Genomic DNA, 44839 nt, shown 5'->3' on the forward strand with positions numbered 1-44839 from the left:
ATTGCCATCCTGCATATCTAATTTCAACAAGTCAGAAGTCGTTTTCGAACCTGCTAAGCTAATCACCTTAATCTCTGAAATCAGGTTTCGGTCCATTTTGGTTAACTTTTTAATCAGACTAGATAAGTACTTACCATTTTCAAGATTGATCGTTGTAAACTGTTCAGGTAAATCATTAGCCTCAAGACTGTTGAGACGGGTCCCACTTTCTAAAATAGGCTCATAGCCTTGGTCAGTTTGGGCATAGGCTACAATATTATGTTCTTTTACCTTAATGGTGAAAGTAAAAGGAAAGTGGTAATCTACTTTGGCTGATTTAACCCAAACATCATTTTTCTCAATAGAGCGAGCCAATTCAGAACGGTTAAAAATCGTTGAGAAGGTATAGGAGTCATCTGCTAATCCAGAAGCTTTAACCACAGTTTGACTGTCTGTTCTATTAGCCCCATCAACGGTAACCTGCTTAATTTTGCTGGCTGGAGTCATCAGATAAAGTGAGAAGATTATCCCCAGAATAGCAGGCACTAAGACGCTAGTCATTCGCCGCTTAAACTTAGTCGAAAGAGAGTTAGTTTTAGGTTTCGACTTGGCAGCTGCCTTCTTTTGCGTTTTTTTCTTAACTGGCTTCACCTTTGTTTTTTTTGAAGAGGTCTTAGCAGATTTAGACTGGGTAGCAGACTCAGATTCCCTTTTTCTCTCGTCAAGCTCCTTTTTACCAGTAGATTTTGCTTGCAGGCGTGCTCGCTTTTGTGCCTGCAGTTCCTTACGCAGTTTTTCTTGCTCTTTCTTTTCTTTTTCTTTTTGCTTTAAAAAGTCCAGATTGCGTTTCTGCCACTCCGTCAGCCCGTTTTTCTCTTCCCCTTTCGAGGAATCATTCGTTGGTTTTTTAGCCAAGGTCTCCCTCCTATTTCTTCTGGATAATAGCAGCACTTAAAAGTTTGTAAAATTCATCCGGTGATTTCAATTCTTCTGTTGCCGCCATAGCTGCCAGATAGCTATCTTTTTCTTCCCAAAGCTGATCTAACTTGGATTCAAGCTCATCTAAGGTCAAGTCTGACTCAGCCAGCTGCTGGGCATAGCCCTTTTTCTCGAAATAAGCAGCATTTTCCAATTGATCACCGCGACTAGCTTCTTTGCTCAAGGGTACAATGATATGCAGTTTGCGCATGGCCAAGAGCTCAAAAATGGTATTAGAACCACCTCTTGTAATAACAACATCTGCCATATCCATCAGGGGTTGATAGAGATCTGTAACATAATCTACACGATAGAGATTCTTGCTCAGGCTATTGAGGCTCTTATCACCTGAAATATTGATAACATTATAATCTCTCAGTAAATCAGGATTGTGACTAATAAAATCATTGAAGACCTTAGCACCAGCCGAACCGCCAATAAACAGGAGGGTCTTTAGCTGTGAGTCAAACTGAGCCTTGATAGAAGCAATTTCAGCAGGCTCTTCCGAAATTTTTGCAGCAGCCTTCTTTACAACCTTAGTAATGGCACCGACATGCTGTGCCTTGCTTAAAGATGTTCCCAATTCAAAGGTTGTGTACATTTTTGTCGCAAATTTATAAGCAATGCGGTTGGCCAAGCCCATGGATAAGTCTGACTCATGCACAAAAACAGGCACACCTAGCAACTTAGCGGCTACAACCGGCGGGACAGAAACAAAACCTCCCTTAGAAAAAAGAGCTTGTGGCCTAATCCTAGCAATAATGGCTAACGACTGCAGAACACCCCAGCCAACCTTGAAAATATCCAGCATATTTTGAAAAGAAAAATACCGACGCAATTTTCCGGTTGCGATACTGTGAAAGGTCACGTCAAAGCCTGATTGTTTTAACTGCTCATGCTCAATACCATGTTTATCACCAATATAGTGAACTTCCCAGCCATCTTTTAAAAACTTAGGAATCAAAATTAGATTTAAGGTCACATGACCGACCGTCCCACCGCCAGTAAAAACTATCCTTTTAGCCATGCCTATTCTCCTTGGAGTGCTTCAAAAGCAGCGATAAACTCGTCACCACGGACTTCAAAGTTTTTATACATATCCCAGCTAGCATTGGCAGGACTAAGGAGAACAGTGTCTCCCTCATCAGCTTCTTCAAAGGCCAACCCCGCTGCTTCCTTAACATCCTGAGCATCAATATAAGAGACCCCAGCCTTATCAGCGGCTCGTTTGAGACGGGGAGCTGACTCACCTAGAATAACCATCTTTTTAAGTCCTTCAATGTCAGGCACTAGATCATCAAATTCGTTTCCACGATCCAAACCACCGGCAATGAGGATAACCTTACCATTAGCAAAGCCAGACAGAGCTTTTTGAGTAGCTAAAATATTAGTTGATTTACTATCGTTGTAGAAGGCTACACCATCGACCTGTCCTAGAGATTGCAGACGATGTTTAACACCCCCAAACTGCGACAAAGTCTCAACAATAGCTTGATTAGAAATCCCCGATAGCTTAGCAACAGCAATTGTCGCCAGGGCATTTTCAATATTATGACTGCCGGGCACTCCCAAATCATCTGCCGCCATAACAGCCTCCCCCTTGAAATAAAGCTGACCATCGAGCAGATAGGCGCCATCTACAACTTCTTGTGTTGAAAAGGGTACGATGCCTGCGGCAGTCTTGGTAGCTAAATCCTTAGCCAAATCTTGATTAAAATTAAGCACTAAATAATCATCTGCCGTCATATTTTTTTGAAGATTCCACTTAGCCGCAACATAAGCCTCAAAGGAGCCATGATAATCAAGATGAGTTGGCATAAGATTGGTAATAACTGCTATGTGAGGATGAAAATTCTCTATTCCCATCAACTGAAAAGAAGACAGCTCCATAACAAGAATATCCTCTGTGGTAGCTGACTGGGCAACTTCAGAAGCTGGGTAGCCAATATTACCAGACAATAGACCGGATAGGCCGCCATTGTTGAGAACATCCGCAATCATAGTCGTTGTTGTTGTTTTACCGTTGGAGCCTGTAATACCAATAATTGGACTTTCAGAAATACGATAGGCTAGTTCAACTTCTGTGTAGACAGGAATCCCCTTCTCCAAAGCTTTAACAACCATAGCATTATCATAAGGGATGCCTGGATTTTTTACCATGCAGGCAAAGTCCTCATCTAAAAGTTCTATAGGATGAGAACCACAAATAACCTTAATTCCTTCTTCCAGCAGCGCTTGAGCTGACGGATTTTCCTCAAAAGGCTTACCATCATTCACCGTCACAATAGCACCCAGTTTTGATAAAAGACGGGCAGCCGCCTCACCTGAACGGGCCAACCCCAGAACCAGCACTTTTTTATTTTCAAATTCTTTAATTGCTTTCATATCGCGCCCACTTCTAACCTAGTATAGTTCTCTTTATTTTACCCTTAATCTCCCGCTTTTTCAAGATAAAGAAAAAATGTTGATCCTTTTCTAATAAAGAGGACAGTCAGCCTTCTTTGGCTTTATAGTTTCTGTAGTCGGTAAGACTCCCATCAGAGGTTTAAGGCCTTTTGTTTAAGCTAAAAAGAGCCTGACTGAATCGTCCGGCTCTTCAAACTATGATTTAAAATGATTAATGATAAAATCTCTAAAACCAATGATATACTTGCGGTGTTTATTAGGCCTAGATGAAAGCCTGATAACATCCCGCAGACTAAAATAAGCCACTCCAATCATCGCTATCCCTACAAAAACTTCAGGAGGCGACTGAATCAACTTGACGAATCCCAAAATGGACATAACCAGTAGGACTGCCACAATTCCCATGGTTGAAATCATATTCATAGTATTCTTGACGGTCTTAGGAGCCGCAAAGAAATAATAAATCGCAATGAGAATTGCTACAATAAAATAAAACATCCGCGCCTCCTTTTACTAAGATACCCCTCCCTAAAAAGCAAATTGAAAATAGAAGATCAACAGAAAGTCCTTTTTTTCTAACCGCTCCGTTCCTTTAAACAGACTTTGAGGCAGGGGCCATATATAAAATAGCAAGTTATTTGGCCTCTTAGTACCAATAAGAATCCGAATAAAATGCATCGATGTCTGGAAAATAATTATATTCCTAAAACTGCTTTATCCAAAGGAGCTGCACCTAAGCAATCACTTCTCCTTTGACACATCATTGAGACTTCTTGCTTCAGTAGCAACTATCACGTCAGCTGATAGATATTCAAACAAGAGTAAATAGTTAACGCCGCCTGTTTATTCAGCTGATTTTTTCTTTTTATTAGCCTTATCACGGGCTGCCTTATTTAAGATTTGCTTACGCAGGCGGATAGATTCTGGGGTCACTTCCATGTATTCATCATCATTTAGAAATTCTAAAGATTCCTCTAAGGTCAGAATACGCGGTGTCTTGATAACAGCTGTCTGATCCTTAGTTGCTGAGCGAACATTGGTCATCTGTTTAGCTGTTGTAATATTAACCCCTAAATCATTGTCACGAGAATTTTCGCCGACAATCATGCCTTCATAAACCTCAGTGCCCGGATTAACAAAGATAGTACCACGCTCCTCAATACGCATGATAGAATAAGTCGTTGCTTTACCATTTTCAATAGAGACAAGAGCACCACGATGACGGCCGGAAATTTCACTAGGAACGACTGGCAGATATTGGTCAAAGGTATGGTTCATAATGCCGTAGCCACGCGTCATAGATAGAAATTCTGTCGAATAGCCAATCAAACCGCGAGCTGGAATCAAAAAGATTAAGCGGGTCTGGCCGTTACCAACCACCTGCATATCCAACATGTCACCTTTGCGTTCAGACAGGCTCTGGATAATAGCTCCCTGATATTCTTCCGGTGTATCAATTTGCACGCGTTCAAATGGTTCACATTTGACCCCATCAATTTCCTTGATGATGACCTCCGGACGCGACACTTGCAACTCATAGCCTTCACGGCGCATAGTTTCAATCAGGATAGATAGATGTAATTCTCCACGGCCTGAAACAATCCATTTATCCGGAGAATCTGTGGGATCAACACGCAGTGATACATCTGTCTGCAGTTCTGCTAAAAGACGCTCTTCTACCTTACGTGACGTTACCCATTTACCTTCACGACCGGCAAAAGGAGAATTGTTAACCAAGAAGGTCATCTGCAAAGTGGGTTCATCAATATGAAGGATCGGCAGAGGTTCAACCGCATCTGTCGGCGTGATGGTTTCACCAACGAAAATATCTTCCATACCTGAAACAGCAATCAAATCCCCAGCCTTTGCTTCTTGAATTTCTCGACGTTCAAGGCCGAAGAAACCAAAAAGCTTGGTCACACGAAAGTTTTTACTTGTGCCATCCAGTTTAGAGAGCGTTACCTGATCACCAACCTTGACAGCTCCACGGAAGACGCGACCGATACCGATACGACCAACAAAATCGTTGTAATCCAAAAGAGAGACCTGAAATTGCAAAGGTTCATCAGAGTTGTCAATCGGTGCAGGAATATGATCAATAATGGTATCAAAGACCGGTGCCATAGTATGTTCTTGCTCCGCCGGATTATCCGATAAAGATGATGTGCCATTGATAGCTGAGGCATAAACAACTGGAAAGTCCAGCTGGTTGTCATCGGCTCCTAACTCAATGAAGAGCTCCAGAACTTCGTCAACTACTTCATTGGGACGTGCCGCTGGTTTGTCAATCTTGTTAACGACAACAATCGGTGTTAAATTTTGCTCCAGAGCCTTTTTCAGCACAAAACGAGTCTGGGGCATGGTTCCCTCATAAGCATCCACAACCAGAACAACACCATCAACCATCTTCATGATACGCTCAACTTCTCCACCGAAATCTGCGTGTCCTGGAGTATCCATGATGTTGATACGTACATCGTTATAGGCCACTGCTGTATTTTTAGCTAAGATGGTAATTCCACGCTCTTTTTCTAGGTCATTGGAATCCATCGCACGTTCATCCAACTCCTTGCGTTCATCAAGCGTATGGGATTGCTTCAAAAGTTCATCGACCAGAGTTGTTTTCCCATGGTCAACGTGAGCGATAATAGCGACATTGCGAATATCTTCTCTAAGTTTAGTCATGATTTCCTCTATTTATCTATAAATATTTCAACCTTTTTATTGTACCACAATTTCCCCTTTAAATCAGACCTTTGAGCATGTAAACGTTTTAAAGTGAAGCTTCCAGCTGCTTCACCGTTTAATTATTTTATTACCTACAACCACTGAAATCGAAGCATTTTCTGCTATAATAAATCCACAAAGCGGATGTGTCTACGCCACTGCACAAAGAGACGAAGTCTTCCCAACTACTTGATAGCTGGCCGAGCGTCTTCCTTAGCCTTCCTCTTTTGCTACATATCCCTGACACCTTTGTATTTCATTAAAAGAAAGGGTTGCAATGATTGATATTGATACTGAAAAATTAATTCCTTACAAACGAATGCCCAACTGGACAGCCGCAACTATCCCTAACACCTTCATCAAGAAGCACAATACCAAGGCAGGAACTTGGGGGAAATTAACTATCCTTTCAGGCCAGCTGATTTACTATGTCTTAGACAATGAAGGTCAAGTGTTAGGGCAGACAAGCTTTGACAAGGACAGTCGGCCTCCTCTTGTTCCACCACAAGTTTGGCATCGTATCGAAGCAGCATCAAGCGACCTAGAATTTTATTTAGAATTTTACTGCCTACCTGCAGATTACTTTGCTAAAAAGTATCAAATCGAACCTCACTCTGAAGTGCGAGAAGCAATTGAACGAGAAAGCATTCCTGCAAACAAAACTTTGGATTTAGGCTGTGGAAAGGGACGCAACAGCCTCTACCTTTCCATTCTAGGCCATCAGGTAACCTCACTTGATATCAACCAACTTAGTCTAAACCGCCTAAGTCAGATCGCTGAACATGAAAATCTGCCAATTCAATGTAAGGTCTATGATATTAATGCCGCTAATTTAGCTAATACCTACGATCTTATTCTTTCAACAGTTGTTTTCATGTTCCTAGACCCCAAGCGTGTACCGGCCATCATTAGGGATATGCAGGAAAGTACCCGACCTGGTGGTTATAACCTGATTGTCTGTGCTATGGATACAATAGACGCCCCCTGCCCCATGCCCTTTCCTTTCACTTTTAAGGAAGGCGAACTAGCTGACTACTATAAAGAATGGCAACTCATTAAGTACAATGAAAATTTCGGCCACCTTCACAGGTGCGACGAAAATGGCAATCCTATCCGCATGCGTTTTGCCACGATGTTAGCCAGAAAAATCTAATGAGTCAGGGAGAATCTTTTATACATCATCTTATGGAATCTACTTGGAAAACAAGGGTATTGCCATCATCATAACGGTTGCTATTTCCTTATTCGTTTCACGTCCCTTGGTGCGAAACGGACTGACAATCATATAATAAAAACCTGATACCGTAATGGAATCAGGTTATTTTTACTAAGACAGAAATTACTGCCGGTGTACTCCCTTAGCGACAAGGGCTTCCAACTCTATCAGACGGTCTTCAAAAACCTTAAAAGCCTCTTCTAAATAAGAAGACGCCGTCATATCGAGTCCGGTCTTGCCGATAACCTCTAAAGGATAATCGGAACTACCAGCCTTAAGATAAGCCAGATAAGCTTCTTTGTCAGTTTGCCTGCCATGAACAATTTTTTGTGCTAAATAGCTAGCGGCCGCAAAACCTGTCGCGTATTGATAAACATAAAAGTTATAGTAAAAATGCGGAATTCTCGCCCATTCAACCTGAATCTGTGGGTTTTCCTCCTTAGCCAAGCCATAATATTTTTCATTTAAATCGGCATAAAGATCATTGAGGTACTGACTGGTCAGAACCTCGCCTCTAGCATCTGCTTGATGAATGGCTTGCTCAAACTCCGCAAAATGGGTTTGGCGAAAGACCGTTCCCTTAAAGCTATCCAAGTAATGATTCAAAATAGCAAAGCGCTCTGTATCGTCTGTTACTTCCTGAAGCAAGGTTTCTGTCAAGATGTTTTCATTTGTTATCGATGCAATCTCGGCCAAGAAAATGGAATAATCACCATAAACATAAGGCTGATTTTCCCGTGTGAAAGTAGAGTGCATACTGTGGCCGGTCTCATGGATAAGAGTGTAGAGATTGTCCAATGTATCCTGCCAATTAAGTAGCATAAAGGCGTTCGTATCATAAGCCCCACCAGAATAAGCACCTGAGCGTTTACCCTTATTGACACAAACGTCAATCCAGCGTTCCTTAAAAGCACGTTTGACTCGCTCACTATAGTCTTCTCCGAAAACACTTAAAACATCTTGGGCCTTATCCAAGGCTTCTTCATAGGTCACTGCCATATCCACGCGGGATAATGGAGCATAGATGTCATACATTTTCAGGTCGGGCAACCCTAAAACTTTCTGCCTCAACGCTATATAGCGATGAAGCAGAGGTAAATACTTATCAACCGTCGTTAACAAGGTGTCATAAACAGATTCTGGAATATGACTACCGGCCATGGCTGCCTGTCTAGCAGAATCATAATGTCGAACTTTAGCCTCAAAATTATGGCGCTTAACCACAGTTTGTAGTGTCTTGGCATAGGTGTGCTGAAATTGTGCATAAATGCTGTAATAGGCTTCATAAGCTTGCTTGCGAGCCTCTCTATCAGGGGATTCCATCAAGGTAATAAAATTCCCATGAGTCAGCTCAACTTTTTCACCATCGCTATCTTTAACAAAAGGAAAAACAAGATCAGCATTATCCAAAATTTCATAGGTTTCACCAGCAGCATCTAAGATTTCTTGGGCATTTGCCAAGAGCTCCTCTTCTTCAGGCGAGAGGACATGGGCCTTCTGATCAAAAAGCTGTTTAAAAAAGTGGCGATAGGCTTCTAACTCTGGCACTTCCGTCACAAAACTGTCAAACTGCTCCGAAGATAAGGCCAAAACTTCCGGCTCAAAGAAGGCAAAGGTTTGACCGTACTTGGCATATAGGTTAGTTGCCTTAGACTGTAGTTCTTGATAAGCAGCTACTGTTGTATCCTGATCATTTTTCATAGAGGCGTAAACGTAGAGTTTCTCTAATCGGCGAGATAATGCTAAATAGTGTTCTGTCACAGTTAATAAATTCCTACCTGACTGACCAAGTTGTTCGGCTAAGCCTTTCGCCTCTTCAATTGCCTGACTAAGCGATTCAAATTCTGCCTCCCAGTCTGCATCACTAGCAAAAACCGTTCTTAAATCCCATTGATATTTTTCTTCAATATGATCACGATTATCTGACATACCACATTAAAACGAGATAGTTTATGCTCAAACCATCTGTGTTTTCCCATCCTTTCTTATAAACCTTTTGCGTTTATTTTATCATAAAAGGCTGGCGGGTAAAGTCTTTGGAATCTTTTATCACTACTGCCTCTATAGAATGCTTCAAATTGCTGGTAAAATTTTGATAAGTCTCTTTCGATCTGGCAAAAGGGTCCCTGAGGCGGTCGCACTTGCGGGTAAAAATCATCAACGGATTTCGATAGCAGATTTTCTCCCAAATAATAGGCTTCTTCCTGCTTTTTTAACCAGCGAGGATTTTTGGCAATAAGCTGACGCTGAATGTAAGATAAAAGATGTTCATCCATTTTCAAGCGATAGGTCTCCATGAGCTGCTTGACAAAAGGTTGGTGTAAAAACTCAAACAAATGTCCCGAAAAACGGCATTCTTTCACTAAAAAATGCACCCTGTTGTGCCCATCTTCATGAATTAAATATTTTAAACGCAGGCATTCTTTCGATAAATCCAGTTCCCAAAGGTGAAAGCCCATATTTTTTGAGAAGTAGAGAAAATCGTGCTGCAGCGGTGTCAACTGCTTACCAAGCCAGAGCTTCTTCCCCAGCAGCCAGAGTACCTGAAAACCGCTTTTTTGATAAGCCTGTGTCCGTTCACGCAGTCGGTCTTCGGACAAGCGTGAACACTGCACTTCAAGCACCAGTCTTTCATTGACCAAAAGATCTGCAATCTGCCCTAATTTCGGTAAGAATTGCTCCACAACGATCCGCTCAGTTTTTGACAAACTAGTATAAAGGGCTGACTTGAGAGACAAATGTTCTGCTGATTCATTTTCCGAATAAAAGTGGCAGTCCTGCAGATTGATATGAGCAAAATGCGGCCTTTTTACAGTTCCCCGTTTCAAGCGAACTTCAGCTCCACAGGCAGGACAGAAGAAATCGCCCTTTTCAGGAAGGTCATCCAATAGATTAATCAGTCTGCCGGCCTTATTTCTTGCGACTAGCATAGCACACCTCCAATATATCGATCGGGGAGACTCCATGATCAGATAATCTTCTAAAATAGTACCATCACAAAATAAGATAAAAGGAGTAAGATAGGGTTCACCTTTATTATTCGTAAATTATTTTAAAATACACCATTATTTAACTTGGACTTTGAAAAATATTTTTACTGATGCGCTCTTGGAAACAAGCTACTCTATTCTTATAGACAGCTATAAAATATTGAATATAACATTGCTCCCCCTCTTTACATAGTCAAAAAGCTTATCTCGTACTTTCTCATAAGCTTTATAAAAATGAGGAGCCGCTAGATTTAAAGCCTGACCGCTATCATAGACACATTGACAAACAAATAATAGATCACTGAGATTATCGTGCAGGGTCATGATTTTACGAGTCAGGACCTTTTTAGCAAACATACGTTTCATAAGGGGGACAGATAAAAAAGTTGGTAATTTGTAAGCTAGCAATTCGTTAGAATAGTTTTTGAGATTGACACCGCGAGCTGCGACAATTTGTGCTGTTTCACGAATGTTCTCCACTGCTGCTTTTAGGGTTTGTGAAGAAGCCATAGCCCTTTCAACAGCTGCTTGAGTATCAGTTGTGTCGGTGTACTTGATAATAGCTGAAATAACACCAGCATTGATGGCCATGTGCAGCCAAATCCATTCCAGCATATCATAGGGCTGCTCCAGTTTAATTTGGCAATCCATGAAAATCTGCACTAACTTTTCATAATTAGAAAGGGCTGCCTTTTCCTCTCTTTCTAGCATGAAATGATCAAAGACGCAGGCCGTCAGCTTATTGCCCTTGATATTGCCACCAGCAACGGGATAACCTAAAATATAAGGGCGTCCTTTTACCAGATTGTCAATATAAGCACGGTCTTCCCAAATTCCGCAGGCTAAAATTAAGGTGCCAGAGATACCATCTGCCTCCAAACTTTCAAGAATAGAAGTAAGACCGCCTGACGGGACACTGACAAAGATGAAGTCATAGGCTTTGCTGGAACAGTGCTTCACTTGATAAACATCACTGCTTTGAATACCATCTTTCTCAGTCCGGCCATCCAGAAGTTCAATGTCTAACTCTTGGATATCGGCTCTTTTACTGCTCTTTCTGATAAGGTGTTCTACCTCATGACCCGACTTTTGAAAAAGATAGCCGTAAGTTGTTCCAATAACACCTAAACCCACTACTAAAATTTTCACTGTGAAACTTCCTTTCTACTCTTTTTTGCAGCCAGTAAATACCAAAGCAAGACCAGAACAAGAGATAGGATTTGTGCAATGGCGACTCTGACAAACATCAGCTCATCTGCCCCCGTATCAGATAGGGTATGAATGATATTGATCAAAAAGTTATTGGTAAAATGGTGGGACATAGCCATATAAAGGCTTCCTGACAGTCTAGTCATGAGCGCAAACTTAAATCCTACCATGGCAGAGGTAACAACCAGCATCAGCGCATTAAGTATAAAACCTGAAAAATTCATGTCCCCATCAAAGTAACTACGCAGTGGCCCTACTAAATGCCACAGGCCAAAGAGTGTCGAGGAGCAGACGGCTGAGGTTATAAAGCTGTATTTCTGCTCAAAAAGTTTTTGAAACAGTCCGCGAAAGGCTCCTTCCTCCATGATGACATTGATGACATTTCCTACAAAGCAGATGAGAAAGAAGATTAGACCGGTTTCTCTGCCAACGTTCTTATCCACAGCATAGGCACTGACATAGACATCCAATCCTTGAAATGTAGCCTGGCTCACAAGCAATAGGATTTCCGCACCATAAGCCAGCACATAAACGACAAGTCCAAAAAGCAGTCCATTCCAAGTGTTTTTGAGGAAACCTCCTTGCCTAAAGCCTATCTCTTGCCAAGTGAGCTGAAAAAATTTGAGAGCTACATAGATGACCGCAATTCCCAATAATTTGTGCACAAAGGCTTCATTCCAGAAGGTTTGATCGGTTCGTAAAATAAAATAGTCAAAGAGATGCAAACCATAGCAGAGCAGATAGATAGCCAAGACTGCTAACTCGATTTTTTTCGTTTTGGGTAACATAGATAATCCTCCTTACACTAAGATACAAAAGCCGTTAAGCGCTCCAAAGAAAAATAGAGAACCTAACGATGAATCACTAAAGATTCAAAGAAACATTTTTTTCTAGGAGTGTAGGCGTGTTTAATTAACGACGGTTTTTAATCAATAAATTAATTTCACGCGCTTCCTGACTGAGATCAAAAAGATCCAAGACTTGTGAGATGATATAAACAGCGATCCCAATAAGAAAAAGCATCCAAGGTCGATTCCAATGAAAGAGCCAGCCCATCCCCATTGTCAAGCCTTCAATCGCTACAATTTCCACCAGCACCTGCAGCATAAAGGATTCCCACTCTAGTTTACGTATAAATAAAATCAGCAATTGGATGAGACCGTTAAGGAAAAAGACCTGAAAAATACTCACCAACAGGAGCCACTCCGCCTTCAAATACAAGGCAGCTAGAGTTAATAAGAGCAATGATACGCCTGTCGTGGCAAAGATATTAACCAACCATTTTTTCATTTTGGTTCACCTCCTCTTAAAGCTTCTTTAACAGTCTGTAAATAGCGGCGATTGACAATGACCTTCTCACCATTGAGCAAAGTCGCTTCCATGCGGCTGTTAAAAAGCGGCCGAATGCTTTCTAAGACATTGATGTTAAGCAGACAGCTCTTAGAGATCTGAACAAACCCGTCATTTTGTATGTCATGGAGCAGTTGATAGAGCCTCAAATCCGTCTGATAAACAGTATCTGCCAAATAGACAAAAGTCTTCTTGTCAACACTTTCAATATAGTAAATATCCGAAAGGTTGACCAAATGCTCAACCCCATCCTCATAACAGCTGATTTGCTTATCGACATTTTCCAAAAATGTTAAAATCCGCTCAACCAGCTTGTTTTTCTCACTATACTTTAAGCTGACTTCCAGCTCCTTGAAGCTGGCATCCTGTTCAATTCGTAATTTCATAATTTTCATTATAGCACAGCTTTTCTATCAAAAAATCCCGCATCAACCAAGATGCAGGATAGGGGAACTGAGATACATTATTTACGAGTGTAGGAATTTTTCAACCTGATCAGCCTGCCGATGAAGAAAAACAAGGTTGGCGATGATTGCTGCAAAAATAAGCGGGGTGATAACCAGCAACAATAGCCAATGCAGTGGATTGCTCAGACAAAACAGAAAGATACTAAAGATAAGCAAAGGCATGGTGAAAACTGCAGTCATGCTGCCAGGAACCCAAGTTCGAAATCGGATGGCCTGACTGATATGAGATAAAAGATGGAAAGTATGTCCCAGCGTAATCGCCAGCACTAACTCTGGTAATTTAAAAAGAATACCTGCAAGCAAGATTATGCTAGCTAAAACAAATTCCTCCAAAATGCTAGCGGCTATTGTTTCTGTTGAAGGATAATGTACTCTGCCAGCGACAAAGATTTCATTAGCAAATTTTGGATCACTCTTTTTCTTCGCAATCCATGGACAGACTAAAATAATCTCTTCAAACTCATGGACCATAAAAAGCATGAGCGCAAGAAAAGCAAGCAAGGTGGGGGTCATTATTTCTCCTCCTTCGATTGGTTAGTTTCTCTATACTGTTTGAGCGTTTTGCCAGTCCAGTTTTTAAAAGCACGCAGAAAGCTTGACGTTTCTGAATAACCTACAAGATAAGCAATCTCGTCAACTGACATGGATAAATCAAGATAAGAAAAGGCCATCGATTTCTGCATATGGAGAACTTCTTCCTTAAATGTTGTCTTTTCAGCAGCTAATTGGCGCTGCAGTGTCCTGACACTGAGGCCAAGCCTCTCAGCTACGACAGCGAGGGAGAACTGACCGCTGGGGATAGCTGACAATAACTCGGTTTGAAGCGCCTGTGTAAAATGGCTGCCGCTTTTTTCCTCCTGAGCTAGCTGCCGATTAAGACTCGGTTCCAAATAATGCCACATGATATTGTTCTCAGTGATAAAAGTTTTTTCAAGATCTGCTTTAGATAACACCAAGAAATTCCTTTGTGATTTTTGTGGGAGGATGCCTACCTCATTCTCAAGAACTGCTCCGTAATCATAAGGCGAACTGACCCTGCGGGGAAGAACTGACACCCCTGTCCCTGTCCGTAAAATACTTAAAAGTAGCAGCTGCTCCTGCAGCAGTAACATGCGAGGAAGTGGCAAGTGTGATGATAGATAAGCATAGCTTACAGTAACTTCATCGTCTCTTTCATGAATCTCTATCTTTACTGGACCAATCAAACTTTTATATTTTGAGAAGCGCTTCAAGGCTGTCAAACCATCCGGACTTGATAAAGCAGCAAAAAAGGCTGGTACAAACATTTTAATATTGTCAATATTACTCAATGCTAATAGGGCTTCATCTGTAATTTGCTTATCCAAAGTCTCTATAAAGCGATAATAATCCTGAGCGCTATAAGTCAGCTCTTCCTGCCAAAGTTTGTTTGGCAACTGTGCTTTTTGTAAGATCAGCCTAATGTCTATTCCTAATTCTTTTAAGAAGATCTGAAATTGTTTAGTGATAATAAGTTTCATAATCTTATTGTCTAAAAATATTAACCTCAAGTCAAACTCTTAACAACCAGCCAGTCAAATACCCCAGCAGGCAAGATTGCGTGAAGAAAAACAATAGTTTTAGCGCCCCTACCAACGAGGTAACGCGGTTTAACTCGTTTGGCATTGACAATTTTGACAATCCTTCTTGCTACAAGGTCAGGCTCAGAAACCAATCGGCCTGCATACATTCTTGCAATACTTTGGGAGACCTTTTTGGCCATCTTTTCATAGGCCCCTCCAACTGCAGAGATCCTTAGATTTTCTACAGCAATCTGGCTCCAAGGTGTTTTAATACTGGCTGGCTCAATAATCACCGTCTCAATTCCAAATGCTTTTACTTCCATACGAAGGCCATCGGATAAGGCTTCAAGAGCATATTTAGAGGCATGATACCAAGAACCCATAATGGTAGTGATACGGCCACCTGTTGAAGAGATATTGATAATGCGCCCCGATTTCTGAGCTCGCATATAAGGAAGAACTTCCTGAGTTAAACGAGCTAGGCCAAAAAGATTTACTTCAAATTGCTTTCTAGCCGCCTCAAGCGCAACATCTTCAACCGCACCAAAAGCAGCATAACCAGCATTGTTAATCAAGACATCAAGTCTGCCTTCCACTTGAATAACCACTGCAAGAGCCTGTTTAATGGTTTGTTCATTGGTAAGATCAAGGTAAAGCGGCTGGACACCATCTCGTTTCAGTTCTTCCAATTTTTCCAAGCGTCTGGCACCACCATAAACCCTATGTCCCGCTCTTGCCAGTCCTTGTGCTGTTAGGTAGCCGATTCCTGAAGAAGCACCTGTTAATAAAATCACTTTTGACATTTTTACCTCCTTTACAACTATTATAGCCAAGTCGGGCATTTTTCTATAGGACGATCCATGCCAGTCTAGTAACAATCAACGCCAAAAAGAGAGGATCAACGTGATCCTCTCCAAATGGTAGGCAGATTAATTTCTATGAGCACCAAGCTATTTTTCGAAACCTATAAAATGGATGATACTTATCCTACTGATTGACTAGTCTTGATTTCCTTCATTCTTAACTTTATTAAAATAGCTATTTACAATAATAAAAAGAATAATGCTAAGAACTAAAATAACCGCATAAACCATTAAACATTCGTTCCTAAGTGCCGGCTCTTCATTCCAAAAAGTTGTCTTAATTCGAATAGTCGCATCAACTCCACTTTTTTTAGGTACTCCGTATGTCATGTGTATCAAGGGGAAGGATACTGCAGATGCCAACACGGCTAGACCGGCTCCCATTCCCCTAAAAGCCCGTGTTCTCTTGCTTTCAGCAAACATTGCTTGCGGTATCCACATAAATAGGAACATTAAAATTAATATAACCAAAACGGTATAGGGTTTATCTTGACTGATTAGTCCTGTAAACCAAGCAATGGCAAAGGACAAAATCAGTCCCAACAAACCTAAAAAAATTATTTTGAGACTGGTATCAACGTTATCTTCAGGAGAGCGCTCTGCTCGCTTAGTCCTGAAATAAGAACGTATTGATGTCAACATCGGACTTTCTGTCGGTTCTACTGACATTTGCTGTTCTTGAGAGTGATTGATAGTTGTCTTTTGAGAGTGCTCAAAAACTGTCTCTTGCGGCTGTTCAGAGACTGATTCTAGAGGTTCCTCCTTTGTTTGAGGGGGTTCTGATTGTTCAACAAAGTCCCCTGCTGCTTGCGCTGCATTAATTTCACTGACTTCAGGAGGACGTCCATATATTTTTTGAAATTCTTCCATCCATGCTTGTAAGTTCATCTTCTTTCTCCTTTTCCCTTTCATTGTAGACCATTTTATCACAAAAAAACTGATGGAAAATACCTGTAAATTATAATTTTCTTGATTTTAGCAATTGTAATCTTGATGAAAACTAAATCAAAAATTCCGCATCAACCAAGATGCAGGATAGGGGAACTAAGATACATTATTTACGAGTGTAGGAATTTTTCAACCTGATCAGCCTGCCGATGAAGAAAAACAAGGTTGGCGATGATTGCTGCAAAAATAAGCGGGGTGATAACCAGCAACAATAGCCAATGCAGTGGATTGCTCAGACAAAACAGAAAGATACTAAAGATAAGCAAAGGCATGGTGAAAACTGCAGTCATGCTGCCAGGAACCCAAGTTCGAAATCGGATGGCCTGACTGATATGAGATAAAAGATGGAAAGTATGTCCCAGCGTAATCGCCAGCACTAATTCTGGTAGCTTAAAAAGAATACCTGCAAGCAAGATCAGGCTAGCTAAAACAAATTCCTCAATTACTAACCCTTCCTGCTATCAGACCTAAATCTAATCCCTGTACTATCATAGCAATCGGTAGAAAACAAAGGGTGTTCGAGTTTACTAACATTAATAACAAATATGATACTAGGATAAAACATAAGCTAATTTAATCCAGTCCTAGAATTTACAATATAGGTACAATAAAAAAACTCATAAAATCTTCAGTAAAATCGCCTTGAACAAAAGCATTTACCTGAAAAAATTTTATGAGCTAAACCTTGGAGTTTTCTTGTATATGTTTTTTATGAGTTTAATGTATCACTTTTGGTTACTGAACAAGTCTATTAAAAGAGAAAAGTCTATAAACTTAGAAGAGGTAAATATTTTAGATGCTCTCCTCAGTAACCAGCTATATATTTTAGCCCCTCAACCATTTTTTCAATATTGACAGTAAAAATAATCTGGCCTTTTTCTGGATTTGCACCAGAAGGATCTCCACCGATACCAATTGGATTACCGTCCTTATCTATAAAATCTTCAGCGATCCAGTTCAAATTGATGTTGCACTCCTTTAGCTTACTATCAAAGACATACCCAGTAGCTTGTCCTGCAATCGCCCTGTCAAGTTTAACCAATCCTTCATCTATAGCCATGACCATAGATGTCTCCATCTCTCCACCGTGAAAATCGAAGGTATTTCCTTCGGAAACTGTCGCTTGTACGCGCGGATCATCAAATGCCCCAAAATTAAAAATAAAAATATCCAAATCATGTGAATAGCGCAGTTCTCGACTGAGGAGGTTAGCAATCGGTGTATTTCCGCCATGACAAGAGAGGAGGGCTATTTTTCTAAATCCGTGGTGGTACAGAGACTCTATGATTTCTTTCAGCATATGGTAGTAGGTCTCTGTCGAAAAAGTAAGGCTGCCGCAGAAATTGGCATGCTCAGTGCTCAAACCAATAGAAATATTGGGAAGGATCAAGAGCGGAAAATTCTCGTCAATCTGATTTACTTCCTGTAGAATTAAATTAGCCATTTTCTCAGCGATCAAATCATCCGTTCCCAGTGGGGCATGGTTGCCGTGCTGTTCAATTGCTCCAAGAGGAATCATAACAATTGTCTCTTCTTTATTAAGCACTTCCATATCAAGCCTTGTTAATTCACGATAGTATCTAGCCATTTTTATCTCCTCTATTTATCTTATAGATAAAGCGTTTGTATAAAAGGTAAGCAATTGCTCCGTTCAAGCTAACCTTAACTATGTTGAAAGGGACTGTCGCCAAAAGAATAAAGCTAGTCAAGTTAGAAATAGCTGGGTTAACAGAACCAAAAGACTTGGCTAAACTTTCCAAATCAATTCCTACAGCTTTGGCATACAAGGGCAGGCTAACAAAGAGATTGATGGCTGTAGCAGACAAGGTCTTGATCACAATCGTTGCCAAAAGAGCTAAAACTGCTGCTTTTAAAGTCTTACCCCTCTTTTTGAAAATCAAGCCCAGAGGATAGACAAAGAAGACAGCCGAAATTAAATTGGCGAACTCACCGATATACATACTATTGCTACCGACGGTAAAAAGTTTGATCAGGATCTTTAGAACCTCGATAATCAAACCTGATGTAGGGCCTAAAAGAAAGGTTGCAATGATCGTAGGAACATCTGAAAAGTCAACCTTGTAGAAGACCGGCATGAAGGGAACCGAAATTTCAAGAGACATCAGGACGCCTGCGATAGCTGCAAACATGGCCGTATAGGTGACATATTTTATTTTCGGATTTTTCATAAAATCCTCCTTTCTAGATGCGTCAACAATCATGGGAAAATTTTATGAGAAACCCTTTTTCATCCATCCAGTAAAAATACCATCATTCTACCTAGGGCAGTAATCGAAAGACTCTTTTGTCACTCAAAAATAGATGAAACTATCTCCAAAGAAACTGCCATTGCTTAATTTTCAAAGTATCGCTAGCACTGTTGAGGTTACCTTGAAAACTGCTTCACTGATGCGAACAACTAACATTGGAACTGCTTAGATTGAAATAGCTATATGGTGAAAAAAGCGCACTTCAAAATGAAATGCGAGGTTTTTTTGAGACTTAGCAAATAAACTCCTTTTAACTGTTTCCAAGTGCTAAGGAGGTCTTTCAGCTAAATTCTTCTCTCATCCAGACTATACTGTCGGTACTGGAATTACACCAGTTCATGCCTTATGGCTCGCGGACTATACCGCCGGTTAGGACTCTCACCTGACCCCGAAGAATTATTAACGCCGCCATTCTAACACAGGTGTATTAGTCTGTCAACTGATTTGAGAACGTAGGCTGGTTTTTTAAAGAATTTGAAAATTCCAAAATGAAGTTAGTTAGTTGAGGATATGCAAATTCCCCAGAGAGATATAATTGTCATCACCACAACAATAATTAGAAAGACTCTGAGATGCAAGACTGTGATACACCTGCTACCACGGTTTAATATCCAGCTACCTCCTCTCTCCCTCTTTTAATCCAAGTATCGTTTTAATAACTCTTTTTCAGCAACTGTTGGTTTCCGATAAGAACCCACAGGTAGATCTCCCAGCTCAAAAGGACCAAAGGAAATACGACTGAGATAGGTAACTTTAACACCATAGGCTAGGAACATTTTCTTGACCTGATGAAACTTACCTTCCGAAATGGTAATATAAGCTCTGCTGAGCTCTGATCCAGAACTGATAATCTGTAGCTTAGCTGGCTTACAAACCCTACCATCTAAAAAAGCAATGCCCTTGTCAAAAAAAGCAGGCGCATCAGAAGCAAGCGTATCGTTAACCTCCACATAATAGGTTTTGTCCACGTGGTGCTTGGGATGGAGCAGACGAAAACCTAAGGGACCATTGTTGGTGATAAGAACCAGCCCTTCCGTGTCGCGATCCAAGCGGCCAACGGGATAGAGGCCTTCCTTGCGGTCACCAGGGGCAATGAGATCAATGACCGTCTGGTGCTGGGTATCTTTTACCGCTGACACCACACCCCTGGGTTTATTGAGAATATAATAAGTGTCTGGAGAATGACTGAGCTGTTGACCTGACACTGTAATGGTCTGCAGGCTGGGATCGACATTGAGGCTGTCAAAACGCGCTAGCTGGCCATCCACACGCACCTGTAGACTGCGAATCAATTTCTTAACGTGATTTCTAGAGCCAAAACCCGCCTGACCTAATAGTTTATCTAATCGCATACATTCATTGTAACACAAAAGGAGCTTAGGCAGCTCCTTACTTTTGTCTCATAACTTACAGGCAGCTTCTTGATCCAAAATGACGGTAACATCCGGATGTTCCTGCAGAACGCTGGCTGGTAAGGCTTCAGTCACTGGCCCATTGATCATCTGCGAGACTGCCTCCGCTTTATCTTGACTATAGGCAAAAAGAATAATGCTCTTAGCTGACATGATAGAAGCAATTCCCATTGAAACCGCCTGAGTTGGCACATCCTCTGGCCTTGCAAAAAATCGACTATTAGCCTCAATCGTACTTGGTGTTAAATCAACCACATGCGTCCTACTGTTAAATGGTGTTCCTGGTTCATTAAAACCAATATGTCCATTGCGACCGATACCTAAAATCTGTATATCAATACCATGATCAGCGATCAAGTCCTCATAATCCGCCGCTGCCGCTTCCAAATTTTCCGCTTGGCCATCTGGCAGAAAATGCTCTTTTACATTCTTGTGATCAAAGAGTTGATCTTTCATAAAATAATGATAGGATCTCGGATCCTCAGGGGCCAGACCAACATACTCATCCAAATTAATAGAGGTCACCTGTGATAGGTCAAGGTCACTGGCAGCTAACGCTTTGTAGAAAGCCTCTGGTGAACTCCCTGTCGCTAGGCCCAAGACTCTGGCACCTTGTGCTAATTTTTCTTTTACCAAGCCTAAGGCATATTGAGCGCCATCTTCCTGTGAAGCAACTATCTTAATATTCATCGCTATCCCTCCTTACTATTAGTATATGGTCTATACCAATTTTTGTCAAGAGTCAGAAATAAAATAAAACCACCCTCCGAAGGTGATTAAAAATTATCCTGTCAGCTATACCAAACTATCAATTGCATCCAATAAGTCCCTTCCAGTGCGATTAAAGCAAATCCCTTAGCCAGCTGCTTAGTGCCTCTCTTACAACTAGCTCTTCTAAACCAAACCACCCAAGAGATAACCAATATAATAGGCAACCAAAGTTGCCACAAGACCAACCGCAACCGTCCTAAATACTTCCTTATACCGTCCTTGGTTGGTAATACTTCCCTTAACAAGACCCAGCAGAATCAAAGCGACCGTGACCAGTAGACAGGCAACCCAGAAAGTATAACCTCTAAAGACACCCAGACGATTGACGAGGAGATAAGAAACTAAAGGAAAGAGGCCAAAAATATTGAAAGATAAAAAGGTCGCAAGGGCATTTTTAAGAGCTTGCTTACTGTCGGTCTGCGTTTCAGTCGTTGAACTTAAGTAATCACCAACCGCCATGGAAAAGCCATCTGCCAACAAATTAGAAAATCCCATAATCACAATGGCCATCGTTCCAAGACGGCCGCCAACAGCACCTGCTACAACTGCAAAGGTAGTCACAATCCCATCCAGACCTCCATAAACAATGGACTTGGCATAATGTCGTAAATTCAGCATAATCAGTACCCTAATTCCTTATTTATAACTATTCTAATTACTATCCTTATTATAGCACTTATTAATAATCATTACAATTAAGGGTTAAAGGGAGTCAGATATTGAAGACAAAAAGAAAGGTGCCCTAAATCCTCTCTCATGATATAATAGGAAAGCTGATAATTAACAGAAAGAAGATAAGCCATGCACACAGATGATTTTGATTTTACTTTACCTGAAGAACTCATTGCTCAGACCCCATTGGAAAAACGCGACAGCTCAAAACTACTAGTCATTGACCGACAAACACATATGATGACAGATACTCGCTTTGACCACATCTTAGATGAGCTAGATCCTGGTGATGCGCTGGTCATGAACAACACACGTGTTCTTCCAGCCCGGCTCTATGGTGAAAAATCAGAAACCCACGGGCATGTAGAGTTTCTTTTGCTCAAAAATACTCAAGGTGATCAGTGGGAAGTCCTTGCTAAACCAGCCAAGCGACTAAAGGTAGGAACCAAGGTTAGTTTTGGCGACGGTCGTCTCACAGCAACCATTCGTGAGGAATTAGAGCACGGCGGGCGTATCGCCGAATTCCACTACCAAGGTATCTTCCTTGAAGTTTTGGAAAGTTTGGGCGAGATGCCCCTACCACCCTATATCCACGAAAAATTAGGAGACAAGGAGCGCTATCAAACTGTCTATGCTAAAGAGAACGGTTCTGCTGCTGCACCTACTGCTGGTCTGCATTTCACCAAGGAGCTCCTCCAGAAGATTGAGAATAAAGGTGTAAAACTTGTTTATCTAACACTGCATGTTGGACTGGGGACATTTAGGCCTGTTGCCGTTGACAATATCGAAGAGCATGACATGCACTCAGAATTTTACAGTCTATCCGATGATGCAGCACAAACCTTACGTGAGGTAAAAGCAGCAGGTAAACGTATCGTTGCCGTGGGCACTACATCCATCCGTACCTTGGAAACCATTGGGAATAAATTTGGGGGCACTATTCAAGCTGACTCTGGCTGGACCAATATTTTTATCAAACCCGGCTACCAATTCAAAATCGTTGACGCTTTCTCTACCAATTTTCACCTCCCCAAATCAACACTTGTCATGCTGGTGTCTGCTTTCGCCGGCCGTAAATTTGTCCTCGATGCCTACCAGCATGCCATTGAGGAAGGCTACCGCTTCTTTAGTTTCGGCGATGCCATGTTTGTTAAATAGTAAAAGAGCCGCAGATTCTACCTCTCTTCTATCGTTACCTAAAAGTGCTAACGATGGTTTTAAGTGGTCGATCTGTGACTCTTTCTTTTTTTATCGTTGTTATCAAGGGCGCCAAGTTCGGTGATAAACGAGGACCCAGTGCTTTAGTTGTTTAGGCCACCCAGAAATAGAACTAATAGAACTGGATTTATTTTAAATGATTTCCGTCTATAAGCCGTAATTTTGACTAGATAATATAATCAACAGCATAAGCATCATCTGATAGAATGCGTGCTAAAAAGCGGCGTGTCCGCTCCTCTTTCGGTGCGGAGAAAAATTCCTGAGGCGGAGCTGATTCAATAATATGACCCCCATCCATAAAGACCACATGGTTGGCGACATCCCTAGCAAAACTCATTTCATGTGTCACCACAATCATGGTAATACCTTCTTGCGCTAACTGTTTCATAACACCCAGAACATCACCAATCAGCTCCGGATCCAGAGCAGACGTCGGCTCATCAAAAAAGATAACATCAGGCTTGACAGCAATAGCACGCGCAATACCAATGCGCTGCTGCTGACCACCAGATAGCTGATTGGGGTAATAATCTTTTTGGCCCAGCAGCCCCACTTTTTCCAAGGCTTTTAAAGCTATTGGCTCTGCCTCTTCCCTAGGAATTTTTCTTGCAATTACAAGTCCCTCTAAAATATTTTCCATAGCTGTCTTATTGGCAAAGAGGTTATAGTGTTGAAAAACAAAGGCTGTTTTTTGGCGGATAGTTAGAATATCCTTCCGATTTAAATTTTCCAGATTATAGGACCGGTTATCTAGGACAAGTTCCCCTTGATCAGCCTTTTCCAGATGATTGAGGCAGCGCAAAAAGGTGGTCTTTCCTGAACCGCTGGGGCCCAAGATAACAACAACATCTCCCTTATTGACCTGCAAACTAACATTATCAAGGACAGTCTTATCCCCAAATTGCTTTGATAAATTTCTAATATCTAACATAATGTCTCCTTAAGCAAACCGCTTTTCTAGACTCGAAAAACCCCATTGAATCAGACCGCAGATAATAAGATAAATGATAAAAATAACTAAGTAGGACTCAAAATACTGATAGCCATGGGCTGCTTCCACCTTAGCAATCGCTGTGATATCCTTAACTGTCATAACAAAGACCAAGGATGTTCCTTTAACAATATTGATAACTAAATTGCAAAGATTCGGAAGAGCATTTCTCAAGGCTTGAGGAAAAACAATTCTGATATAACTCTGACTTGTCGTCAAACCAATCGACTGAGCGGCTTCTAGCTGTCCTTTATCAACCGTTAAGATAGCGGAACGTAAAATCTCCGACAAGGTTCCCGTTGTCATCAGGCTAAAAATGATAAAAGCATAATAAATGGGATTGAGCTTAAAGATATCAAATCCACCTGATTTTAAAATCGCATTTAAGACACTGGGTAAAAGGCTATAGAAGAATAAGATTAAAAGTATGGGAGGTGTCGCTCGAATAAAAGCCAAGTAGACTACAGAAAAAGCTGTTACTCCTTTTACTCTGTAGATTCTTCCCAATGCCAACAAAAGAGCTGGGAAAAAACTCAACAGAATAGAAACAGCCATAATCGCCAAGGTAACGGGAACACCTCTTAAGGAGAGTAAAAATGTATGAAGAATATAGCTAAAATCCATGATCCCTCCTAGGTCTAAGCATTGCCCCTATCCAGACGATGTTCCATCAAGTGAGAGGCTACTGATAAAATCAGAGCAAGCCCCCAATAAATAAGAGCTACCGCTGTATAGGTTTCCAGCGAATAATTTCCCAAATTACGACTGATCAGCAAATTTCCCGCTCCCATAACATCTACCAAACCGATAGTGTAGGCTAGGGCTGCATCTTTCATCAAATTCAAAATAGCCGTTGTAATATTGGGAAGCGCAATTCTAAAAATCTGCGGTAACAAGATGCGGCGGAAAGTCTGATAGCCTGTTAAACCGATACTTAATCCAGCTTCCAGCTGTCCTTTAGGGACTGCTAAATAGGCTGCTTTAAAAACTTCCGATATAGAAGCAGCAAAGAGTAAAACCATGGTCACTACAACAAAAATAGTTCGTGACCAGCTATCAACATCCAAATGGAGCCACCAAGCCAAAAATTCAGGCAGGCCATAAAAAACTAAAAAGAGTAAGACAATGGGCGGCGTACAGCGCAAGGCGAAAACATACCCTCTAGCAATGCGTGCCAGCCCCATATCAGGTACGACCTGTGCCCAAGTCAAACCGGATCCCAGAAGCGTCCCCAAGAACACTGTCAGGGTAATAACCCACAAGGTCAGAGGTAAAGCAGACAAAATCGTTGGCAGAAACTTAAAAATATAGGATGGCGTATAAGAAACCATGGCTCCTCCTTATTTTGTCACGTAATTAAAGACATCTTCTCCAAAATATTTCTTTGATAATTTAGCCAGAGTGCCGTCCTTTTCTAATTCTTTAACAGCTTTAGCATACTCTTTAACAAATTTTTTATTAGATTTATTGCGATGAATTAAAGGATAGGTCTCAATACCTTTGTATGGAACCCAGGTCAACTGATCAGCATATTTGTGGTAGGCACCGTCTTTGTCCTTAACCGCCTGCTCAAAGGATAACTTTATATCAAAATAGGCATCATAGCGCCCTTCCAGTACCCAAGCATAGGCATCTGCCATGGTAAAGCTCTCAGCTGCTTTGAGGTCTATTGGACTGTCCTTATGCTCCTTGTTATAGTCTTCAATCACATTCCACTGAGCATTTTGAGGGGAAATAGGAACCAGTTTACCACTGGATTGGGCAAAAGAATTAATGTCTTTGAATTTTTCTTTATCGTCCTTACGAATCGTAAAACCGATGACACTAGCACCAATTGCATCTTTAGGAATAATAAATTTTTCAGCCCGCTCCTTCGTATACCAGGCCCCCTTTGTCCCGATATCATACTTTCCAGATTCCAAGCCAATCAGCAAATCTTCATCGCTCGTCCCAGTGTATTTAAACTTATACTGGGGCAGCTTCTTATCAATGGCTTTTAGAACGTCAACTTCATAGCCTGTATGCTTACCCTTGTCATTAACATAATCATAGGGCGCATAATTTTGTGTATGAGCCACTTTTAAGGTAGTTACTTTACCATTAGCGGCACCATCTCCAGCAAGCTGACGGCCAATAAAGGTACCACCAATCAGTAAAACAAGGATCCCCCCAATCACAAACCATTTTTTCTGTACCATCCGTTTACCTCCACTCTACCAACTAGCTGCTTCTCTGACCCAAGCGATACGCTCAGCGGCAATATCACTGGGAATTGTACAATCCGCACCAATAATCGTAGCTCTTGTGCCTGCTTCTTGCAAAAGCTCCTTCACTTGTGCCTGTACACTCTCTTTACTGCCGCGATAAAGAAGACCTTCTTTAGTATTGATAAAACCGCCTAAAACGGTTTTACCGCCAAAGATCTCGCGTCCTTGAGAAAGACTAACTCCCTCTGGACCTACCGCCCAATTATAAACCTGTGCCGGATAATCCTTAAAGAATCGAATATCATTACTAGCTCCCTCATAGCCACAGATATGAAGGACACTTAAACCATCAGCTTGACGGGCTGCTTCAAGAATCCTCAAATCGCTAGGAGCGATATAATCGCGATAATCTTCTGCGGAGACCCTATCATCCTGAATAGATTGTACACTGAGATAGATACCTTCAATTTCAGCTTCACTAATCACTTTTCTAACCAAAACAGCAATATCCTCAGCAATTGTATCTAGCACTTTTTTCAAGGTTAATGCATCTTCTTGCAAAAAGTTAGCAATGATTGTGTCTCCACTTGCTATCTGACCAGCCAACTGCCATTTAAGATAAGTCACAGGGGCAAAAATGTTATAAATCGCAACAATATCTTCCGTGAAACTATCCTTAATTGCCTTAACTAGCTCCACCTGCTGTTCAAACCAAGGATGATCTTCACCGATAGAACGGATATCCGCTAATTCTTGAATAGAAGAGACATTGGTAGAAATCAGAGGATTGGGATAGGTGAAAAAACCATCGCTCATAATCTTGATAAAATCAGGATTAACGTCCTTGATAAATTGACGATGTCCTTCTAGATTTTTATTAAAAAGCGTGCGACTGTTAAGCCCTTGTCCCAATTCCTCTTCTGGCAAAAAATGATACCAAAAGCCAACTGGTACTCTATCCACAGCTTCTCCACAAAAAGCCTTTAAAACCCATTCCTTTTTACTATCAGTCATAAGCTCATCTCCTTATCTAAATAAAATGCGAATCCCTTGAACGTTTTAAAGAAAAATAGGAAATAAAACAATCTATACCATGTTTCTAAAGCAAATTCCCCTGAAGACATCCAGTCTGTACCAGTCATCATCTTCACTAGCTCATCCATCTGGTAAAGCATTCAGCACAGTGATTAGCCTAGCCCCAGTAAGAAATTACAATCATTTAAAATGAGAACAACACTTGCTCTAAAATGTCTTACTTATATGGCAAAAACAAGAAGAGATATTGTTACTTCCCATAAAACTTGCTCTTATCTTACCATCTCCAAAGACATCTGCCTAATCTATTTTTATTATTGTTGACTATAAATTTTTCTTATGGTTTATAGGACGATGGCCAAACTAAGTGCAACGATTTTCCATAAAAGCCTAAGAATTATTGGCAGTCCAACCATTCATCTTAATATCTACCATAACCGTTTAACATAACTTGATTACAGTTGCTATCGATTCCATAAGTAACACAAAAAAGAGTTGAGCCAAACTCAACTCCTCTCTTAAATATTAACTACTATCCTTCCAAATAAAATAACTCAGCTAAATAATCAATAATTAATGATATTTTTATTTCATTTGTTTCACAGCTGCCTTGGCTTGTTTGACAAGGTAAAGGGACTTTTCTTCCTGAGAAACCTTTTTAAAAAGCTTTTTAGAAATATCCTTATCTTCTGCCAATCGAGCATTTTCTGCCAAGAGATAGTCCCGAAGTACTTCTTCAAGCTTATAGTTAACGGGGATATCATCAAAATCACTAACAGCCTCTTTATCCTTTAATACGCTGTTCATCAAGCTGAGAATCTGCTGAGTATAAGTCTTTTGTGTGGCCTCGGCATCATTTTGAACCACCAATTCCTCTACCCTAGACAAATAATTTTGAAGCTCTACCTCTTTTCCTTCAAAGAGCCCAGTCGCAAATTCAACCAAATAGTAAGTCAACAAAAGCGGCGTCCGCTCCTTAGGTGATACTCGAACCTTCAAGGGGTTAACCATTTCAAGAAATTTATTGGTCTCTTCAAAATTCCCTTGCAACCAAGCCAGCTCAGCTTTACGAATAATGATTCGATCCCAATTCGTTTGAAACTTCACAGTTACCAAGGTTTCATAGTCCAAAATTTGAGCATACTTTTCCAAGTCAAGATCTTGATTGAGAATAGCAGATGCTTCCTTGCGATAGATGTTATTTTCACGTACATACTGGACCCCTAAAGCCAAAAGCGGTAAAAAGCTAATCAAGCTAAAAGCGGCTCCCATAATATTTTTAGGATACATAAACCAGTAAACAAGAGCTGCTACGAACAAGAGTAAAAAGAGAAGAAACCAGTTGCGTACCAGTGTTAAATAAGTATACATTCTTTGCTTAATATCATCTAATTGGCCTTCACGGTAAGATGTCAACATATTATCTCCTTTTATTAAGATACTAAGGGTCGATTCGCTTGACGAAAATTGGGCTGGAAATGAGCTCAGCACTATCATTGATTCAAAATTGTTTCCATTATACCACAAACAAGGGGAGACTTGAAATCTTTTTGAGATAAAACAAGAAAAGGACTAATTCATATTGACCCTGTGCCACTCATTAATGACATAAGTCAACATAGCCAGCTGGCTATAGCCGTAACCATTGATTTCTGAACTGCTTTCGCTAGAACCACCTAGGTAACGTGTGTAGATAGCAATAAGATAAGGACTAGACTCCATGACAATAGCATCGACATTGAGCGCCTCTCTAACATAGCCTGGCTTTTGATAAATCGTTAAATCACTTGGCAGATAGGTTTTATAATATTCATCCGGAAAGGACTCTCCCAAATAGTTTAAAATATCTTTATACTTCTCCTGATTCTTATAGAGATAATCCAAAACCTGAATATAATAGCTTGTTGTTGTTTTATTACCTTGGTATTGGAAGGCTGGTACATCAGGATTATTCGACTTCCCGTAACGCGTATACATACTGTAGGCTTTTTCAACACCGCCCAGCAAGCTAGCTAAGCCATATGCTGGTGTATTTTCTGATACTACCAAAGAACCATACTGCATTTCTGGGATACTCATACTACCGCCATAATTATTGACATAAGCGTCATGCTCACCTTGGTATTCATAGTCCAACTGTGTGATATCGAAACGCTGGTCATAATTAAACTGGCCGTCTTGCACAGCATCAACCACTAGCATATTTAAAGGAAGCTTATAAGTCGATCCTGCCGTCATAAGCTCAGTATCGTTCATCGAGAAGCTTTCATTGGTTGCAGGATTTTTATAAGAAAAAGCTACCTGTGACGGATCAATCCCTTGCTCAGCTAAAAAGGTGTTAACGGTATCATTCAAACTCATATTAGCATAGTCGTAATAAAGTCCCAAAGCATTCATGTGATCAGCATCCGCCATCATGACAGCCTGTTTTTCCTCGGCAGATTTATTGCGCGGCATCACCTTTTCTTCCTTCTGGTTGCCTCGGCTGGAACCAGACGTTTGGTCGGCCTGCTGCCTAGCTGCTTTCCAACTATCTTGCAAATAAAAACTGCCTAGAATACCTAGAACAATAAGCAGAATAATACTTAATACTATAGTAATTCTTTTTGATATAACTTCCATCACTATTATTTTAAGGGAAAATTGAGTTTTTGCAAGCTAAATCTACTATTTTCAACAATTTTTTTACAACTTCCCATCTTTTATCCCTCATCAAGCGAGTCAAAAATAAAAAGAACGTTCTTCTTGTAAAAGAACGCTCCACATTTAAGCAATAGTAACTTATTTTGTAGCTACTGCGTAGAGTTCAGCAACCTTATTCCAATTGATAATTTCAAAAAAGGCCTTAATATAATTTGGTCGCACATTGCGGTAACTCAAATAATAAGCGTGTTCCCAAACATCAAGTGCAAGAATAGGTTTCTTACCTTCCATAATTGGTGTATCTTGATTAGCTGTTGAGGTCACTTCAAGCTTTCCATCACCATTAACAACCAGCCAAGCCCAGCCCGAACCAAACCGGCCAGTCGCCGCTGCTGTAAAGGCCTCTTTAAAAGTGGCAAAGGAGCCAAAAGCTTCGTCAATAGCGGCAGCGACCTCGGATGTGATTTCAGTCTTTTCAGGCGACAACAATTCCCAGAATAAAGCATGATTAAGGTGGCCACCGCCATTGTTGATAAGCGCTTGTCGAACATCAGCTGGAATCGCTTCAACATTTGATAAGAGAGCTTCCAAGTCCTCACCAATTTCTGGATGTTTTTCCAGAGCTGCATTCACATTAGCTACATAGGTGGCATGATGTTTATCATGGTGGAGAGTCATCGTTTCAGCATCGATATAGGGTTCCAAAGCATCATAGGCATATGGAAGATCAGGTAAAATAACGGCCATATAGGTTTCCCCTTTTCTTTTTGATATCCTCATTCTATAGGAAAGTGGTAGAGCTTTCAAGAAATTTGCTTACTCTTCAAATATACTACTATGTTCTCACTCTCTTTACTTAGCGAAGATGTAGAATTTTCATTCTTGTATGGATGGGGTAAGTGGTGTTATAGCTTATATTGAAAAGCTATCAAGGCCTGTGTCCATATGCAGACTATCTCAGCAAAGCTGGAAGAAAAAATTTTTCAAGATCTATTCTATTGCACCTCTTTGTTAGCCTTAAGGAGCACTACCTAATAGCATCGACTAACCTGTTTGCCCCATCAGTATGTTTTCGCACCAGGGTACTACTAGGATAAATCCTGTCTTTCATGCGCTATTTTAAGCAAGACTAAATCGAAGAGATACTCCTTATCCAGTTTTCCTTGCTTAATATCATAATCTGCCTTAATTAGGAGTTCCAAAGAATTTTTAAGGAAAGACAGATTCAAATTCCTGCTGTCTCGCACAGCAAATTTCACTTGGTAGGGATTGATTTTGCGCCCCAAAAGTTCAGATAACCTGCTCACCATAGCCGACTCATTCTTACCCTCCTGACTGAGAATTTTGACCTGAGTAAAAAGGCGAAACTGCCCTATCATGATCGCAATCAGTTTGATTTCATCTTCCCCCTGAAGGCGCAAATCGTGAACCAGATCACGTGCTTCATCTATGCGGTCATTTAAGATAAACTGAGTCAAATCAAAGATATTATCCTGCAGTGTCTTTGGAATAGCTTCATTAATATCCTGAACACTGATACGCCCGTCTGCTTTGTAGTCTTTCAGGAAGACCAGATTCTTTTGAATATCACTAAAATTAAAGCTAGATTTAACCAGAAGTTCTTCAAAAGCACCACTTTCAAAAACCAGTCCTTCTTTATGGGCTAACTTTTGAAAGTAAGTGCGCAATTCTGCTTCCTTAAGTTCCGCTGCTTCAAAAATTTTTGCCTCACGCTTAAGTAATTTGGCCAACCGACGCTTACCGTCTAATTTCCCAGGAGCAAAGATAACCAGACGTGTCGTCTCTACAGGATTAGCCAAATAGGCTTCCAGCATTTTTACTTCTTTCTCATCTAAGTAAGACTTTTTAGCAGTCGTGATATCTAAAAGATTATCAAAAATAACAATCTTCTCATCCGAAAAGAAAGGCAGACTTTCCAAGTCCATTTGAGCTTCTGCAAATCTATTCTCAGGAAAATCAAAATAAGAAAAGGTTAAATCACTGGCATCAAACCTCACTCGTTCCAAAAATAGCTGCTTGAGGTGACTATATTGTCCTGAGTCACTTCCTGTCACTAGGGTAATCAAAGGCAACTTTTCCTTGGTTAACCCTTCAACTTCTTCAATTGCAATCATAACGTTATTATATCATAAAAACGATTCGGCCTAAGGCCAAACCGTTCCCTGCTGCTTATTGAAATGGACTTTCTGTATAACCAGATTCGGACATATTTTGTGATTGCGTCGTCGGTGCTGTACTTGTCGCTCCTTGAACAGCTTCTGGCTGGACAGCAGCTCCCTGAAGAGGCTGTTGCGGTGCCTGTGGCTGAGCAGCAGTAAACTGACCTTGAGGTGGGAAGTCAGGATTCATTGGTTGACCGCCAGTCATCGGTTGCTGCGCTTGAGCATTAAAGGACTGATTCATCGGATTCGGTTGCTGAAAACCGGTCGTCGGAGCACCCTGATTAGGATATTGCTGATACTGTTGATACTGCTGATAATTTCCAAATGCCATAACCTTAGACGGCATACAGAGCAAGACAATTAAGGCAATACTTCCAACCCCTGGAACAAAGGCAATAAAAATCCAAGGCCAGTCATAACCGGCATCACGCAGACGGCGAACTGTGATAGCTATCCAAGGCACAATATTAGCCACCCCCCAAGCTAGCCACAGTAACCAGAATAAAATACTAAATCCAACACCAGCTGTTCCACTAGCTGAGAAGATAAGAGCCAGCATAAAAATAGTAATAAGCCAAAAACCGAAGATAATAAGGGCATTCATCAAGTAGACCCACCAAAATCCAGGGCGATTTGTGATACCGCTAAAATCGGTATACTGTTTCCAATAATTCTTATATGCTTCAAGCATGAAATAACTCCTTTTTCTTATTAAAGCTTATTTTAAACTAAAACTTAAAACCTGTCAAACAGGACAGTCTTCACGAAAATTGTCCCATGAGATTTATTGGGGAATATTGGTAGGATTTTGTGGCTGATGGGCTTACCCACCCATCTGTGGACTCTGAAACTGATCCTTGCTAGAAATCTCCTCCCCCCGTCTATACTGCCTTTTAGCCATTCCAGCGTCAGGAACAAATCCTTGGAACTCTTGATTTGCTTGCTGCGGTTGAGCAGCTAGATTCCCTGCTGACTACTAGTACAAGGATTGACTAGGAGTAGGGACGGGCTGAGTATTAGTCCGGCGAGGCGATTGAGGGACTTGTCCTTGGGAACCTTGACTTGTTGATAAGGAGCGTAAGAGAATTGAGAAGCTTACCCCTGAAATTGCTGAGGAGTGGCCTTAGTATACCCAGTGCACTTAACCAGCACGGTGTGAAGGCTGACCACTCTCCCTTAAAGATTCTTGGAGATAAGCTTGAGAGCACAGTCAAGAAAATCCTAGAGCCCTGCCTTACGGTCTAACTGCCCACCTTTGAAAATCATCCGTACCAAGTGAACAGAAAAGGTAAGAATTAGGCACCTAAACTAATATTAATATCCTCCACCGCTTTTGTCTGAAGCCTGATATTCAACTGTTTGTAGCCATTAACCACTATTATATCACCTCATATAGAAGGCCGAGTTAGAGACATAAATAACTAATTAAAAAGCCCCACCAACTAGGTGGGTACTCCTATTATTACGTAAAGTTTATACACGAATTGATAATCTCATAAAAGCTCAGCAAATAAAGTTTTTACTGTGGCGTATTTGTGAAATTATTTGAATTTTGCTGAGAAGACTCATCTTGCACTTGCGGTGCTTGAGTTTGTGGCTGTTGAGGCATCTGGGGATTGACCTGTTGAGCTGGTACAAAGCCATCTCCTTGAGGAATATTAGGATTTTGAGGCATCACAGGAGCTTGCGGTGCAGGCTGACCAAATGGATCCTGAAACGGCTGGCCTTGTGGTACAGTTTGACCAGACTGGCTCGCATTGAACTGCTGTGGCTGTACAGGTACTTGCTGACCATTGATCAACGCTTGAGCAGCTTGCGGCTGAGCTTGTGGTGTTTGTACTGGTGGTGTAGGCTGCTCAAAACCAGCTTGCGGTGTTGTTACAAATTGTACGGCAGCCTGATTATAGAAAGAGTTAGCTTTGGGTTTCTTTTCACGACTTGGAAAAGCCCAAAGTACAATGCTCGCAATGGTCAAAGGAATAGCTAAGATCCAACCGAGCGGGATTAAACTAATCAGCAAAGCTGCACCGTACAAAAAGATAAATGTCCAATGAAAGGCTGCATCACGAAGACGGCGAACACCAATTGCCAGACTAGGTACTAAAATAGCTAGTTCAAAGATGAGCCAAAGAATTAAAGTAACAACGACAACAGGGGAGATATCTGTCCAAATAGATATTCCTTCTGTCGATAAAGCACTTTCCTGCATTTCTGCTACACGACGGCTGAAAGGCAGTACTAAATCAATGATAAAAATTAAATAAAAGCCTAACCTCACTAGATTATTAAAGAGAAAAGGCCACCAAAATTCTGAAGGCTTGGCACGCCCTTTAAAGTCAACATACTGTTTCCAAAAGTTAGTATAAGCTGTAAACATAGGCTATCTCCTAAATAAATGATTACCTATTAGGATAGCATAATTTAAGGTTAATTACAAACTTAGGGGAAAGGAAATATAGAAAGAATCATAAAAACTCCACAATTGCTGATTATGTTAATGACCTTATCGCACAGTTTCCAAAGACCAGCACCACAAGCCATAGCAGCGAATCGCCCCCTGCTTATCTGTTCGGTAGACGGCTATTCCCTGTCTGTCCAAGCGTCGCAAAGTTGCCTTACTAGGATGCTTGTAACGATTGTGCTGACCGACAGATATAAGAGCTGTATCAGCTCGCAGTTGTTCTAAAAAAGCTTGACTGGTCGAGCCCTTGGAGCCATGGTGACCAACTTTTAGGATATCTGCATGAAGAGTAGGGTAGGCTTGTAAGAGCTCTGTTTCTCCTTGGGTTTCCAAATCACCTGTAAATAAAAAGGTTTTATTCAAAAGCCTTCCGTAAAGAATAAGAGAATCATTGTTACCGCCATCGCCAATACGATTAGGATAGAGAACTTTTAGTTGGCTGCCCATAATAGGCAGTTGATCTCCGGCCCGAACTATCCGTACATTAACTTCAAGATGCCTCAATCGGCTTACAAAAGAAGGCTTGGTCAGACTCCCCGGACTAACCAAGATCTCACCGATTTTAAAATTTTCTGCAACTTCCTCTAAATCTCCAATATGATCAGTATCTGTATGGGTTAGGACTAATTGATCAATTTTCCCCACACCTTTGCTTTTTAGATAAGGAATCACTGTTTTTTCTGCATTGCTCTCTTGTTCCCTCTTTTGCCAATTTTCCTGTTCATCAAAATCGACTCTGCCTCCTGTATCAATTAGTATGGTCTTGCCCCAACTATCCCGTATAAAAATACTATCGCCCTGCCCAACATCAATCATAGTCACTTCATTAACTAAAGGATGCTTGACCCAAGCCAAAAGAAAGAAAAAGCCTACCATCAGAGCATACCTGATAGTCTTTTTGGACCAATAGTCATGGAGAAAAGCCAGAGCTAGAATCATAGCTAGCAGTAACAACAAACTAGGGCTGCCAAAAATAGGCGGCCTTCCTAACACAGTATAAATACCAGAGATTACCCTTTCCAAGCCGATAAAAAAGATATTGACACTAGTCAGTTTAATCAAGGGACTGATTAAAAAGGCCAGGCTGAGAAATGGTAGCAATAAAGTATCAAAGAGAAGAGAAAAAATAGCTGTCAATGGAACCGATAAGGGCTGAAAAGCGGAAAAGGAATAAAGCAAGACTGGTAAAATCCCCAAAGAAAGGCTAAACCCTTGCACTGAATATTTTTTAATCCCCGACAAAGCCTCAAAATCAAAGACAGCCAAAATAAATGCATAGGTGAAACTGAGAATACCACCGAGGCTCAGCAAAAATTGGGGCATAAGCGCGAACATGATAAAAATAGTGATGGCCATATTATCTAAACGTTGGAGTCCTAAGCATTTCAGCCAAGACTGAATCAGACTCCTTACCACTGAGACAGCAAAACCTGTCATAGCCACATAAAAGACAGAAAAAGGCACCTGTAATATATCTACCCAATCCTGTCGGATTCCTATCCGTAACAGGATCCTACGAAAGGTTCCCACAAAGAAGCCAACTTGCATACCAGATAGCGCAAATAAATGGATGATCCCTAAACTCGTATAAATGTCGCTCATTCTATCAAAGTCTCTATCAAGATAGCCAAATAAAAGTCCTGTCATATAGTGATCCATAGGACTTGGAAAGCTGCTTTGACAATAAACTAAAGCTTGGCGTCGCAGTTCATGCAAACGCTCATAAACAGTTAAACGCCTAGATAATGCAACAGATTCAATGTGTTCAATATTGACGACCCGATAAATTTGTTGATTTTTTAAATAAGATCGGTAATCAAAGCCATGGAAATTGCGCTGACTTTGAGCTTTCTCCACCTTAGTAGAAACGTGCAGAACAACTTGCTTAGTTAAATGTTGGTAAAACTCCTTTTCCCGTCTTGATCTTAACCGATAAAAAGCCTGATAAGTCCGACCATAAGCCTTAGCATGGAAGCTCAACTGATCGCCATTTACAGACAGTGTGTCCGGCACGATCGTTAATTGTTCAACTCGTTCAGAAGTATTCCTATAGTCATACTGAATTTTTGACTGATAGGCATAAATTAGTAGACCAAACACTAGTAAAACAGCAAGAACAAAACCGAAAATGTTAACGCTGTAATGCCGCCATAGCTGACTAAGTACAAAAGCTAAAATCAATACGACCAAAGGATGCCAAAAAACAACTAGATAGTAGATTAAAATCAGTAAAAAAGCCAGATAAATTGGCTTAAAGGGGAAAAAATTACTCATAGTGTTACCTCAGGTGCAATTTTTTCATAGGTTTTATCGCCAATACCTGAAATATTTTTTAGCTCATCAAGGGATTTAAAGCCACCATGCTCTTCTCGGTAGTCAATAATATCTTGGGCGCGTTTTTCACCAATACCTGAAATCGTCTGCAATTCCTCCTTACTAGCTGTATTAATATTAACCTTATCCTGATTATCAGAAGCTTGACTGCCCTTTTCTGCATTATCACTGCTAGCCACCACCTCTGGCGCTTCTTCACCTTGAGCGGCCACATAAACTACGGCTTCATCATCAAGCTTTTGAGCCAGATTCACCGTCTTTTTGTTAGCGTTATCCGCAAAACCACCAGCTTTTTTGATAGCATCTGTCACTCGACTGCCAGCCGGCAGTTCATAGACCCCTTCTGCTTTTACAGCTCCTTTAACATCCACCACAATGGTATCAGTTTGCTTGTGAGCATCAGAAGAACTGCCAAAAGACGAACTGCTCTGGCTTACAGAAGACGAGACAGCCTCTGGAAAGCTTGCTGCCTGCCTTCCTCCATACAAATTAACAGCCAAAACCAGCACTAAAATGATCAAAACTGACACCAACCCAGTCACTGCTTTATGCTCTTTAACTGTCTCGATCCAATCATCAAACATCAATCATCCCCCCTTAAGATTTATCGGTGAAACATAATGACGACTCCCAACAAAACTAATACCAACAATAAATACAGATCTTCTTTTGCCATTTTGTTTTCCTCTTCATTTATTAGTTCGTAAAATAAAAAAAACAATCCAAACGGATTGCTTTAGGGTGAGGGGATAATCTTGATTATGGATGAATTTTTTGTCCGGCCTCACTTCCTATTTTCGATGCTGCTCTGGATTCCAGATAAAACTAGCCACGTAACTGAAAGCCATCGTTAAGATAACTAAAATAAAGGCAATTACTCCCAAGGGCAGACGATAAATATAGGTCAGGGGATTGAGTTTTTTGTGGTCATTATAATCTTCGTTTTGGCTATCTAGTTGACGAAAAGCAGCTTGGACACGATTAGCAACAGTCTCGATGCCCTGATCATTCAAGCGCTTAACATCAGAAATATCAATTGGTTGACCAAAGTTCATATCAATACGCTCCCCTTTGAGTAAACCAGAAAAGGATCGAGGACCACTGTAAACAGCCGGCTGAATTTTGACCTTGGCCATCTTGGCAATAACCGCTACACCGCCTTTGACATCTGTTGAATGGCGACTACCGCTCGGAAACATGATCAAAGAGCGTTGACTCTTCTTCAGCATTTGTACAGGATACTTAATAGCCTCCTGTCCTGGATTGTCACGGTCAATCGGAAACGCTCCGCACATACGAATCCACCAGCCAAAGATACGGTTGTTAAACAGTTCTTTTTTAGCCATAAAAAGAAATTGCTTAGGTTTAGTCGCAAACGCAAGATAAATTGGATCCCACCATGTGCGGTGAGGAGCCACTAAGACATAGTTTTCTTGAGGATCCAGCAGATTATTACGATTATGATAATGAGCGTTACCATTGACTACCCACACCAAAAAGGAGACCAGCCAGCGTAAATAAGCATAAAACATAAAAATCCTCCTACTTAACCAAATCAGGATCAAAGTCATAGAATCCTGTATCTAGATTGCGATTAGCCGGGTGAAGCTTACGAATAGACTCATCAAAAAGGAAGGCTTGATCTGATGACCATTGACCAGCTACTATCAAATCACGTGCCTTAGTAAAATATTCAGCTATCTGCACAAAATGATCGCCTGGTGTATAAATCCCATCTAACTTCCAATGTCTATAACCATGCTCAACTAAATCAGACAGTTTACTCATTAAATCGAGGTCATTATTGGCAAATATATGTGTTCCATGATTATCTTCATAGATAGAATAATGGGAGTCGTGGTCACTTGGTTCAGATAAGAAAAGATCCCGCTGGCGCGTCTTTTCATCATCAATGTGAGTAAAATTATAGTAATTTTGCAGCAGTGGGCGCTTAGAGTGATGAATAACACTAGCGCCATAAACCAAAACTTCAGCCGGTATCTCCAGATTCTCCGACATCTTAAAGAGTTCAGCTGAAGGAATTTCCCGTGCTAAAACAGCCTCTGAAACACCTGCTACTTTGCCCCAAAAATTAACCTGACGACTAGAAGTAACCATGGTCGAAGCATCGTAGATAATCTTAAAAGGACGCTTATCTCGTTGACAAATATAGAGTACCCCTGCGTCACCCACAGTAATGTAATCAGCACCAATCTTTTCAAGAAAATCCAAATATTCAGGCAAGGCATCCATCATAGCCTGATGCATCAGGGCATTGACGGCCACTGTTAATGTCTTTCCTGCTTCATGTACTAACTGGGCTATTCGTTCCAATTCTTTGTCTGAAAAAGTTTTAGGCAGTCGCAATCCAAAAGCTTTCTCCCCTACATAAATACGATCAACACCCGCTTTTAACAAAGCTTCAGCCTGTCCCACACTCTCTGCGGTTGCTGTTATAATAATTTTTTCCATAATATCTTTATTATAGCAGATTTTTACAGGATATAAAGCCTAAGCAAGCTAGGAGAAAAACACTTTTGTTTAACAGCAGAATTGCCTTACTATTCAACCATTTTTCATGCTTTTCGAAAATCTCGATATATCTTTGACTTATGATATCAGCTCCACTGAGCTTATTCTAGACCACAAAAGGGGCCCTTCTGAGCTAGTTCTAAATCATCCGACCGACTAGCTTCTTTATCATTGTTAAATCTAAACTATCCACTGGCTCGTTTAAGCTGTCTGTAGATCATTGCCCAGTCTGATTTTGATTTTCCTTGAGTCGTAGTTATTTACCCTTTTATAGATGAGAATTGTCGCAATTTTAATCAAAAATTGACTCCTTTCCTTTTTTAATAGCCAAAAAACCTTGATATTGCTGAAATTTCGTGACAGATTTCTAATTTTATGTTAGAATATTACCAACCTAACAAAGTTACCTATCTTGCTAGTATAAAAAAGGGAGGAGGCTCTGTCGGCATGCTAGACTTATTCCTATTGGAAAAGTAAGCTGGTCTCTGAGCCCTCATTTATCTATCTTTTAATAACCCTTTATTTATATCTTAGCGAAAGGAGTTTATTATGGCAGCCCAACGCCAACATGATTTTGATTATATTGATAATCAAGAATCCAAATCACTTAATCAATCTGAACCAAAATACCAAGAATTTTATGAAATAGATACTCAGAGTGCCAAGTTACGTGAGCTTCTGTTCTTTGCCCGCATTGCCCTCTTCTCTATCTCATCTGTCCTCTTAACTTTTCTCTTTTTAGCACTGGGGCTTGGAACCCTTGTTTCCTTTACCCTAGCTCTCCTCCTAGGAATTGCTATCACATCAACGATTTCTACTTTTGTCCTATCTATGAAGAAAAAATAAAAATGGTTCGGTTGAACCATTTTTTTAGGTTTCAAATCTACCTAGTAGCCGTCAACAAGAGATTTTTTCAGCCTCCAACTTATCTATAATGTTAAACATTTATCCCTTAAAAACTTTTGATCTTTCAAAATCTTGCACTGCCAGACCACTCTACTAGCTGATCTCTTCTGTGTCACCGACGCTACCGGAATCATTGAGAATATCATCTGGAGCCTCAAACTTAGACTTTTTAACCTTATTCCACTTAGAATAAGTTGATTTCACCTTTATATTTACTCTTCTAGGAGCTTTTTTATAGGCCATGGTCATCGAAAAATCTGTTAGATAGAAATCTTCTTTGTCAAAAGAAACTTCAAATGTTTTCTTCATGTCACCTTGACTGTAACCAGTTAACGACAAATTTAACTCCTCACTAAAAAGAGAAACAAGATCTATATTTTGACTCTTTAAAACCAAGGTATAGGTGTTTTTGCCTTCTTTTAATTTGAAATCATCCTTCATCGAATAAACAATGTCCAAGAAATCAAAATAATCCGGATCAACATTATAGTTATCAAAAGATTGCTGTCCTCCACTCCAAGAACCAGCTTGGCTATCTCTTGAATAAATAGAGCCTTTATCAGCCATGATAAATTCTTGGTAATTTTCTATACCATTCTCCTTTGTTCTAATCACCCCTCTTGCACGCTGCAACTTACTAGCCTGACTACCATAATCAAGATCGGCCTTCATCTTTTGTGATTTCTTTCCACTGCTGGAGTGGGTAGAAAGAACCATATCAAAATGAACTGTTTCTATATCTTGATTAGCCTTTTTAGCTTTCTTAATAACTTTGGCAACCGTCATTTTTTCTTGGTAAACCTTATTGTCTGTGTCTTTTGTATTGCAGGCTGTCAAAAAAAATAGACTAACAGCAGTGATGCATAAAATTTTTAAAGTTTTTCCCATAAGGCTCTCCTCCTTATTTGGATTATTTCCCCTTCATTTCCTAGTTTAGCACACTTTGTAAACCTTTTCATTATCTTTTTTATTTCTTAAAGAAATTGTAAAAATCAATAAGGAAATTTGCTCGGCCTAGCGTCTCTTTTTAAAAGTAATTAGGCTTTTATTAGCACTTGAACTCCCTCCCTACAAAGGAAGCAACCTCCCTTACCTTACAATGGGTAGCAGAAAGACAAAATTCACTTGCAACTGCAAGATGAACTTTTGACTTGCCGATCGGTAAAAAAGAAAAGCACCTCAAACGTTAGCTAAATTCTACGCTTGAAGCACTCATCATTTAAATCTACTTTTTAAATTTCTTATTCCGGTGTTTCCTCATCACCATCATCTGCTGGATAGTCAATAATAATATCATCAACTTCTGCCTGCGTCTGCGAGGCACCTTCTTTTGGCACCTTAGCAAATTTATCTCGAAAAGCTAGAACCTGATCGTTAGCAAATTCACTCGCCTGCACAGCCTTATCCTTGACATTTTCGATAACATCATCCTTAGTCAGCTCACCTGTTTCAAATTTCTCTTTATAATCTTTAACGGTATGAAGAGCTGCATCCTTATAAAACGCAGCCTTCTCCTTTGCTGCCTGATTGTAGACCTCAGGATTATCCTTATAATCCTTTGCAAAGTCAACAGCCTTCTCCTTGAACTCTTGTCCCTTTTTCGTAGACAGGAAATAACCCGCTGCCACACCTAAAACTGCACCCGATACTAATGTTTTAAAAACCTTACCCATATTTAAACCTCCTTATCTTTCTTTCTAAATAGCTTGCTAGCAAAACGATAGACTGTTGCTGCTGTCCCAGCTTTGGCTGCATTAGAGCCAGCTTTCGTTGCCTTTTTGCCGAGCGTCCGCGCTTGACTATTAAGATCAGAAACACTGACAGATACATCAGCTACAGCTTCAAACAAGGGATCAATAGTGGCCATCTTACTATTGACATCATCAACCAAGACATTAGCCTTGCTGATAAGTTCATTAGTTTGGTGCAAGGTCACATCAAGCTCCGACGTTAACAGCGAAATTGTTCGCTTAGTTTCATCAACTGTTCCAGCAATCTTGTGCAAAACAATCACTAAATAGATAACCAGGGCAACAAAAGCCAAGGCAATAATTAACAGTGCATATCCTACCATACATGTCTCCTCTATTATTATAAAATTTTACTCTGTTTCTTGATAGTAGGGCTGTCGCCCTATCCTACGTCCATGAATAGTCATGGCAATTCCTACTAAGACAAGGAGGGCCGAAAGCCACTGCGACACTCTCAATCCGCCCCACATAAGACTATCAGTCCGCAAACCTTCAATGATAAAGCGACCGCAACCGTACCAAATGAGATAAAACCACGCTACCTCCCCTTGCCGCAGTAACTTAGGACGATGGCGCAAACTCATAATGATAGCAAAACCGAGCAAGTTCCAAAGGGATTCATATAAGAAAGTAGGAACTCGATAACTCCCCTCAATGTACATCTGCTTTTGAATAAATTTGGGTAGATAATTAAGGTGGGCCACCGCCTTGCCATAAGCTTCCTGATTGAAAAAATTGCCCCAGCGACCTAAACTCTGAGCCAGCATAACGCCTGGCGCAGCAATATCCAAGAAATCATAGACAATAATCTTTCGCCAATGAGCAAAGATCAGCATGACTGCAACTCCTGTTAGAAGGGCTCCATAGATAGCGATTCCACCATGCCAAGTGGCAAGAATTTCTAGTGGGTTACTCGCATAATAATCCCAGTCAAAGGCCACATAATAGAGCCGTGCACCAACAATAGCTAAAGGAAAAGCGATTAAAATAAAATCTATAATATCATCCGACGTCATTCCTTTACGGGGTGCTTCTCTCATTGCCAGCCAAACAGCTGCCACCATGCCTGTTACAATACAAAGGGAATACCAACGAATGACTATCGGACCAAATTGAAAAGCTATTGGATCCATCAGTTCTCACCATTCTGGCTAATCAGGCTGGTTAGACGATCTTCAAAAGTTTTTGTCGCATCAAAGCCCATCTGCTTAGCCCTCTGATTCATAGCCGCTGCTTCAATTACAACCGATACATTACGGCCTGTTTTAACAGGAATGCGCACCCGCGGAATTTTAACTCCTTGTAATTCAATTTCTTCATTGCCGTTGCCTAAGCGATCAAAGACCTTACCCTTCTCAAAATTCTCTAGATAAATGGACAGCTGCACTTGAGAAGAATTACGGACAGCACTAGCACCGTAAAGGCTCATTACATCAATAATACCGACCCCTCGAATCTCCAAAAGGTGGCGTAAAATTTCAGCCGGTTCCCCCCAAAGTGTTTCCTCATCTTTAGCATAGATATCCACGCGATCATCAGCAACAAGGCGATGGCCACGCTTAACCAGTTCCAAGCCAGTTTCGCTCTTACCGATGCCGGAATCTCCCTGAATAAGAACTCCCATGCCATAAATATCAACGAGAACACCATGAACGCTGGTACGTTCAGCTAGACAAGAATTGAGGTACCAAGACATGTCTCCTGAGATACTGGATGTTGCCTGATGAGACTGAAAAATAGGAGTCTCACCTTCTTGGGCGGCTTTCAGCAGTTCCTCAGGAATTTCCAAGTCACGAGCGACCACTAAAGCTGGTGTTTCGGGGCGAAACATAGCTCGTAAAACTGAATAACGGTTGTGAGAGGTCATAGCCATCATGTAGGACCATTCCTTCATCCCCATCAACTGAACACGCTCAGGCGAATAATAGTCGAAGTACCCAGTTAACTCCAAGCCTGGACGCGAAATATCCGAAGTCGTAATTTCTTTTTGCAAGAATTCTGGCTGGGTATATACCGCTTCCAACTTAACCTTTTTAGCTAGCATATCAACAGTAACAGTCATAGGCTTTTCTCATTTCTATTTAATAGCCTTATTATATCATAAAAGCTGAGTAAGGCTAAAGGGCTAATATACATCTATTGCTGACTGCTAGTTTCGAAGCGACTAAATCCAGATAAAACTAGTATTCTAGCAAAAACAAGTAAATCCAAAAATTATTTGAATAAAACAAAAGAGCTGGAAACCCAACTCTCTTAATACGATTCACCAAAACCACTTATGATCATCGTCGACAACTTCTGCATCTTTTCGGCGTCTGGGACCTGTACCATATTTATCGCGCTCAATATCCTCTTTATTAGGAAGCAAAACCGCTAATAGGATGTAAAGAAAGATACCAAAACCACCTGTAAAGTAAGCAAATACCGCAAAGAGCACGCGCGCTAAAGTAATATCCCAACCAAACTTCTCTGACAAGCCAGCTAGGACACCGCATAATATCCGACCCTGCCGCTTTTTATAAAATTCTGTCATCCGAGTTTCCTCGCTTCCTAAACTTTGGAGTGATGGATTCCTGTTACTACCCCACACTCCCCTTACTTTACTAATAGTATACTGTCTTGATAGCAAAATAAAATCAGCCCTAGGGCTGATTTCAGACCGAAGACAAACTTCTTTTTGGGAGTTTGTCTTTTTTTAAAAATTCTCTAGAAAAATATGGCCTGAGGTGACAATAACTAAGGTATTTACTTGAATTTGGTCAAAATAAAAAGGCCTTCC

Annotated in this window: 44 protein-coding genes, 1 pseudogene and 1 riboswitch (1 of these 46 only partly in view); of the genes and pseudogenes, 3 read left to right on the plus strand and 42 right to left on the minus strand. The window is 40.7% G+C overall.

Features of this window, described 5'->3' with window-relative positions:
* The 5 genes from AC4HAL_RS00710 to typA form a co-directional block, all read right to left on the minus strand.
* Positions 1 to 894 carry the 5' portion of a cell division protein FtsQ/DivIB gene (locus tag AC4HAL_RS00710; protein ID WP_491092485.1) on the minus strand. Its footprint begins 285 nt before the window's first position, so the window shows 894 of its 1179 coding nt (coding positions 1–894); its start codon is at positions 892 to 894; its stop codon lies beyond the left edge, outside the window.
* Positions 895 to 904: 10 nt separating this feature from the next.
* On the minus strand, positions 905 to 1984 hold the full coding sequence (locus tag AC4HAL_RS00715) for a UDP-N-acetylglucosamine--N-acetylmuramyl-(pentapeptide) pyrophosphoryl-undecaprenol N-acetylglucosamine transferase (protein WP_491092487.1): 1080 nt from the start codon (positions 1982 to 1984) through the stop codon (positions 905 to 907).
* A 2-nt stretch (positions 1985 to 1986) separates the two neighbouring features.
* Positions 1987 to 3342, minus strand: a complete 1356-nt coding sequence (gene murD / locus AC4HAL_RS00720) for a UDP-N-acetylmuramoyl-L-alanine--D-glutamate ligase (RefSeq protein ID WP_491092488.1) — start codon at positions 3340 to 3342, stop codon at positions 1987 to 1989.
* Positions 3343 to 3558: 216 nt separating this feature from the next.
* Positions 3559 to 3861: a DUF3165 family protein gene (locus AC4HAL_RS00725; protein WP_491092489.1), complete on the minus strand. Its 303-nt coding sequence runs from the start codon at positions 3859 to 3861 to the stop codon at positions 3559 to 3561.
* Positions 3862 to 4206: 345 nt separating this feature from the next.
* Positions 4207 to 6048, minus strand: a complete 1842-nt coding sequence (typA, locus tag AC4HAL_RS00730) for a translational GTPase TypA (RefSeq protein WP_491092490.1) — start codon at positions 6046 to 6048, stop codon at positions 4207 to 4209.
* A 319-nt stretch (positions 6049 to 6367) separates the two neighbouring features.
* Between typA and tehB the strand changes: the two genes are divergently transcribed.
* Entirely contained in the window at positions 6368 to 7243 is an 876-nt protein-coding gene (gene tehB / locus AC4HAL_RS00735) for an SAM-dependent methyltransferase TehB (protein WP_491092491.1), read from the plus strand.
* Positions 7244 to 7429: 186 nt separating this feature from the next.
* Here tehB and pepF read toward each other — a convergent pair whose 3' ends face one another.
* The 16 genes and pseudogenes from pepF to AC4HAL_RS00815 all read right to left on the minus strand — a co-directional run bounded on the left by pepF (position 7430) and on the right by AC4HAL_RS00815 (position 21745).
* Complete coding sequence (gene pepF, locus AC4HAL_RS00740) at positions 7430 to 9235, minus strand: oligoendopeptidase F (RefSeq protein ID WP_491092492.1); 1806 nt, start codon at positions 9233 to 9235, stop codon at positions 7430 to 7432.
* 56 nt (positions 9236 to 9291) lie between these two features.
* On the minus strand, positions 9292 to 10236 hold the full coding sequence (locus AC4HAL_RS00745; protein ID WP_491092493.1) for a competence protein CoiA: 945 nt from the start codon (positions 10234 to 10236) through the stop codon (positions 9292 to 9294).
* Positions 10237 to 10446: 210 nt separating this feature from the next.
* Positions 10447 to 11445: a ketopantoate reductase family protein gene (locus AC4HAL_RS00750; RefSeq protein WP_491092494.1), complete on the minus strand. Its 999-nt coding sequence runs from the start codon at positions 11443 to 11445 to the stop codon at positions 10447 to 10449.
* Positions 11442 to 12293, minus strand: a complete 852-nt coding sequence (locus tag AC4HAL_RS00755) for a CPBP family intramembrane glutamic endopeptidase (RefSeq protein ID WP_491092495.1) — start codon at positions 12291 to 12293, stop codon at positions 11442 to 11444. Before AC4HAL_RS00755 ends, AC4HAL_RS00750 begins: the two co-directional genes overlap by 4 nt.
* A 124-nt stretch (positions 12294 to 12417) precedes the next feature.
* A complete protein-coding gene (locus AC4HAL_RS00760) occupies positions 12418 to 12795 on the minus strand; it encodes a hypothetical protein (RefSeq protein ID WP_491092496.1) in 378 nt (125 codons plus the stop codon).
* Complete coding sequence (locus tag AC4HAL_RS00765; protein WP_491092497.1) at positions 12792 to 13250, minus strand: LytTR family DNA-binding domain-containing protein; 459 nt, start codon at positions 13248 to 13250, stop codon at positions 12792 to 12794. The genes AC4HAL_RS00760 and AC4HAL_RS00765 overlap by 4 nt, the downstream gene beginning before the upstream one ends.
* Positions 13251 to 13322: 72 nt before the next feature.
* Positions 13323 to 13835: an HXXEE domain-containing protein gene (locus tag AC4HAL_RS00770; protein ID WP_491092498.1), complete on the minus strand. Its 513-nt coding sequence runs from the start codon at positions 13833 to 13835 to the stop codon at positions 13323 to 13325.
* Positions 13835 to 14821 (minus strand): AraC family transcriptional regulator, encoded by a 987-nt coding sequence (locus tag AC4HAL_RS00775; protein WP_491092499.1) that lies wholly within the window; start codon positions 14819 to 14821, stop codon positions 13835 to 13837. The genes AC4HAL_RS00770 and AC4HAL_RS00775 overlap by 1 nt, the downstream gene beginning before the upstream one ends.
* 26 nt (positions 14822 to 14847) lie before the next feature.
* A complete protein-coding gene (locus AC4HAL_RS00780) occupies positions 14848 to 15666 on the minus strand; it encodes an oxidoreductase (RefSeq protein ID WP_491092500.1) in 819 nt (272 codons plus the stop codon).
* Between the two features lie 195 nt (positions 15667 to 15861).
* Complete coding sequence (locus AC4HAL_RS00785) at positions 15862 to 16614, minus strand: hypothetical protein (RefSeq protein WP_491092502.1); 753 nt, start codon at positions 16612 to 16614, stop codon at positions 15862 to 15864.
* Between the two features lie 170 nt (positions 16615 to 16784).
* Positions 16785 to 17120 (minus strand): annotated as a pseudogene (locus AC4HAL_RS00790) (HXXEE domain-containing protein); the annotation flags it as partial.
* Positions 17121 to 17479: 359 nt separating this feature from the next.
* On the minus strand, positions 17480 to 18262 hold the full coding sequence (locus tag AC4HAL_RS00795; protein WP_491092503.1) for a creatininase family protein: 783 nt from the start codon (positions 18260 to 18262) through the stop codon (positions 17480 to 17482).
* Positions 18255 to 18863, minus strand: a complete 609-nt coding sequence (locus AC4HAL_RS00800) for an ECF transporter S component (RefSeq protein ID WP_491092504.1) — start codon at positions 18861 to 18863, stop codon at positions 18255 to 18257. The genes AC4HAL_RS00795 and AC4HAL_RS00800 overlap by 8 nt, the downstream gene beginning before the upstream one ends.
* Before the next feature lie 366 nt (positions 18864 to 19229).
* A riboswitch (FMN riboswitch) is annotated at positions 19230 to 19344 on the minus strand.
* Positions 19345 to 19579: 235 nt separating this feature from the next.
* Positions 19580 to 20296: a pseudouridine synthase gene (locus tag AC4HAL_RS00805; RefSeq protein WP_491092505.1), complete on the minus strand. Its 717-nt coding sequence runs from the start codon at positions 20294 to 20296 to the stop codon at positions 19580 to 19582.
* 48 nt (positions 20297 to 20344) lie between these two features.
* Entirely contained in the window at positions 20345 to 21046 is a 702-nt protein-coding gene (gene nagB, locus AC4HAL_RS00810; RefSeq protein WP_447452801.1) for a glucosamine-6-phosphate deaminase, read from the minus strand.
* Between the two features lie 204 nt (positions 21047 to 21250).
* Positions 21251 to 21745 (minus strand): VIT1/CCC1 transporter family protein, encoded by a 495-nt coding sequence (locus AC4HAL_RS00815; RefSeq protein ID WP_491092506.1) that lies wholly within the window; start codon positions 21743 to 21745, stop codon positions 21251 to 21253.
* Between the two features lie 183 nt (positions 21746 to 21928).
* On the opposite strand from AC4HAL_RS00815, the gene queA reads away from it, so the two are divergent.
* Positions 21929 to 22957: a tRNA preQ1(34) S-adenosylmethionine ribosyltransferase-isomerase QueA gene (gene queA, locus AC4HAL_RS00820; RefSeq protein ID WP_447452799.1), complete on the plus strand. Its 1029-nt coding sequence runs from the start codon at positions 21929 to 21931 to the stop codon at positions 22955 to 22957.
* A gap of 226 nt (positions 22958 to 23183) precedes the next feature.
* Here queA and AC4HAL_RS00825 read toward each other — a convergent pair whose 3' ends face one another.
* From AC4HAL_RS00825 to AC4HAL_RS00895, 15 genes are all read right to left on the minus strand, one after another.
* The gene (locus tag AC4HAL_RS00825) at positions 23184 to 23948 is read right to left on the minus strand and encodes an amino acid ABC transporter ATP-binding protein (RefSeq protein WP_491092508.1); all 765 of its coding nucleotides are present in this window, start codon (positions 23946 to 23948) and stop codon (positions 23184 to 23186) included.
* Between the two features lie 9 nt (positions 23949 to 23957).
* On the minus strand, positions 23958 to 24632 hold the full coding sequence (locus AC4HAL_RS00830) for an amino acid ABC transporter permease (protein WP_491092509.1): 675 nt from the start codon (positions 24630 to 24632) through the stop codon (positions 23958 to 23960).
* Between the two features lie 14 nt (positions 24633 to 24646).
* On the minus strand, positions 24647 to 25339 hold the full coding sequence (locus AC4HAL_RS00835) for an amino acid ABC transporter permease (protein WP_491092511.1): 693 nt from the start codon (positions 25337 to 25339) through the stop codon (positions 24647 to 24649).
* Between the two features lie 9 nt (positions 25340 to 25348).
* The gene (locus AC4HAL_RS00840) at positions 25349 to 26206 is read right to left on the minus strand and encodes a transporter substrate-binding domain-containing protein (RefSeq protein ID WP_491092512.1); all 858 of its coding nucleotides are present in this window, start codon (positions 26204 to 26206) and stop codon (positions 25349 to 25351) included.
* Positions 26207 to 26221: 15 nt separating this feature from the next.
* On the minus strand, positions 26222 to 27229 hold the full coding sequence (locus AC4HAL_RS00845; RefSeq protein WP_491092514.1) for a uroporphyrinogen decarboxylase family protein: 1008 nt from the start codon (positions 27227 to 27229) through the stop codon (positions 26222 to 26224).
* Positions 27230 to 27835: 606 nt separating this feature from the next.
* A complete protein-coding gene (locus AC4HAL_RS00850) occupies positions 27836 to 28669 on the minus strand; it encodes a hypothetical protein (RefSeq protein WP_491092515.1) in 834 nt (277 codons plus the stop codon).
* 153 nt (positions 28670 to 28822) lie between these two features.
* Complete coding sequence (locus AC4HAL_RS00855; protein ID WP_491092530.1) at positions 28823 to 29863, minus strand: serine hydrolase; 1041 nt, start codon at positions 29861 to 29863, stop codon at positions 28823 to 28825.
* 168 nt (positions 29864 to 30031) lie between these two features.
* Positions 30032 to 30640, minus strand: coding sequence for a superoxide dismutase SodA (gene sodA, locus AC4HAL_RS00860; RefSeq protein WP_491092516.1), 609 nt, complete (start codon positions 30638 to 30640; stop codon positions 30032 to 30034).
* A gap of 341 nt (positions 30641 to 30981) precedes the next feature.
* Entirely contained in the window at positions 30982 to 32028 is a 1047-nt protein-coding gene (gene holA, locus AC4HAL_RS00865) for a DNA polymerase III subunit delta (protein ID WP_447452791.1), read from the minus strand.
* A gap of 55 nt (positions 32029 to 32083) precedes the next feature.
* Positions 32084 to 32767 (minus strand): DUF805 domain-containing protein, encoded by a 684-nt coding sequence (locus AC4HAL_RS00870; protein WP_491092518.1) that lies wholly within the window; start codon positions 32765 to 32767, stop codon positions 32084 to 32086.
* An 828-nt stretch (positions 32768 to 33595) separates the two neighbouring features.
* The gene (locus AC4HAL_RS00875) at positions 33596 to 34453 is read right to left on the minus strand and encodes a DUF805 domain-containing protein (RefSeq protein WP_491092519.1); all 858 of its coding nucleotides are present in this window, start codon (positions 34451 to 34453) and stop codon (positions 33596 to 33598) included.
* Positions 34454 to 34579: 126 nt separating this feature from the next.
* The gene (locus tag AC4HAL_RS00880) at positions 34580 to 36811 is read right to left on the minus strand and encodes a DNA internalization-related competence protein ComEC/Rec2 (RefSeq protein ID WP_491092520.1); all 2232 of its coding nucleotides are present in this window, start codon (positions 36809 to 36811) and stop codon (positions 34580 to 34582) included.
* Positions 36808 to 37455: a helix-hairpin-helix domain-containing protein gene (locus tag AC4HAL_RS00885; RefSeq protein ID WP_491092521.1), complete on the minus strand. Its 648-nt coding sequence runs from the start codon at positions 37453 to 37455 to the stop codon at positions 36808 to 36810. The genes AC4HAL_RS00880 and AC4HAL_RS00885 overlap by 4 nt, the downstream gene beginning before the upstream one ends.
* A gap of 207 nt (positions 37456 to 37662) precedes the next feature.
* Positions 37663 to 38403, minus strand: a complete 741-nt coding sequence (locus tag AC4HAL_RS00890) for a lysophospholipid acyltransferase family protein (RefSeq protein WP_491092523.1) — start codon at positions 38401 to 38403, stop codon at positions 37663 to 37665.
* Between the two features lie 10 nt (positions 38404 to 38413).
* Complete coding sequence (locus AC4HAL_RS00895; RefSeq protein ID WP_491092524.1) at positions 38414 to 39343, minus strand: peptidase U32 family protein; 930 nt, start codon at positions 39341 to 39343, stop codon at positions 38414 to 38416.
* Between the two features lie 609 nt (positions 39344 to 39952).
* On the opposite strand from AC4HAL_RS00895, the gene AC4HAL_RS00900 reads away from it, so the two are divergent.
* Entirely contained in the window at positions 39953 to 40249 is a 297-nt protein-coding gene (locus AC4HAL_RS00900; protein ID WP_447452784.1) for a DUF3270 family protein, read from the plus strand.
* Positions 40250 to 40402: 153 nt separating this feature from the next.
* Here AC4HAL_RS00900 and AC4HAL_RS00905 read toward each other — a convergent pair whose 3' ends face one another.
* The 6 genes from AC4HAL_RS00905 to AC4HAL_RS00930 form a co-directional block, all read right to left on the minus strand.
* The gene (locus AC4HAL_RS00905) at positions 40403 to 41197 is read right to left on the minus strand and encodes a DUF6612 family protein (RefSeq protein ID WP_491092525.1); all 795 of its coding nucleotides are present in this window, start codon (positions 41195 to 41197) and stop codon (positions 40403 to 40405) included.
* A 353-nt stretch (positions 41198 to 41550) separates the two neighbouring features.
* A complete protein-coding gene (locus tag AC4HAL_RS00910; RefSeq protein ID WP_491092526.1) occupies positions 41551 to 41982 on the minus strand; it encodes a YtxH domain-containing protein in 432 nt (143 codons plus the stop codon).
* Positions 41983 to 41984: 2 nt separating this feature from the next.
* On the minus strand, positions 41985 to 42383 hold the full coding sequence (locus AC4HAL_RS00915) for a DUF948 domain-containing protein (RefSeq protein WP_491092527.1): 399 nt from the start codon (positions 42381 to 42383) through the stop codon (positions 41985 to 41987).
* 27 nt (positions 42384 to 42410) lie between these two features.
* Positions 42411 to 43196, minus strand: coding sequence for a prolipoprotein diacylglyceryl transferase (gene lgt, locus AC4HAL_RS00920; RefSeq protein ID WP_491092531.1), 786 nt, complete (start codon positions 43194 to 43196; stop codon positions 42411 to 42413).
* Positions 43193 to 44122, minus strand: a complete 930-nt coding sequence (hprK, locus tag AC4HAL_RS00925; protein WP_447452780.1) for an HPr(Ser) kinase/phosphatase — start codon at positions 44120 to 44122, stop codon at positions 43193 to 43195. The genes lgt and hprK overlap by 4 nt, the downstream gene beginning before the upstream one ends.
* Before the next feature lie 201 nt (positions 44123 to 44323).
* On the minus strand, positions 44324 to 44593 hold the full coding sequence (locus tag AC4HAL_RS00930) for a PspC domain-containing protein (protein WP_447452779.1): 270 nt from the start codon (positions 44591 to 44593) through the stop codon (positions 44324 to 44326).
* Positions 44594 to 44839 lie beyond the last annotated feature (246 nt).

It is taken from the genome of Streptococcus sp. ELY_125 (assembly GCF_058314535.1).

What these genes read in the sequence shown, in the direction of transcription:
- queA (WP_447452799.1), top strand. Translation starts at nt 21,929, where the DNA reads ATGCACACAGATGATTTTGATTTTACTTTACCTGAAGAACTCATTGCT.
- AC4HAL_RS00900 (WP_447452784.1), top strand. Translation starts at nt 39,953, where the DNA reads ATGGCAGCCCAACGCCAACATGATTTTGATTATATTGATAATCAAGAA.
- AC4HAL_RS00880 (WP_491092520.1), bottom strand. Translation starts at nt 36,811, where the DNA reads ATGAGTAATTTTTTCCCCTTTAAGCCAATTTATCTGGCTTTTTTACTG.
- tehB (WP_491092491.1), top strand. Translation starts at nt 6,368, where the DNA reads ATGATTGATATTGATACTGAAAAATTAATTCCTTACAAACGAATGCCC.
- sodA (WP_491092516.1), bottom strand. Translation starts at nt 30,640, where the DNA reads ATGGCCGTTATTTTACCTGATCTTCCATATGCCTATGATGCTTTGGAA.
- AC4HAL_RS00795 (WP_491092503.1), bottom strand. Translation starts at nt 18,262, where the DNA reads ATGGCTAGATACTATCGTGAATTAACAAGGCTTGATATGGAAGTGCTT.
- AC4HAL_RS00915 (WP_491092527.1), bottom strand. Translation starts at nt 42,383, where the DNA reads ATGGTAGGATATGCACTGTTAATTATTGCCTTGGCTTTTGTTGCCCTG.
- hprK (WP_447452780.1), bottom strand. Translation starts at nt 44,122, where the DNA reads ATGACTGTTACTGTTGATATGCTAGCTAAAAAGGTTAAGTTGGAAGCG.
- AC4HAL_RS00805 (WP_491092505.1), bottom strand. Translation starts at nt 20,296, where the DNA reads ATGCGATTAGATAAACTATTAGGTCAGGCGGGTTTTGGCTCTAGAAAT.
- AC4HAL_RS00755 (WP_491092495.1), bottom strand. Translation starts at nt 12,293, where the DNA reads ATGTTACCCAAAACGAAAAAAATCGAGTTAGCAGTCTTGGCTATCTAT.
- AC4HAL_RS00760 (WP_491092496.1), bottom strand. Translation starts at nt 12,795, where the DNA reads ATGAAAAAATGGTTGGTTAATATCTTTGCCACGACAGGCGTATCATTG.
- AC4HAL_RS00930 (WP_447452779.1), bottom strand. Translation starts at nt 44,593, where the DNA reads ATGACAGAATTTTATAAAAAGCGGCAGGGTCGGATATTATGCGGTGTC.
- AC4HAL_RS00835 (WP_491092511.1), bottom strand. Translation starts at nt 25,339, where the DNA reads ATGGTTTCTTATACGCCATCCTATATTTTTAAGTTTCTGCCAACGATT.
- AC4HAL_RS00885 (WP_491092521.1), bottom strand. Translation starts at nt 37,455, where the DNA reads ATGTTTGATGATTGGATCGAGACAGTTAAAGAGCATAAAGCAGTGACT.
- AC4HAL_RS00800 (WP_491092504.1), bottom strand. Translation starts at nt 18,863, where the DNA reads ATGAAAAATCCGAAAATAAAATATGTCACCTATACGGCCATGTTTGCA.
- AC4HAL_RS00775 (WP_491092499.1), bottom strand. Translation starts at nt 14,821, where the DNA reads ATGAAACTTATTATCACTAAACAATTTCAGATCTTCTTAAAAGAATTA.
- murD (WP_491092488.1), bottom strand. Translation starts at nt 3,342, where the DNA reads ATGAAAGCAATTAAAGAATTTGAAAATAAAAAAGTGCTGGTTCTGGGG.
- holA (WP_447452791.1), bottom strand. Translation starts at nt 32,028, where the DNA reads ATGATTGCAATTGAAGAAGTTGAAGGGTTAACCAAGGAAAAGTTGCCT.
- AC4HAL_RS00870 (WP_491092518.1), bottom strand. Translation starts at nt 32,767, where the DNA reads ATGCTTGAAGCATATAAGAATTATTGGAAACAGTATACCGATTTTAGC.
- AC4HAL_RS00875 (WP_491092519.1), bottom strand. Translation starts at nt 34,453, where the DNA reads ATGTTTACAGCTTATACTAACTTTTGGAAACAGTATGTTGACTTTAAA.
- AC4HAL_RS00780 (WP_491092500.1), bottom strand. Translation starts at nt 15,666, where the DNA reads ATGTCAAAAGTGATTTTATTAACAGGTGCTTCTTCAGGAATCGGCTAC.
- AC4HAL_RS00905 (WP_491092525.1), bottom strand. Translation starts at nt 41,197, where the DNA reads ATGGGAAAAACTTTAAAAATTTTATGCATCACTGCTGTTAGTCTATTT.
- AC4HAL_RS00850 (WP_491092515.1), bottom strand. Translation starts at nt 28,669, where the DNA reads ATGTTGACATCTTACCGTGAAGGCCAATTAGATGATATTAAGCAAAGA.
- AC4HAL_RS00845 (WP_491092514.1), bottom strand. Translation starts at nt 27,229, where the DNA reads ATGACTGATAGTAAAAAGGAATGGGTTTTAAAGGCTTTTTGTGGAGAA.
- AC4HAL_RS00910 (WP_491092526.1), bottom strand. Translation starts at nt 41,982, where the DNA reads ATGGGTAAGGTTTTTAAAACATTAGTATCGGGTGCAGTTTTAGGTGTG.
- AC4HAL_RS00890 (WP_491092523.1), bottom strand. Translation starts at nt 38,403, where the DNA reads ATGTTTTATGCTTATTTACGCTGGCTGGTCTCCTTTTTGGTGTGGGTA.
- AC4HAL_RS00715 (WP_491092487.1), bottom strand. Translation starts at nt 1,984, where the DNA reads ATGGCTAAAAGGATAGTTTTTACTGGCGGTGGGACGGTCGGTCATGTG.
- AC4HAL_RS00725 (WP_491092489.1), bottom strand. Translation starts at nt 3,861, where the DNA reads ATGTTTTATTTTATTGTAGCAATTCTCATTGCGATTTATTATTTCTTT.
- AC4HAL_RS00895 (WP_491092524.1), bottom strand. Translation starts at nt 39,343, where the DNA reads ATGGAAAAAATTATTATAACAGCAACCGCAGAGAGTGTGGGACAGGCT.
- pepF (WP_491092492.1), bottom strand. Translation starts at nt 9,235, where the DNA reads ATGTCAGATAATCGTGATCATATTGAAGAAAAATATCAATGGGATTTA.
- nagB (WP_447452801.1), bottom strand. Translation starts at nt 21,046, where the DNA reads ATGAATATTAAGATAGTTGCTTCACAGGAAGATGGCGCTCAATATGCC.
- AC4HAL_RS00830 (WP_491092509.1), bottom strand. Translation starts at nt 24,632, where the DNA reads ATGGATTTTAGCTATATTCTTCATACATTTTTACTCTCCTTAAGAGGT.
- AC4HAL_RS00770 (WP_491092498.1), bottom strand. Translation starts at nt 13,835, where the DNA reads ATGACCCCCACCTTGCTTGCTTTTCTTGCGCTCATGCTTTTTATGGTC.
- AC4HAL_RS00825 (WP_491092508.1), bottom strand. Translation starts at nt 23,948, where the DNA reads ATGTTAGATATTAGAAATTTATCAAAGCAATTTGGGGATAAGACTGTC.
- AC4HAL_RS00840 (WP_491092512.1), bottom strand. Translation starts at nt 26,206, where the DNA reads ATGGTACAGAAAAAATGGTTTGTGATTGGGGGGATCCTTGTTTTACTG.
- AC4HAL_RS00745 (WP_491092493.1), bottom strand. Translation starts at nt 10,236, where the DNA reads ATGCTAGTCGCAAGAAATAAGGCCGGCAGACTGATTAATCTATTGGAT.
- AC4HAL_RS00765 (WP_491092497.1), bottom strand. Translation starts at nt 13,250, where the DNA reads ATGAAAATTATGAAATTACGAATTGAACAGGATGCCAGCTTCAAGGAG.
- AC4HAL_RS00815 (WP_491092506.1), bottom strand. Translation starts at nt 21,745, where the DNA reads ATGCTGAATTTACGACATTATGCCAAGTCCATTGTTTATGGAGGTCTG.
- typA (WP_491092490.1), bottom strand. Translation starts at nt 6,048, where the DNA reads ATGACTAAACTTAGAGAAGATATTCGCAATGTCGCTATTATCGCTCAC.
- AC4HAL_RS00785 (WP_491092502.1), bottom strand. Translation starts at nt 16,614, where the DNA reads ATGAACTTACAAGCATGGATGGAAGAATTTCAAAAAATATATGGACGT.